A 57671-nucleotide genomic window follows, 5' to 3' on the forward strand; every position below is an offset into this window, starting at 1 on the left:
TTTAATGAAAGAAAATGAAGAGCTTCGCAAAAAAGCTGTCAAAGTAGTTGAGCTTGAAAATCGTATTAAACGAATTGAAGCCATCGAAGTAGAAGCCAAAGAAGCTTTGGAACGAAATGGCCGAAGTGATCTTGAAATCCACAATCACGTCGAAGCACAACAATTTTTGAATGCCGAACGTAAACGCAAAATTCAGAAAAAAACAATGCAAGGATGAGAGAAAGGAAACTAGAATGATTGGATTAGTGATTTTTGTAATCTTGCTTTTTGCCTTTTATGAAGGCGCGAGGCGAGGAACAGCTTTACAGATTATTTATACTCTTGGTTTTTTTCTGTCTTTCTTAGTCGCAAGAGCTTATTATCAACCGATTGGTGAAAGAATTGAATTGTATGTTCCATATTTATCTGTTTCACCAGAAACCACAATGACGATGTACACTCAAGAATATTCCTTTGATTTAGGAAAAGCTTATTATGCAGGAATCGCTTTTATTGCATTGGTTTTTGTTGGTTGGTTATTAACAAAATTTATTGGTATTTTATCAAGTGGTTTGCGTTTTATAGAAGTTTTCCCAAAAGATTGGATTTTATCAGGGACTTTGAACGTAATAATTGCCTACACAATTATTATGATGATTTTTGTACTTTTAACTACAATCCCAATCGATTTTATCCAGCAACAATTTGAAGAAGGTAAAATTGGCAGAACAATTGTGGAGAAAACACCTGTACTATCAAATTTGTTTGAAAAACTATGGTTTACAGACATTATTCACTAAAAATGGAGCAGTGTTGAAACCTGCTCCATTTTATTATGAACAGAAATTTGCCAGTTGCCACTCCTACTTTGTTAGTTCCGCTTACCAAGACCTTCAAGTTAGCGGAATGATGTGCGTGATGAGAATAGAATTTGAATTTTCGTACTCGGAAAATTTGATTACTTTAAAACGAAGTAGCACTAAAGCTCCAAATTAGTAGGATGGTACGCGTGGAGAGAATCAAACTTAAATTTGCCAGTCCTACTTACCAAGACATCCAAGCTAGTAGGATGGTATGCGTAGAGAGAATTAAACTTAAATTTCGTTTTACAGAAATTTAAATACGTTAAAACGAAATAGCTCAAATGCATTAAAAGAAATAAGGTTGCCAGTTCCACTTTGTCAGTTCCGCTTACCAAGACCTCCAAGTTAGCGGAATGATATGCGTGATGAGAATAGAATTTAAATTATCGTACTCGGGAAATTTGATTACTTTAAAACGAAGTAGCACTAAAGTTTTAAACTAGTGGAATGGTATTCGAAATTTCAAACAAACTTAAATTTCGTTTTACAGAAATTTAAATACATTAAAAGAAATAAGGTGACAAAAACAAATGAACAAACGTATATTAGAAACCTTGGAATTTTCTCAAGTGAAACAAATAATTGCTCAATATTTAGTCACTGCTCAAGGAAAAGAAGAATTACGTGATTTAACGCCTGTGACTGATAGTCAAGTGATAGAAGCTTGGTTAGCAGAAACAGAAGATGGTATCAAAGCTCAACGTTTACGTGGCGGAATTCCGGTACCAAAAATTGAAAATATTCGTCCCCACATGAAACGGATTGAGATCGGTGCGGATTTGAATGGTGTTGAACTGGCACAAGTGTCTCGTGTTTTGTCAACAACAAGTGAAGTCAAACGATTTATTGATGATTTAGAAGAATCTGAAATTGAATTTTCACGTTTGTATACTTGGGCAGAACAATTAACGACTTTGCCTGAATTAAGTCGTCGTTTGAAAGAAGCAATTGATGAAGATGGGCGTGTAACTGATGAGGCTTCCCCAGAACTAAGAATTATTCGTAATAATATTCGTCGCAATGAACAAAGCATTCGTGAGAGCTTAGATGGGATCGTTCGTGGCAATAATGCACGTTATTTAAGCGATGCAATTGTGACGATGAGAAATGAGCGTTACGTTATTCCTGTCAAACAAGAGCATCGTGGTGTTTTTGGTGGGGTGGTTCATGATCAAAGTTCTTCTGGACAAACATTATTTATTGAACCTCGCCAAATTGTGGAATTAAATAATCGCTTGCGCCAACATCAAATTGCTGAAAGAAATGAAATTACCCGTATTTTATCGGAACTTTCTGCAGAGTTAGTCCCGTATCGCAAAGATATTATTCATAATGCCTATGTGATTGGTAAATTTGATTTTATGAATGGAAAGGCTCGTTTTGCGAAAGAAGTAAAAGCAATCGTACCAGCCATTAGCGAAGAAAATCATATCGTGTTTAATCAAGCAAGACATCCATTAATTGACCAAGAAAAAGTAGTGGCAAATGATATTATGATTGGCGAAGAATATCAAGCCGTAGTGATTACTGGACCAAATACAGGTGGGAAAACAATCACTTTAAAAACGTTAGGATTGTTACAATTAATGGGGCAATCTGGTTTACCTTTGCCTGTTAATGAAGAAAGCCAAATGGGCATTTTTAATGAAATTTTTGCAGATATTGGTGATGAACAATCAATTGAACAAAGCTTGTCGACTTTTTCTTCTCATATGACTAATATTGTCTCTATTTTAGACAAAGTGGATCAAGATAGTTTGGTTTTATTTGATGAATTAGGTGCCGGAACTGATCCACAAGAGGGGGCTGCCTTAGCTATCGCTATTCTTGACGAAATTGGTGCAAAATCTGCTTATGTAATGGCGACTACTCACTACCCTGAGTTAAAAGTTTATGGCTATAATCGTACAAATACAGTCAATGCTTCAATGGAATTTGATGTGGATACCTTAAGTCCCACTTATCGTTTATTGATTGGTGTACCTGGTCGAAGTAATGCTTTTGAAATTTCCAAACGCTTAGGTTTAACGAATCATGTAATTGAAGCGGCCAAGCAAATCATGGATGGAGAAAGCCAAGATTTAAATGATATGATTGCTGATTTAGAAAATCGTCGAAAAATGGCGGAGACAGAGTATCTTGAAGTTCGTCAATATGTGGATGAAGCACAAAAACTGCATCAGGAATTACAAGATGCTTATAGTTATTTTTATGAGGAACGAGAAAAAGAATTAGCCAAAGCTCGTAAAAAAGCCAATGAAATTGTCGAAGAAGCAAAAGATGAGTCAGAAAAAGTAATTTCAGACATTCGTAAGATGCAGTTAATGGGTGGTCAAAGTCGAGTGAAAGAGCATGAGTTAATTGATGCGAAATCTCGTCTATCTGATTTGACCCAAGAAGAAGAAAAATTAACGAAAAATAAGGTCTTGAAAAAAGCCAAAGAAGCTAAAAAATTAAAAGCTGGCGATGAAGTCTTAGTGACCTCTTATGGCCAAAGAGGAGAACTTATTCGTCAACTGAGTAACGGTCAATGGGAAGTTCAATTGGGTATCTTGAAGATGAAAGTTGACGAAGAGGATATTCAATCTGTCGCACCGACCAAAGAGCCTGTTCAAAGGGTTGTCAATACAGTTCATTCCTCAGATCATGTTTCCAACCAACTTGATTTGAGAGGGAAACGTTTTGAAGAAGCTTTGAGTGAGGTGGATCAGTATCTAGATGCAGCCATTTTAGCGAATTACCCTCAAGTGACAATTGTTCATGGGAAAGGTACAGGGGCTTTGCGCCAAGGAATTATTGAATATTTGAAAAATCATCGCAGTGTTAAAAGCTATGAATTTGCGCCAAACAACCAAGGGGGAAATGGTGCAACAATCGTTAAATTTAAATAAAAAAAATTTAAACAACTTATTAAAAGAAAGCAAGTTAGTTTGCAATGATAACTGAAGATGCTATACTTTTGATATTGAAAATTTGGAGGTTACAAAAAATGGCAAAAAATATTACAGATGCAACATTCGCTGAAGAAACAGATAAAGGCTTAGTATTAATTGATTTTTGGGCAACATGGTGTGGACCTTGTCGTATGCAAGCACCAATCTTGGAACAATTAGCTGAAAGCTATGATGAAGATGAATTTAAAATTGTAAAAATGGATGTGGATGAAAACCCAGAAACACCAGCTTCATTTGGTGTGATGAGTATTCCAACTTTGATCTTGAAAAAAGATGGCCAAGTCGTTGACAAAGCGATTGGTGTTCAAACAAAAGAACAAATTGAAGCAATGATTGCTCCACATAAGTAATTTCAAAAAATGAGATGTTTTCTACATCTCATTTTTTTATTCACTCTTATCCAGTAAAGAATAGAGTGAGAAGAAATTTTGGAAGGTGGAGTTATGATGGAAGCAAAAGAGCTTTGGCAAGAGTTTGTTGAAAAAACAAAAATTGAGGCATCATATAACGCATGGGCATTTGGGGCGCAAGCAGATGAGCTAGCAAATCTAGTTCTTCAAGGAACAAAGACAGCAACAGCTTCTGCTTATCCTTTATATCAAATTGAGAATGAGCCTTTGCCAGAAATAAACCAATACGATATTATTTTAGATAGCAAGGAACAAGCAGTTTGCATTATCCAAAATACCAAAGTTTCAGTTCATCCTTTTAACGAAATAAGTGAGGAACATGCTTTTAAAGAAGGTGAAGGGGATCGCTCTCTTGTTTACTGGCGAAAAGAACACGAAAGATTGTTCACTCAGTGGATGGAAGAAGCAGGCTTGACATTTACGGAATCCATGCCGGTAGTCTGTGAAGAATTTCAAGTAGTTTACGTTAAAAAATAGTAGAAAAGAATGCTGAGTGTTACCATTCACAGTTATCTTTCTAATCCATGGGCTACACTCCACAACGAAATCTGCTTTTGTCGACCGTGAGACCAACTGGAGCCAGAAGTTTCCAGTCTGCCAAGTTTCAAACTGTAACTAATCGTTTGAGCGTCAAGTTAAAGTATCAAGTAGGTATTTTTCATCATCTACTCTGTCTTGCTAAGCAAGTCAATCGTAGTGATTTAAAACAGTTCACATTGGCTCCTCTCTCGTAGTGAAGTGTCAACTTTGTGGTGGATAGTAACTGTTGAGTGTGTGGCTCAAGTGTTTTTTCATGTGCTATAATGAAGAGAAATAACGGAGGTGATTGGGTGTATGAATGAACAAATCAAAAATAAGCTGGCCCTTTTACCGGATCAACCAGGTTGTTATTTGATGAAAGATAAAAATGGCACCATTATTTATGTCGGGAAAGCAAAAGTTTTAAAAAACCGTGTACGATCTTATTTCACTGGAAGTCATGATACCAAAACAGAACGTTTGGTTAGTGAAATTGAAGACTTCGAATATATTGTGACCGAATCAAATATTGAAGCATTATTATTAGAAATTAATCTAATTAAAAAAAATGATCCTAAATACAACATTATGTTAAAGGATGATAAAACATATCCTTTTATCAAAATCACAAATGAAGATTATCCGAGACTATTGATTACTCGAAAAGTACTGAAAGATAAAGCCTTATATTTTGGCCCTTATCCAGATGTACGAGCAGCCAATGAAACCAAAAGACTATTGGATCGATTGTTCCCTTTAAGAAAGTGTAAAGTCCTTCCCAAAGAAGTTTGTCTTTATTATCATATGGGGCAATGTTTGGCTCCGTGTGTATTTGATGTTCCAAAAGAAACCTATACGGAAATGGTCAAAGAAATCAAACAATTTCTTGGGGGCGGACATAGTCAAATTCAAGCAGATTTAGAAGCTAAAATGAACGAAGCAGCAACGAATATGGAATTTGAAAAAGCTGGAGAATATCGAGATCAAATTCAAGCGATTGAAACAGTCATGACTAGACAAAAAATGACTCAAACAGACTTAATGGACCGTGATGTTTTTGGTTATTCTGTTGATAAAGGCTGGATGTGTGTCCAAGTATTTTTTGTCAGACAAGGCAAATTAATCGAACGAGATGTCTCGATTTTTCCTTTTTATAATGAAGCACAGGAAGATTTTTTGACTTATATTGGTCGTTTTTATCAAGAAAATGAACATTTTATACCTAAAGAAATCTTGATTCCTGATGATATTGATCAAGAAAGTGTTCAAGCACTATTGTCAACAAAAATCTTGCAACCGAAACGCGGTGAAAAGAAAAAACTAGTTGAACTAGCAAGTAAAAATGCCCGAGTAGCATTGACCGAAAAATTTGATTTAATTCAAAGAAAGCAAGAGCGCACAATTGGTGCAGTTGATCGTTTAGGAAATGCGATGGGGATTCCTTCTCCTGCAAGGATCGAAGCCTTTGATAATTCAAATATTATGGGAACCGATCCTGTTTCGGCAATGGTTGTCTTTATTGATGGTAAACCTGCAAAAAACGAATACCGTAAATACAAAATCAAAACCGTTAAGGGTCCAGATGACTATGCTTCTATGCGAGAAGTTATCTATCGCCGCTATGCTCGTGTATTAAGAGAAAGCTTACCTTTTCCAGATTTAATTATTATTGATGGAGGAAAAGGTCAAGTGGATGTGGCAAGGGACGTTCTAGAAAATCAATTAGGTTTAGATATTCCAATTGCCGGTCTGGCCAAAAATGATCGGCATAAAACAAGTGAAATGCTCTTTGGTCCTGAGTTGGCAGTAGTACCTTTAGAAAGAAACTCTGCGGAATTTTTCTTATTGCAACGAATTCAAGATGAAGTCCATCGTTTTGCGATTACCTTCCATCGCCAGTTGCGAAGTAAAAACAGTTTTGCTTCTCGTTTGGATGGAATTGAAGGTCTAGGACCAAAAAGAAAGAAAAATCTATTGAAGGAATTTAAGTCCCTCAAAAAGATTCAAGAAGCAACGGTAGAAGAACTTCAAGTAAGTGGTTTGCCGAAAAAAGTTGCTGAAAATGTCTACCACCATCTAAAGAATAATTAATAAAAAAACCTAATCGCTGAAGAATTTTCTAAAGTGGACCCCCTGTCAAGGACAATTCAAAAAGAAACCAAAATCTATTATGCAGCAATTAGCTGGTACCGATAATCAACCGGTGCCAGCTTTTTCAAATGCCACTGTCCGCGATCATTATTGTAGTAGTCCATATAATCGTTAACCATCGTGTAAACTTCTGTATAAGACTGACAACTGGCGAAATCACACTCATCCTTCATATGACCAAAAAAGGATTCTTGCGGTGCATTATCCCAACAATTCCCGCGCCGACTCATTGATTGCGTGATTCCTGAAGCTTTCAAGAGCTTTTGAAATTTAGGGCTGGTGTAGTGCGAACCTTGATCTGAATGGATAAGTACCTCTTGATGCAGTCGATTTCCATGGTTGGCAATTAACTGTGTGATTGTTTTCAACACAAAACCAATTCTCAGATTATCCGAAAGTTGATATGCAAGGATTTCGTTCGTTTGCGCGTCTTTGATGGTCGATAAATAAGCCGTGGCACAATTCCCGTATTGAATATAGGTAACGTCAGTCAATAGCACTTTCCCGGCAATACCTGGCTTAAACACTCGTTTGAGCTTATTTTCGACGACACAATGTTCTTTCGTAGCTTTCGCTAGTCTGCGATAAGGATTCGCTTTCCTGATTGAAGACAGAAGACCGAATTTACGACAGATTCGTTGAACGCACTTTCGATTCATGATTATTCCGAATTTATTTTTGAGTGTCATTACGATTGAACGCGTTCCTTTCTTCTTATTTCGAAAGGCAATCGCTTTTTCAATTACTTCTTTGAGCATCGAATCTCTTTTCACCATTTGTGTTCGGAAATCACTCTTTTTGTAGGCATAGTAACCACTACGAGAGACGCCAGCTAACCGACAGAAATAGCTGACTGAACGCTTTTGTTTGACTGATAGTCCTTCAATGAGCGCAAAGGCAAGTGCTGGAGTTAATTTATCCGTTAAACTTCCTTTTTCGCTCATTTCTAACTTTTTTATGAATGCGAGTTCCCCTTTCAAATAGAGGTTTTCAGCTTCAAGCTTCGCCATACGTTCTTCAGGGGTTAGTACGCGTTCTAATGGACGTCCGCTATTTGCCTTTCTTGAATCTCGTAATCCGAGAGTTCCGTGTTCCTTCACCGCTTTTTTCCAACGAAAAGTTGCATTCTTAATACGCTCAGTACCGATTGCTTCAACGTCAAAGCCTGCCTCCCGAAAAATACTTGTTGGTGATTTACCGAGTTCATATTCTTCAATGAATTTCGTTTTGAAATCAATGGAATAGGTAATTGCTTTTAAACTTGCCGTTACGACATTTGGATTAGCTAGCAAAGCTTTGAGCTGGCTTTGTGTAAAATGCTTAGTAGTCATTGATTAATCCACCCTTCCTTCATTATCTCGTTGTATTCAGTGTACACAAAAATGGCCCCAATAGGTAAGGTGTTTTTTTCAAACTGTCCTTATCTATGGGGCCATTTTATTCAGTCTTTTAGGTTTTTTATTTGTCTTTATTAACATTAGTAAGAAGATTCAGAAAAATGAATATTCCTCTGTAATTAAGTCGTTAAATGAATTATAGTACACTTTAAGCTGAATTTTTTTATGATAGCTGTATCAGGAATTGCCCTGCAAGATTTAGCAGTTACTAAGCAAGTTGTTGAATTAGCAGAAAAATTAGGTATTGGACAAATCGTCGAATTATAAAATATGAGTTGAGACTTTGAGAAACTTCAGAGATTCAACTTTTTTTGTTAAAAATAGGACTTTAGATGGGGGATTAGATAATAGATAACTGCTATAATTTTTATTATAATCGTTATTTTTGTATAATAAGAGTAAGTTATTTTTTCAAAAGGAGGATGTAATATGTTAGAAGTGAAAAATTTAGTCAAAAGCTTTGGTGATTATAAGGCTGTTGATGAGCTGTCTTTTACGATTCAAGACGGAGAAATTATGGGATTAATTGGTCAAAATGGAGCCGGTAAAACCACGACTTTTCGTTTGATTTTGGATTTTCTTAAAGCAGATCAAGGGGAAGTTTTGTGGAATGGTAAACTTTTGGGAACCAAAGAATACGATACGATTGGTTATTTACCGGAAGAAAGAGGACTTTATCCGAAAGTTTCCGTTCAAGATCAATTGATTTATTTTGCTAAGTTACGGGGAAAAACTAAAAAAGAAATTGAACCAAAAGTTGATGAATGGATGGAAAGATTTCAAGTAAAAGGAAAAAAGACCGATAAAATAAAATCATTATCTAAAGGGAATCAACAGAAGGTTCAGTTGATTGCTACTTTAATTCACGAACCCAAGCTAGTTATTTTGGATGAACCTTTTAGCGGACTCGATCCAGTGAATGCAGAATTACTAAAAGATGGCATCATCGCCTTAAAAGAAAAAGGTTCCTGTGTCATTTTTTCTAGTCATAATATGGATAATGTTGAAAAAATTTGCGACCATTTGATTATGATGCGGAATGGACAAACAGTGTTAAATGGTAAAGTTTATGAAATCAGAGAGTCTTTCGGTCGAACCAAAGTATTCATTGATTCATCTTTAAGCAAAACTCAAATCGAACAAATACCTGGCGTTACAGCTGTTAGACCACAAGAAGATGGATCATTGGATATCACTCTAAATAATCCAGAAGTTGGAAAAGAACTCTTTTCATTAGCCACAGCAAATGGATATATCCCAATGTTTAATCAGCAACCACCAACTTTAGAAGAAATCTTTAAGATGAAAGCAGGTGAAATCAATGAATAAATTTTGGGTGATTACGAGCGATGTATATAAGAAAAATGTCAAATCAGTATCCTTTTTCATCATGTTATTAGTTCCTTTTATGATCGGAGGAATTGGCTATATTAGTGGACATTTTGCTAGTCAGGCTGGATCAGTAGATAAAATTGGTTTGTTTTCAGAAGAGCCAGAACTTCAAACTTTGCCTGAGTCAGAGGCATATGAATTTGTTTTAGTAGATTCTGTGGAAGATGCCGAAATGGAGCTGTATCAAGAGAACATTGATGCCTTTCTTATTTTATCTAAAGAAGACAATAGTATTCAAGGAGAACTATTTAGTGAAACGACTTTAGGAACGAGTGTTGAATTGACTATTCAACAAATTTTGTCGGGCATTCAAAGTACCATCCGAGCACAAGAATTAGGGTTAACCTCTGAAGAAGTTCTTAGTCTAAATACACCGGCAACATTTTCAAAACAAAATGTTAGTTTTAATGACGCTGGGGAAATGGTTTTAGGTGAGGATAACAGTGCTGCACAATACTTGATTAGCTTTGCAAGTACAATTATTTTATTTGTTTTCATTATCACTTACGTGGGAATTATTGCCCAAGAAATTGCTTCTGAAAAAGGGACACGAATTATGGAGGTCATTCTATCCAGTACTCGTGCTCAAATTCATTTTTATGGAAAATTGACAGGTGTACTATTAGTAGCTCTAACACAACTAGCTGTATATGCTGTAGCCTTTGTCATTAGCTACCAGTGGATAAAAGATATGGAATTTGTGCAAAACTTCTTAGGGAATCTATCTTTACAATCAATTTTAGGAAACTTCTTTGTTTTCACTATTATCTTTACTATCCTAGGCATTTTTATTTATTCCGTGCTAGCTGCATTGTGTGGTTCTTTGGTAAACAAAGCAGAAGATACATCAAAAGTCATTTTACCAGTGACTTACTTGTCTTTAGCGGGTTATATGTTAGGTTTAACAGTTGGTAGCATGGACCCCAATAATATTGTGATTCGTGTGACATCTTATATTCCATTTTTATCTTCATATATTATGCCGCTTCGATTGGCGAATGAAACAGTTGGAATTGGTGGTGCGTTAGCTTCGGTCGCTATTTTAGCAGTAACCACGCTATTACTCACATTAGGCTGTGCCAAAATGTATAAATCAAACGTTTTGGTTTATAATGACAATGGAATTATAGCAACCTTAAAACAATCTATCCGTTTAATGGCTAGTCAAAAATAAAAAAGCTACGTCGGATAAATGTTGACAAATGCTAATTAAGAGAATAACCTTCTGAAATCGTCGTTTTCTAGATTTTAAGAAGGTTTTTTTGCGTTATAGGAAGGATTGGTTTTCAAAAGACTAATGAATGAAGGATGAGACCGACTTACACAGCGCAGCACAATACTCTTTGCGGACAGATGAAAGGAAAGTTTTTATTGTTAGAAACCTGGTTGATAAAATAAGGAATCTTTTTAACGAAAAATAGACTTATTTGGTACAATAGAAGAGAAGGAATCAGTAAAAAATAAACGGATCGTCAATTTATACTTGAGGAGGAATAATCGTGAAGAAAAAAACACTTTTTTTAGGTAGTTTAGCAGGTGCGGGATTAGGTCTCTATTTTTTATTTCGCAATCGTCCAGAAGTTATTCGTATAGAGGAAGAAATTATTATAAATGAGGATCACTCGGTGGACAAAGTAAAAACAGAAGATGTCTTTGTGGTAGCTTCTGATGATCTGCCATTAGCCTTGTCAATTGTGCGACCAGCCTATCGTCCAGTAAAAGCGGTCATTCAAATGGTTCATGGTATTTTAGAACATCGTAAAAGATATCTTGATTTAGCTAATTTTTTGGCTGAGAATGGTTTTGCTGTGGTGGTTAGTGATAATCGAGGTCACGGTCAATCTATAGATGACCACTTTCCGTTAGGTCATATGCCCGGTGTTGATAGAATGGTGCAGGATCAGGTTGAAATCACACGTTTTATTAAAAAACGATTTAATGGAAAACCTGTCTATCTATATGGACACTCCTTTGGTTCTATGTTAGCGAGAAATTACTTAAAAACCCATGACCAAGAGATTGATAAACTATTACTATCAGGAACTGTCTATTATCAAAAACAATCAGAATTTGGCTCTTTGATTGCTGAAATTGCCTGCCGTTTTGCGGGTGAACATAGTTTTTCTTGGATTTTGAAAAAACTATCAGATTTTGATTCTAAAGATAAAACTTGGTTAACGAATAGTCAAGAACATATTGAAAAAGCGAAAAAAGACCGATTAATGATTCCTGGCTATGATAATCGAGGAGTTTCGACTATATGGCAGATGAATCGTCGAATGAATCATCATGATGATTATTTGTGTCAAAATCCTGAATTACCTATTTTAAGTATTACTGGAGCTGAGGATCTGGATATGACTGGTGGGGAAAAAGGACTTCTTGGGGTTGAGAATAGTCTAAGAAAAGTTGGTTATCATCAAGTAGATATGCTAAATCTACCTAATATGAAACATGAAGTGATTAATGAAATTGATAGTCAGTTGGTTTATCAATTGATTTTAGATTTTTTTAACGCTTGATGAAAAGGAGCTATTATGCCTGAACTATTAAAAGGTCGTTACAATCAAGAATCAATTCATGCTTTGGCTATAGCCATAAAGACGGTACATGAAGATTTTCAAGTAGAGAATTTCATGGATGCTGTCATGGATGAAACATGGGAAAACAGAGAATTAAAAGCGCGTATGCGAAAGATCACGATTTGTTTAGGTGAATATTTACCTCATGATTATGAAGTTGCGTTGCAAATTTTAGATCAAGTGATTGATAAATTGTCCAATAGATTGAATGGATTCATGCTCATGTGTTTTCCTGATTTTGTCGAAGTTTATGGACAAGACGATAATTACTGGGATTTATCGGTGGCAGCTTTAGCAAGGTATACACCTTACTCAACCTCAGAATTTGCAGTTCGACCATTTATTATCAAAGAGGAAGAGCGGATGATGAAACAAATGCTCCTTTGGTCTCAAGATGAAAATGAGCATGTTCGAAGATTAGCCAGTGAAGGTTGTCGACCGCAACTTCCGTGGGGACAAGCTCTAACTAGTTTTAAACAAAATCCTTTGCCAATTCTTCCTATTTTAGAAGTCTTAAAAGCGGATGATTCATTGTATGTACGCAAAAGCGTAGCCAATAATCTGAATGATATTTCTAAAACTCATCCAGAGTTAGTAATAAGCCTTGCTAAAGAATGGTTTGGGGTAAATCCACTAACGGATTGGATCATCAAACATGCTTGTCGAACCTTACTAAAAAAAGGAAATCCAGAAGCATTAGCTATTTTTGGCTACCACGTTCTGGATTCAGTAAAGATTGAACAATTTGCCCTTGATGTTTCAACAGTTGCTTTAGGAGATGCTCTTTTGCTGACCTTTGCTATTTCAGTTGATAAACCGGCAAAAGTTAGAATGGAATATCGTGTGGATTATATGAAAGCGAATGGAAAACGAAGTGGAAAAATTTTTCAAATCTCTGAAACTGAGTTAAAGCAGGGAGTGGAAAAAATTTACCAAAAGAAATTAACCTTTAAGAATTTGACGACTAGAAAACATTATGCTGGCAAACACTCGATTACGTTGATTGTCAATGGGATTGAACAAGGAACGTTGGATTTCGAATTAACTATTCCTCAAAAAATTATTACTCAAGTTTATTAACAAAATAATCAAAAATTGCCTGTTCGTTAGCAATGGTATCTTTGGTTAATTCGGGGTGCCATTGAATCCCTAAAATCGGATGGTTCAAAGATTCAATCCCTTCAATAACTTGGTCAGGTGCTTTGGCAATGATTTTAAATTCATCTGCAACTTGATCAATGAGTTGGTGATGAATAGAATTGACTTGATAGTTTAGAGGTAAAAAGTTTCCTAGATGACTATCTTTTTCAATCGAAACAGTATGACTAATTTGACGAAGATTGCTTTTTTGAGCGTGAGGCAATGTTTTTTCGGGATATAATTGTAGGTCTTGGAAAAGAGTTCCTCCAAAGGCAACGTTCAGTAATTGGAAACCTCGACAGATCCCTAATATCGGTTTCTTTTGTTTGACGGCTTCCTTAATCAGAGCTAGTTCAAAAGCATCTCTTTTTTGGTGTGTTTCTTCTAACAAAGGATGCGGTTCTTGCTTATAAAAAGAGGGATGAACATCATGCCCCCCTCCTAATAGGAGCTTATCGATAGTAGAAATATATTTTTTTGCATCTTTGGGATCTCCAATTGGAATAATTGTGGGTAGTCCATTAGCATCTTGAATGCCTTCCACAAAATTTTTAGCTGTATACGATAACCAAAAAGTCTCACTATCTTCTATGCTGCGTTCATTACCAGCAATGCCAATAATCGGTTTCATTATAACCCCTCCTAAGAAAAATGGAGCTATGACAAATATGTCGTAGCTCCTTATTGTTTTAAATAATTTAACGTGCGCGAATAACTTCGATTTTGTATCCATCAGGATCGATGACAAAATAATAAGAAGGAGGTACGCCAGGTAAACCTTTCAAATCAGTTACCTTAAAACCAGCTTCTTTATGTTTTTCATGTAAAGCCGCAACATCATCGGTTGAAATGGCAATATGTCCATAACCATCTCCTAAGTCGTAACCAGGATGATCGTAATTATAAGTTAATTCTAATTCGTAGTCATCTCCAGGTAAGGTTAAATAAACCAAAGTAAATTTAGCTTCTGGAAAGTCACGACGACGACTTTCTTCAAAACCAAAGGCCTTAGTATAAAATTCTAATGATGCGTCTAAATCTTTTACACGAACACAAGTATGTGCCATTTTCATGTTTAAATCATCCTTTCTAAATTACTAAATTTATAATAACATATCTGATTTACCTTGATAAGAAAAGTGCATGAGATTTTTTTATCAAATGAGCAAAAATAATCAGAATCAGATGATTACAGTCAAATAAGAAAATGAACAACTTCCAAGCCATCTGTCCGCAAAGAACAGACATTGTGAGAGAGCGGTCTGAGCCTCTTATGAGTCTCAAACCTTTCGGCGTTCAAACGCAGTGTAAGAAAGTAGCAAATTGCTACTTTCAACACAGCGTAATTCATCCTCATCTTTAGCTCACGCTGTCTGTCTTTTCTACCAGATGGCTTTCCAGTTTTGACGAATCGTTCTCATTTTATATCGGGTAATCATTCACTGAAACTGGAAGAACAAAACGTAGAAAGTTATTGGTCGTGTGCTGAAGAGCTGAATGAATTACACTGACTTAGTGCGACTAGCACCTAGTCAGTGTTTGAACGTCAGCAGCCTAAGAGACTCTGTAAAGAGGCTCGTGGCGGTCTCACATGACCAATGAGCTTTCGGAGCTTTGTTCTGGAGGTTTCAAGTTTTGCTTGGTTATAAATTGTAAATAGAAGGTAGTCATATTTAGTTATTTATGAATTAGAATATTCGTGGAGATTAGTCATTAGTAGTTCTAAGAGGATCGGTGGCTAAAATAATTTGCTACTTACTAGTCACGAAGCTTGTCTATAAGTTATCTATCAGTTAAAATCGAAAGAAAAGAGGAACAGGGGAGGACCTATGGAAAAACCAGTTTTTGGGAAAAAGGAAGTTGGTAAAAGCTACAAAGCTAGATATGGTGCTTATGTTGTCATTCATCAAAAAAACAAACAAGAAATTATTATTGTACAAGCACCAAATGGGGCCTTTTTTCTCCCAGGTGGAGAAATTGAAGCTGGTGAAAACCATTATCAGGCAATCGATCGAGAAATGTTGGAAGAGGTTGGTTTTGAAGTAGAAGTGGGGACTTATCTAGGTGAAGCCATCGAATATTTTTATTCCAGTCATCGAGATACCTATTTTGAACATCCGGGTTATTTTTATGTGGTGAATGATTGGGAAAAAGTTGCTGAACCAACAGAGAAAACCAATCAATTAGCATGGGTTACTCCTGAGGATGCTATGTTATTACTAAAACGAGGGAGCCATCGTTGGGCTGTTCAACAATGGTTAAAAGAGTAAAAATTGAGAAAGTCCGGCATAAGGTCTGACTTTTTTGTTTACTCAAAAAATGTCGTTTTTTGAAATAAGAAAAAATAATTAGAACTGTGACCTAAGGAGTTTAACAAAAAAATATCCGAACGATAGAAGATTGCGCCATAAATCGACGAGATTCATTCTATTTTGTTCGAATATTTTTGTTTTTACTTATGTCACTGTTCCAATCATTATTTGGATCTATTTATTTAATACATATTTTTCAATCGCAACGGCTACACCATGTGCATCATTGGAAGTAGTGATAACTTTTGCTGAATTTTTTACGTTTTCTGTGGCGTTTTCCATTGCCACTCCTAAACCAGCATATTGAATCATCGTTAAATCATTTTCGTTGTCACCAATGGCCATAACTTCTGATTGTTCTAGTCCCAAATGTTTAGCTAAACGTTCTACAGCTGCGCCTTTATCAACTTCTTTGTTAAGAATTTCAAGGAAGAAAGGCGTACTTTTAACGACTGTATATTTCTCTAAGAAATCAGCAGGGATTTTTGGAATAATTTCATCTAAAAGAGCGGGCTCATCAATCATCATCATCTTGATAATAGATAAGTCTGCCGTCATTTCTTCAGGTGTTCTGAATTTTAAAGGCATATCTACTAAATGTGCTTCTAAAATTGTATAAGGGCTGATATCTCGATTTGATGTATACATCGTATCTTCAGTTTCAGAGTGTAAATGCACGCCTAGTTTGCGGGCTAAAAAATCGATTTCTAAATAGTCTTCATGGCTTAAGCCAAATTTTGAAATGATTTCATTTGTATGTGTTGCTTGGACTAGAGAACCATTATAAGTGATAACAAAATCACTTTCTTTATATAGGTCTAATTCTTTTAGCAAACCTTTTACCCCTGTAATTGGGCGGCCAGTACATAAAACAATTTTTACACCTTGTGCTTCAGCTTTTTTTAGTGCTTCGTGAACTTCTTTAGTTACCTGATGTTGATTATTCAGTAGTGTACCATCAATATCGATGGCGATTAATTTAATTGACATGTGTGGGCTCCTTTTTCTAAATCATTTTGTCCTTTGTTTTGCATGTTCTTAGCGTTACATAAATCTATGAGTGAGCGTCAATTAATTCGCCATTTCGGATATGGCTAGCAAATAATTGATAAGTCTCTCCAAATAAATCATAGTTGTCTTGTAAAGAATGGTCAACCATTTGTTTTGGGAAATAAAAACGATGATCCCCTTGGCTTTGTCCAGCAAGTGCTGCGACAAGCGGGCTGACTTGTGAGAGTTCAATTAACGAACCATCCTTTTGTTGTAATTCAATTTGTGTCCTATGTTTTCCTGATTTTGGACGATAAAAATCATAGGGCAAATCAAAACTTGAATTAATCGAGGTGTAATAAACGGAATTAAAGCCAGCTGTTTCGACAATTACCTTCATTTCTTCCAGTAACGGTTTTTGTGTTTCTGGTTGAAAGCGACAAGATTTTAATGGCTTACGATTTAAAAAGCGTTTTGTTAAGTCACTAAGAATTGGATCTTGGTTATCTAGCCAATGGTTAAAATAAGTATTTAAGACACCGTCATCCAATCGCAAATAATCTTCTAATAAAAAATTCTCTTCTAAAAATGGCAAAAGTAGTGGTGAAGAAAGCTGAAAAGCTTTTTTATCCTCTTGATACAATTCATGGGCACGATTAAGTAAATGCTCCAAGACAACTTCCATTCCTCGAGAACTTGGATGGAAATAAACTTGGACATACATTTGATAGCGACTTACAATATAGTCTTCCACCGCGTGCATACCATTCATGGCAAAGGTAATGCCACCCTCATAAGGACGAATCACTCGAAGGATTCTTGTTAAATCAAAAGTACCATATTCAGTCCCAGTAAAATAGGCATCTCTTAGTAAGTAGTCCATTCGATCTGCATCAATTTGACTAGAAATCATTTGAACTACTTGAGGATTATGGTATTTCTTTGTGATAACACTCGCTACTTTTTCAGGAAAGCCCTCTTCGACTCGATTTAAAATTTGATAAATTTCTGTATCAGGAGAGGTGATGATCGCCACCGTAATTGCTTCGTGATCCGTATGGAAAATATGCTCAAAGGTATGAGAATAAGGTCCATGTCCTAAGTCGTGTAATAGTGCAGCACACAAAGCAATCAATCGCTCTGAGTCATCCCAACCACCATCGCCAACCTTTTGAATGGAGTAATTTCTTTGGAAAATATCACAAATTCTGCGAGTGATATCATAGACTCCCAATGAATGTGAAAAACGACTATGCTCAGCACCATGGAAAGTAAAAGAAGAGGTTCCTAGCTGTTTGATTCTTCGAAGACGTTGAAATTCCTTAGAATTAATTAAATCAAGAATCACACGATGCTGCACATGCACATAATTATGCACAGGATCACGGAAGACCTTTTCGATGGGAAGTAATTGATGTTTATAAGAAGTAGCCATCTGTAAGCTCCTTTATAAGTAAATTTCGTTGCGTCATACTGACTAATTTTTTCTGGAATAGGTCAATATAGTGATAATCTTCTAACCAAGTAAAGGGATTGATTAAAGTTAAAGAAGCATCAAACGCTTGAATAAAACGTTCTTTTGTTTCTTCGATAGATAAAGGTTTATTTAATAAACTTTCAACAGTAATCATACTGCTTGGATCAACCGGAGGGTAGCCATTAGTCCCAAAATTCTTGTCTAAACTTTCTTGATAAAATTCACGGACGACTTGTCCTCGTTTTTCTTGATTGCCATTGACACTTAAGTACATCATCACAGCAATCCCACTTTTAACTCTGCGTTGGGCAATGCCAGCGATTTTTTTCCCATTAACGCTTAGGTCATAAGTTCCCGGACAATACGATTCAGTGATTTCGTAGGCTTCGATTTTTAGTTCTGGGAAAGCTTCTTGTGTTAGTTGCCACATCCGTTCATAAGCAACGTCTGTCGTTGTTTCTGCTGTTTTAGGAAAGATTAGTGAAAAGTTTAAAATTCCTTGATCACTAATTACCCCTAAGCCACCAGAATTACGAATGACTGGGAAATAGTCGTTTTTTATAACAGAAAGAACGCCGTCAGTAAGATTATCCACACGAGTATCTTTCATACCTAAAATAAAACTTTGTTCAAATTGCCAAAAATGTAATAGCGTTTGTTTTTTTTCACCGACATGTTCAGTAAAAACATCGGTAAGGGCAAAAGGAATAAAGGGAGACTGAGAAGTAAAACTTGGTTGATCAAATAATAATTGTTTCATTACATAAGTCCTTTTTTAATTGTTTTCTTTATTATATACGAAAATAGGATGAAAATACCTGAAAATGTTTGAACGTCTCCATTAATTGACAAAATCCTTAAAAATGTGAACAATATAAAAGGAAAAGTATTGTTTGATAGTTAAATAAAAGTCAAACTCAAGAAAAGATTGGAGGAATAGTTGTGGATTTAACCAAAGGGGTTCCTGTTTCGATTCATCTACGAACAGAAGTACAACAAGAGAATGAAACACAAGAATTTTTATTTGATTTACCGGGTCAAGTAATTAAGATAGGTGATACTTTGTACATTCGTTACAAAGAAACTCAAGAAGAGGGGGAAGAAATTCCCGTTACAATGAAACTTTTACCAGATGGTGGAATTCAATTGATTCGTGCTGGTGAAATGCGTTTGCGTTTAAAATTTGCTTATCGTGAGAACGCAGATACAAGTTATCAAACCCCTTATGGAGTGATGTTTTTTAGCACTTATACCCATGATTTACATTTTAGCTTAAAAGATCAACCAACTTCAGGTAAGGTATCAATTAACTATGATTTATACACTGCGGAAGAAAAAGTTGGGAATTACAAACTTTCATTAGAGTTCACTGCTTAATTTTTTTTACTTTTTTAGCGGAAAAAATTGCTTTTTTGCCAACATTTTTGTATGATTAGGAGTAGACTGTGAAAGGGAGTGTCCTGTTTGGAAATTAATGTATTTGAAGGTGTGAATAAAGCCGAATTATCTATGCTTGAAGTGGCACATGCAATTTTGTCACAAAAGGGCGACGTAATGGATTTTTCAGATTTAGTAAATGAGATTCAAACTTATTTAGGTAAATCTGATAGTGATATTCGTGACTCATTGGCACAATTTTATACTGATTTAAACATAGATGGCAGCTTCATTTCTTTGGGTGATAATCGTTGGGGCTTACGTTCATGGTATGCCATTGATTCAATCGACGAAGAAGTGAACCATGGAATTGATGAAGATGATGAGGATGCACCACGTCGTCGTAAACGTAAAAAAGTGAATGCCTTTATCAATGATGATGAAGATGCAATTGACTACAATGATGATGATCCAGAAGATGCTGATTTAACGGATGAAGACGATGATGATGATTTATTCGATGAAGATGATGACGATGAAGAAATCGCAGCATACAACTCTGATTTACAAGAAATTGGAGCAAATAATTCAGACGATGATGAGGAAGATCTACCAGGAAGTATCGAAGAAGACTTAACTATTATTGACGATGATGATGACGATGACTTTGATGAGGAAGATGAAGACGAGTTATAGTCAAAAAGACCAACAAGCGATTTTGTTTGTTGGTCTTTTTCTAATCAAAAAAAGTAATGTCTAATAACTAGCTGATTATTAATCTATAATAAAAAAATAATTATAAGTATTAAAACAGCAAAATATCCTAACAAAAGAAGGTTATTCCCTAATTAGGTGAAATTCCTGCTACTTTGTTCGGATATTTTTGTTTTTACTTATGTTGCCATGTTTTTATTCGCTCAATAAAGCGTTTCTTACATCTTCAATGATTTGTGTATTTGCAATTGGTCCATTATATAACCAACTAGAAGTTCGATCAAATTCAAAGACTTGCTCATCTTGAACTGCTTTTAGATTTTTCCAAATATCCTCTTCGAATAGCGGGGCAGACGTATCGCTATTAATCAAGAAGAGCGCATCTGAGTCTAGTTCAGCTAATTTTTCAAGAGTAACAGCGTTCCAATCAGCAGTTGCGGTTGCAGAAATTTCTTCAACCAAAGCGGGTTTTCCTAGGCCTAAATCACCATAGAGTACGGTACCACTTGAGCGAGAATCAGTAACCATAAAAATTGAGTTATTTACAACCCATAAAATAGCCACAGTTTTATCCGGTATTTGTTCAGATAAAGTCTGTTTTGTTTCTTCAGCCAAAGCTTCATAATTCGTAATGACTTCAGCAGCTTGTTCTTCTTTGTCTAAAACCGTAGCGATATCTTGTAATTGATCTCGCCAGTTAACATCGTCACCATTTTTTACAACATATGTTGGAGCAATTTTGGCATATTCATCATAATTTCCACTTTCCACTGTTCCAGATGAACCAATTAATAATAAATCTGGTTCAAAACTGAGAACTTCTTCATAAGGTAGGGAAAAATCAATGGTTGGAATGCCATTTAATTGTTCCTGCAGATAATCTTGCACACTTGATTCATTAACTGACCATTGTGCGACAGGCAGAGTATCTAAAGCAATTAAGTAATCTTCTAAATAACTAGCAATAATTCGTTGTGGATTGGCTGGGATGGTAACCTCATTTCCTAAGGTATCTACCAGCACGTTTTCTTCAGTAATAGATGTCTCAGTAGATGTTTCTGTATTTGTGGACTCATTATTTCCACAGGCAGATAATAAAAGAATTCCTGCTATAGTTATAAAATGAAATAATCGAAGCTTTTTCATATCAATTCCTCCCGTTAGATACGTTCTATATTTATTTTTTTGTTTGTATTGATTTTACTACCAAAAGTGATAAAATATTATGACAATGATAATCATTATCAATTAAAACGATTTAAAAGTCAATATAAATTTATGATAGCCTGTAACATTCGATTTGATTGTAAAATAGAGAATGATATTCAGCAATAATGAATCTAATTTTAAGGAATGAAGTCTATGAGCATCTTGGAAGTAGAAAATTTAACGACTGGTTATGGTGAACAAATAATCAGTCACAACCTAAACTATTATTTTTCAGAAGGAACGATAACCAGTATTATTGGTCCAAATGGTTGTGGAAAATCCACCTTTCTTAAAACATTAGCAAGAATTTTAGCTAGTAAAAAAGGAACAGTAGTATTAAACAGCAAATCATTAAATCAATATACAACCAAAGAAATCGCGAAAGAAGTAGCGATGCTTTCACAAGTGTCTGAAGCTCAAATCGATTTATCGGTATTCGATGTCATTTCCTATGGACGTTATCCTTATCAATCTGGATGGGGGAATCTAAGTAATAAGGATCAACAGATTATTCAATGGGCTCTTGCTATCACAGGGTTGACAGAATTAGCAAGAGATTCGGTAGCTACTTTGTCTGGGGGGCAACGACAAAGAGTCTGGATTGCGATGGCTCTGGTACAAGATACTGACATTGTAATATTAGATGAACCAACTACGTATTTAGATCCAGCTCATCAGTTAGAGGTATTGAACGTATTGAAGAAAATTAACCAAGAACAAGGCAAGACCATTATTATGACTATTCATGATATTAATTTAGCTTCTCGTTTTTCGGATGAAATTATTGCGATGAAAAATGGGGAGATTTATCAAGCAGGTTCTCCCGAAAAAGTTATCACTTTGGAAGTACTAAGAGAAGTTTTTCATATTGAAGCAGAGATTGAGATCCACCAACGAACTCAAAAACCACTAATGCTTTTTTATGAAACGTTGGAAGTGGAGGAAGCGTATGAATAATAAAGTAGCTCATCCATGGATCTTAGCGCAGTCATTACTGGGAGTATTAATTGTGAGTATGCTTCTTTCTTTGATTTTAGGAGCAGTAAAAATTGATAGTCATACTTTTTTTCAAGCTTTTTTTGAATTTGATAGTCAAAACCAACTTCATCAAGTGTTAATAAATGTTCGCATGCCTCGAATTTTAGGAGGAGCAGTAGTTGGTGCAAGTCTAGCTATTAGTGGGGCACTGATGCAAGGGATTACACAAAATCCTTTAGCTGATTCAGGGCTATTGGGAATTAATGCAGGAGCTGGTTTAGCTTTAGCTATAATGTTTGCTTTTTTTTCTTCAGCAAATTATTGGATTATTCTTTTAGCTTGTTTTGCAGGAGCAGCAATTAGTGTGGGATTTATTTATCTTGTTACTACAGGAAATCGGCAGGGAATGACTTCCTTAAGACTCACTTTAGCTGGAGCAGGTATCAGCGCTCTTTTTATTGCCTGTAGTCAAGCCATTGCTCTTCAATTTAATTTAGGACAGGAACTCACCTTCTGGTCAATTGGTGGTGTCAGTGCAATTTCGTGGAGTCAATTTAAGTTGATTATTCCTTTTTTTATAGTTGCGGTAATAGTGGCAATTATTAATAGCCCGGCTATTACTATTCTTCGTTTTGGAGATGATACAGCCATTAGTTTAGGGAAAAAGCCTCAACGGACACGTTTAACTGCTACAATAATCGTTTTGATTCTGTCGGGACTATCAGTTGCTGTGGTTGGTTCCGTCAGTTTTGTTGGTTTGATTGTACCCCATATTCTACGTAGTTTTGTCGGAGAAAATTATCGCTATTTGATTCCGTTATCTGGTTTAGGAGGAGCCATACTGGTCGTATGGGCAGATTTAGTTGCACGCTCCATTAATCCTCCCTTTGAAACTCCTTTTGGAATTATCACAGCTTTAATTGGGATTCCCTTCTTTATCTATTTAACACGTAAAGGAGGGCTGAAACTATGAAAAAGCGATGGCTATTACCAGTTCTTATTTTGCTTATTGTATTTGTCGTTCTTTTCGCAATTACTCATGGAAAACTAGCATTAACTTGGCGAGAAGTGTGGGAAATTATTCAAGGAGGAGGTGCATCTAACAAACGTTTATTACTCATTGATTTCCGACTGCCAAGAATAGTGATTGCTCTTTTAGCGGGAATGTCCTTAGCTATTAGTGGGGCTGTATTTCAAAGTACTACACAAAATCCTTTGGCAGATTCAGGAATTTTAGGCATTAATGCAGGAGCTGGTTTCTTTGTTTTAATTTTTATCAGTTTTATTGAAACCTCAAGAGTATCTACCTTCTTATTGCCGCTAATTGCATTAGCGGGAGCATTAATAACTGCGACGAGTATATTTTTTGTTGCCTACAAAAGAGGAATTGGAATAACACCAATTCGTTTGGTCTTAACAGGTGTGGTACTTAGTACGGGAATTTCGGCATTGACTCTGTTAATAACTACAAGGATTGATAGTGAAAAATATCGTTTTGTGACTATGTGGCAAGCTGGAAGTATCTGGGGGAGTAACTGGACGTTTGTTCTGGCATTGCTACCATGGGTAATAATTCTTGTCCCATGGATGATTTTTAAGCATCGAGAGTTAGATATTTTACAATTTGGCGATGAAACGGCTCTTTCTTTAGGAGTGAATACCCAAAAAGAACGGGTGAAATTGATTGTTGCAGCCACAGCGTTAACGGGAGCAGCAATATCTGTGACTGGAGGAATTGGTTTCTTGGGTTTGATTGCACCACATATCATTCGAAGATGGGGTTTTAAAAAACATTGGCAATTAATTCCAATGACTGGTTTGATGGGAAGCTTGTTGTTGTTAGTCAGCGATACTCTGGGCAGATTAGCACCAGGCAGTGGAGAAATTCCTGCAGGAACAGTGGTTGCTATTTTAGGAGCTCCCTATTTCTTATACTTATTGTTACACGAAGCTAAAAAATAAAAAAATTCCAACGATAGCCTCTTCGCCTATAAGACTATTGTTGGAACTTTTTTATTTGTTTAAAAGCAGATGATTTTTTTCATCAAATTTATGATTGTGAGAAGAGACCATCGCTTGTTGAGGACTCTCAGGATCAAGGTATTGTTTGATTAAATTTATACTGTTAGCAGCATCTTGAAAAGCTCCTGCCAAGAGATGTAGTTTTCCTTTTGACGTCTGAATGTCTCCCGCTGCAAATATTCCTGGAATATTTGTCTGTGTAGGAATGTCGCAATGTAAATAAAAATTATCGACCTTTTCAAATGTGAACGGGAGATTATCCAAAAGTGAACTATCACGGTCATAACCATGTTGAATAAGTAAATGATCTGTAGCTAAGACCTGATTGCTTAAGACAATTTCCATCTCATGAGAGCTTCCTTGACGAACACCATGAATTTCTTGATTTAGTAGGAGTTGTCCGCCTTTTTCCAAAAAATTTCGATGAGAAGTTTCCAAAGCTTTTAATGAGTTCCCTCGATAAACAACGAATACTTCTTTTGCATAATCTAAGCATTCATTTCCATAATCCAAGGCAGCGTCACCACCTCCAGAAATCACTAATCGCTTACCTTTGATGGCTTGGTGATTAGGGAAGACATAATGAACATTGGAGGAAAGTTCTTCACTAATAGGAACAGATAATTTTTTGGGAGCCACCACGCCACCACCAACCGCAAGTAAAATCGAGCGACAGACGCGTGTCTGATTTTGATTGTCTGTTACATAAAACAGATTATTTTTTTGAGTAATATGAGTCACTTTAGTATTCAAAGAAATTTCTGGTCCAAAAGTTTCAGCTTGTTCAATTAAATTTTGACGAACTTTTTTTCCTTGAGTTGCCGGTAAAGCACCAATATCCCAAACAAATTTTTCCGGATAAAAATTAATTTTCCCACCCAGTGTTCCACGAGCCTCTAAAAGAGCAATCGAAAGATCACGAAGTCCACCATAAAATGCAGCATATAAGCCAGCGGGACCACCGCCAACAATTATTAAATCAATGATAGATGTCATTGTAAATTCCTACTTTCTTTTTCAACCTTTTTATAATTACAAATAATGAATGAGAACGATTATCATTTGCAGTTATGATAGCACGTCTGAATTTTCTTTTCAATCATGGTAGAAGATGAACTGGTACTCTTTGATCAAGGGATAGTATAGAATCTCTTCTAATAGCTTACCAATCACTAAAAAAATAGTTTATTTTGAGCAGCTAGAATAAAATAAATTTCTTTAGCAGGCAATTTCATTTATACTAACTTTATATAAGGATTAGAAAATACTTAAGGAGAAAAAGAATGAAAAAGCAAAGAGAAAAATGGGGCTATCTTCTTAATGGTATTTTTTGGATTGGTTTCGGCATCATTTTAGTTATTTATCATCAAATGTTTGTTTCTCGCATAACTAATTGGTTGGGAATTTTGGTTTTCGGTGTAGGGATTTTTAGAGGAATACAAACTTTTTTACCTAGTCAAAACTTAATAGGTCTTAAATCGCGAATCCTTAATTTGTTCAATATGTTCCTTCATTTAATCATAGGAACTTGGGTGATGGGCTTTAGTCCATCAGCACCTATTTTGTTAAGTAAAGGAATTGGTTTGTATCAAATTATTATAGGGATGGTCACTTTAGTAAATTATCTGTTATTAAGAAAGGATCGGGTTTCTGGTCGATTCCATTATTTACTAATTGCCTTAGTAAATTTAATTTGGGGAGTAAGTTCTTTATTAGGCTCTGAGGATGTAAGAAATACATTAGTACGATTAGGAATTTATTTGATTTTTATTGGCGTCACTTCTTTGAATGATGCAAAAGACTTAGTTATTTCTGATGAAGAAACTAAAAAACTCAAACGACGAATTAGAATTGGTGTTCCGGTAATCTTTACGATGTTGTTACCTGCCAGAGTTCTAAAGAGTATCAATCAGTTTTTAAATGAGGAGTTAAATGTTGTTCCTGAACGATATCAGATAACTAAAGTATCAACTGTTCAGGGAGAACCTGTGTTAAAAGTATTAATTCATGTCAGTGAATCAGGAACGGGAACGATGGGTCATGTTGATTTAAGTTATAAAGGACGAATTTATGCTTACGGAAGCTATGATGTCGATTCAGAACGACTTTTTGGTTCAATCGGAGATGGCTGTTTCTTTTCATTAGATGAAAAAAATTATATTGAGAATTGTTTGGAAGAAGGTAAGACCTTATTTGAATATACATTGATGTTGAATATTGCACAACAACAAGCTTTTGAGGCAAAACTAAGTGAAATACAAGCAATCTTGATTCCTTGGAAACTAACCAGTGAGACCCAAAAAGCTAGTTACTTAGGAAAAATGAGCAAAAGATATCCAGTGGAAATTTATAAATTTAGTAAGTCCCGTTTTAAAACTTATTTTGTTCTAGGAACGAACTGTGTAAAACTAGCAGATAAATTAATTGGTACTAGTGGTTTAGATTTAATTGCCATGGTGGGAATTCTTTCTCCGGGAACTTACTATGACTATTTTGCTCAAGAGTATCAAAAACCGCATTCAATAGTTGTAGGAGCTAAAATTCATAATGCCGGTATCCGTAAAAAAACATTTTCTGCTAAATAAATTGCAAAAAACATGAGATAGCTGTATGAAAGTATCAGCCATCTCATGTTTTTTTGTTTTGAGAGTAAATTGTAATATTTTTATAAAAATCTCAATTTAGTAATTATCAGAAATAAAAAAAATGTAAACTATAGTTGTGACCATCCAGAAGCAAGCTTAATTACATGAAAGGACAGGGAAAAATTTATAAAGGAGTGTACAATGAAGAAATTCAATATGTTAATTCAGATGGGTTCAGTATTTTTTGTTATTGTATCAGTTGTTTTATTTGGGTTTACTTATACAGATATTAGTAAAGTAGGACATACAGGTTTCGATTTAACCAAATGGCTAGATGCTGATATTTATGTATTAAAATTGGGGTGGCATAGTTTGATTTTAGGAGCAGCCCTTAATGTAGTTTCATTTATTTTAAATATAAAAAATCATCAAACACTGATGAATGCTGATGGAAGTACAAATAGTTAGTCACTGAAGAAGTGATGTACTATGTCAAAAAATATCAAACAAAAAAAGTTGCTCACTTGCAACTTTTTTTGTTTGATATCAGAACCTTAATGAAAGTAAAACGAAAAAATGCTAATCATCAAACCTTTTTCGTTTTGCTGAGCTCGGAATACCTAAGCCATCACGATATTTAGCTACTGTTCTTCGAGAAATATCGACTCCCTCGGCTTTTAGCAGATCAACGATTTTCTGGTCAGAGAGTGGTTTACGTTTGTTTTCTTCTGAAACGAGTTGTTTCAAGCGATTCTTCACATCCGTCGTTGAACGATCTTCGCCTTCTTCAGAAGCTAATTTTTGGCTAAAGAAGGTTTTTAATTCAAATACACCAAAATCTGTTTCTAAATATTTTCCATTGACGGCACGACTAACTGTCGATTCATGAATATCCAATTTTTCTGCAATATCCTTTAAAATAAGTGGTTTTATCGGATGCTCTGAATTTAAAAAGAACGCTTGCTGCCTTTGGATAATTTCATTGCCAACATTGAAAATAGTGTCTCCACGTTGCTGAATGGTTTTTTTCAGCCATTCAAAATCCTGTTGTTTGGCTTTTAAGTACTGTAATACTTCTTTATCACCACTTTGTTTCATTTGTTCAAAATAGTTTTGTTGGAATTTAATCTCAGGTGTACTATTTCGATTGGATAAAAGGGTAATCTGATTGTCTTTTATCTTGACAGTTAAATCTGGAATAATGTACAAACCTTCTGTCGAACCAAAAGCAGCACCAGGGGTAGGGGTCAAGCTTTGAATATAATCAAACACTTGTTGAACATTGGACATAGTGATACTGAATCGTCTAGCAATCATTTCCCACTTTCGATCTACTAGTTCTGTAAAGCATTCTTCTAAAATCACATAGGCCAATTCTGGTGCGTAATTGTCTCTTTCCGTTTGTAACATTAAACACTCTTGTAAGTTTCTGGCGCCGACACCTGCCGGATCGAGCTGTTGAATTAAGGTTAAAGCGTCTAATATTTGAATGGTTGTCCCACCCGTATTTTTTTCTGCTTCTTCTAAAGTGATTGTTAAAAAACCATTCAAATCAATGTGTTCCACTAAGTACAAAACCAGGGTTCGAAGATAGGTGTCACGATAATTTAAATGAATTTGATCAAGAAGATGCTCAAATAAAGAAATTCGACTATCAGGGATTTGACTAAGATAATTCATTTCAGTCCCTGTAGAAGTCCGTGGTTTAGAATAGTTAGCTGTATAATTTGGCAAAACAACTTCTAATAAAGGATTTTCTAACGATTCATTTTCGATAAAGTCAGTTAATTCTTCCGTCGAAAATTGTAAAACCTGAATAGATTGTTGTAGTTTTTGAGTCATGGCTAGTTTTTGAGTCTGTTTTTGTTGTTGCGTAAATTGCTGTTCAAATTTCATGGTAACTCCCCTTGTTTTTTTTCTAAACTTCCGCTAAACTATGTAAAGTATTTGCACCTGTAGTGTAGTGGATATCACACAAGATTCCGGTTCTTGAGACAGGGGTTCGATTCCCTTCAGGTGCGTTTTTTTAACTGATTACAGTATACTTGAAGAAGTGAAAAATGGCAAAATACTGTTGAACGACTAAAATCATAAACCGAATCCTAAAAGAAGTCTGGATGACCATTGTCCTAGACTTATTTTTTACATAGAATTGACAGAAAAAGCAGGAACTTTACATTTTTTATCCGGCTAACGGTTGATAATTAAGAGGGAACATGCTAAAATTATCTTCGTAAGGAATTGAAATTCGACAGTGATTCGATTTTTTTTATAATACATGGGTCGTATTAAGTCTATCTAGGACAATATGTGTCCAATGGAGGTTGCATATGCTTGATGAATTACAATTGATTGAAGCAATCGCACCAGATATTTTGTTAGTTATTCAGGAGAGATATCGAATACTACAAAATATTTATTGGATGCAGCCGGTTGGACGTAGAACACTTGCTGAAAGTGTGGACATGACTGAGCGTGTGCTACGAACAGAAACGGATTTACTGAGAAAACTCAATTTAATTGATAGCTCCAAAAGTGGTATGATGCTCACCCAAAAAGGGGAAGAGGTTTATAGTCGGTTGGGTAGTTTGATGGAACAATTTTTCAGAGTCCGTCAACTAGAAAAAAGATTGGCGACTTATTTTGGCATTGATCGCTGCTTGATTACAGGCGGAGACAGTGACCAGCAAGTGAAAGTCATCAATGAATTTGGACACCTACTGACTGAAGCTTTAGATAATCATTTACCTAATGGACACAATATTATAGCTGTAATGGGTGGAACAACGATGGCGAAAATTGCTCGTGAGCTCTCTAATTTAGAGACTGAACAGCGAGAAAATACCTTTGTTCCTGCTAGAGGAGGTATTGGTGAATCTGTCAATGTACAAGCCAATTCAATTTGTGCGGAGATGGCGACACGTTCAAATGGGAATTATCGAGCACTGTATGTGCCGGAGCAATTAAGTAAAGCAACTTATCAATCATTGATGAAAGAACCATCAATTTTAGAAGTATTGAACTTGATAAGTGAAGCTAACTGTGTTATTCATAGTATTGGGAAAGCTTTACACATGGCTGCTCGTCGAAAAATGACAGAAGAAGAGATTTTGATGCTTAAGCAAAAAAATGCAGTAGCTGAATCATTTGGATATTTTTTTGATGAAGAAGGGGAAGTGGTTTACAAAATCCCTCGAATTGGTTTACAATTAAAAGATATAAAGAACATCCCTTACGTGTTTGCGATAGCCGGAGGTAAAAGTAAGACAAAAGCCATCCGAGCTTATATGAAAAATGCACCAAAACAAACGTGGCTCATCACAGATGAAGCTGCGGCTAATCAGATTTTAAAAGGGGTAACCCTTTAAAATAAAATTTTTATGATTTTCATAAGGAGGAAATCTTAAATGACAGTTAAAGTAGGTATTAATGGATTTGGACGTATCGGACGCTTAGCATTCCGTCGTATCCAAGATGTAGAAGGAATCGAAGTGGTTGCTATCAACGACTTAACAGATGCTAAAATGTTAGCACACTTGTTAAAATATGATACAACTCAAGGACGTTTCAACGGTACTGTTGAAGTTCACGAAGGTTCTTTTGATGTTAATGGTAAAGAGGTTAAAGTATTAGCTAACCGCAACCCTGAAGAATTACCATGGGGCGAATTAGGCGTAGACATCGTTCTAGAATGTACTGGTTTCTTTACTTCAAAAGCTGCTGCAGAAAAACACTTAACTGCTGGTGCTAAACGTGTTGTTATCTCAGCTCCTGGTGGAGATGATGTTCCAACAATCGTTTACAACACAAACCATGAAATCTTAACAGGCGAAGAAACAGTTATCTCAGGTGCTTCATGTACTACTAACTGCTTAGCTCCAATGGCTAAAGCGTTAAACGATAACTTCGGCGTTGTTGAAGGTTTAATGACAACTATCCACGCATACACTGGTGACCAAATGACTCTTGATGGACCACACCCTAAAGGTGATTTCCGTCGTGCTCGTGCGGCTGCTGCAAACATCGTTCCTAACTCAACTGGTGCTGCTAAAGCTATTGGTTTAGTAATTCCAGAATTGAACGGTAAATTAGATGGAGCTGCTCAACGTGTTCCTATCGCAACTGGTTCATTAACTGAATTAGTAACTGTTTTAGACAAACAAGTTACTGTTGATGAAATCAATGCAGTAATGGCTAAAGCAGCTAACGAATCTTATGGTTACACTGAAGACGAAATCGTATCTTCTGATATCGTAGGTATTACTTACGGTTCATTATTTGATGCAACTCAAACTCGTGTAATGACAGTTGGCGACAAACAATTAGTTAAAACTGTTTCATGGTATGACAATGAAATGTCATACACTGCACAATTAGTTCGTACTTTAGAATACTTCGCTAATTTATAAGATAGTTCACTATCTGAATTGGCAGTATCAAAGCGGGGAAGCGACGCGCTTCTCCGCTTTTTTTAAGAGAAAGACGATATTAGGAGGCAATTTTAATGGCTAAAATGACTGTTCAAGATCTTGATTTAAAAGGTAAAAAAGTTCTTGTTCGTGTGGATTTCAACGTTCCATTGAAAGATGGCGTGATTACCGATGACACACGTATCAAAGCAGCTTTACCAACAATCAACTATGTATTAGACCAAGGTGGAAAAGCAATTCTATTTTCTCACTTAGGACGTGTAAAAGCAGAAGAAGACAAAGCTGGTAAATCTTTAGCACCTGTTGCAGAACGTTTAGGCGAATTACTAGGTAAAGAAGTAACATTCGTCCCTGAAACTCGTGGTGAAGCTTTAGAAGCTGCTATCAACGATTTAAAAGACGGCGAAGTAGTTGTTTTTGAGAACACTCGTTTTGAAGATGTAGATGGTAAAAAAGAAAGCAAAAACGACGCTGATTTAGGTAAATACTGGGCTTCATTAGGCGATGTATTCGTAAATGATGCATTTGGTACAGCGCACCGTGCTCATGCTTCTAACGTAGGAATTGCATCTACAGGAATTCCAACAGTTGCTGGATTCTTAATGGAAAAAGAAATCAAATTTATCGGTGAAGCAGTTGAAGAACCTAAACGTCCAATGGTGGCAATTTTAGGTGGCGCAAAAGTTTCTGATAAAATTGGTGTAATCGAAAACCTAATCCCTAAAGCAGATAAAATTCTTATCGGTGGTGGAATGACTTATACTTTCTACCGTGCCAAAGGAATTGAAATTGGTAAATCTTTAGTTGAAGCGGACAAAGTAGAATTAGCAAAAGAATTAATTGAAAAAGCTGGCGATAAGTTAGTATTACCAGTTGATTCAGTTACATCAGCTGAATTTTCTAATGAAGTACCAACTGAAGTGCATGAAGGTCCAGTACCTGAAGATCAAATGGGCTTAGATATTGGTCCTAAATCTGTTGAATTATTTTCAGATATCTTAAAAGATGCAAAAACAGTTGTTTGGAATGGTCCTATGGGCGTATTCGAAATGTCTAACTTTGCAAATGGTACAATCGGTGTTTGTGAAGCGATTGCTAACTTAGAAGGCGCAACAACAATTATCGGTGGTGGAGATTCTGCTGCAGCTGCTGAACAATTAGGTTTTGCAGACAAATTCACTCACATTTCAACTGGTGGTGGCGCTAGTTTGGAATTGCTAGAAGGTAAAGAATTACCAGGTCTAGCGGCAATCAACGACAAATAATTAAAAAATGATTCATTGATAGAAAACTATCAATGAATCAAAATGAATAAAGGAGTGTCAAATTCATGCGTAAACCTATTATTGCAGGTAACTGGAAAATGAATTTAACAGCATCAGAAGCAAAAGCTTTTGCTGAAGCTGTAAAAAACAATATCCCTAGCAATGACACAGTAGATTCAGTTATTGGTTCACCAGCTTTATTTTTGGAAACATTAGTAGACGCTGCTAAAGGAACTGACTTAAAAATCTCTGCTCAAAACTGCTATTGGGAAAACTCAGGAGCGTTCACTGGTGAAACTTCACCTGCTGCATTGGCAGATCTTGGTGTAGATTATGTGATCATTGGTCACTCAGAACGTCGTGAATACTTCCATGAAACTGATGAAGATATTAACAAAAAAGCAAAAGCAATTTTTGCAAATGGTTTAACACCAATCCTTTGCTGTGGCGAGTCTTTAGAAACTTATGAAGCTGGCAAAACAGCTGAATGGATCGAAGGACAAATTACAGCTGGTTTAGCTGATTTAACAGACGCACAAGTAAGCAGCTTAGTTATTGCTTATGAACCAATCTGGGCTATTGGTACTGGTAAATCTGCAGATGCAACAATTGCAGATGAAATTTGTGGCGTTGTACGACAAACTGTTGCAAAACTTTACGGTAGTGAAGTAGCATCAGAAGTTCGTATTCAATACGGTGGTTCTGTTAAACCAGAAAACATTGCTGAATACATGGCTAAAGAAAATGTTGATGGAGCTTTAGTAGGTGGCGCAAGCTTACAAACAGATTCATTCTTAGCATTATTAGATGCTGTAAAATAATTCTGAACAATTTTAAGTTTTATTTGCAGTATTCGTAAAAATTCATTAAAATAGAACTATCAAAAGGGATATCCCTGACGATAAAACAAACTCAAAGGAGAGACAAAACATGTCAATTATTACTGATGTTTACGCTCGCGAAGTCCTAGACTCACGTGGTAACCCAACAATCGAAGTAGAAGTTTATACAGAATCAGGTGCGTTCGGTCGCGGTATGGTTCCTTCAGGAGCTTCAACTGGTGAACATGAAGCGGTTGAATTACGTGATGGCGACAAAGATCGTTACTTAGGTAAAGGGGTATCTAAAGCAGTTGATAACGTAAATAACGTAATCGCTGAAGCTATCATTGGTTACGATGTTCGTGATCAAATGGCTATCGATAAAGCTATGATCGATTTAGATGGCACTCCTAACAAAGGTAAATTAGGTGCGAACGCTATCCTTGGTGTTTCTATCGCTGTAGCACGTGCTGCTGCTGATTACCTAGAAGTACCTTTATACCACTATCTAGGCGGATTCAACACAAAAGTTTTACCAACTCCAATGATGAACATCATAAATGGTGGTTCTCACTCTGATGCTCCTATCGCATTCCAAGAGTTCATGATTTTACCTGTTGGTGCGCCAACATTTAAAGAAGCTTTACGTTGGGGTGCAGAAGTATTCCACGCTTTAGCAAAAATCTTGAAATCTCGTGGTTTAGAAACAGCTGTAGGTGACGAAGGTGGTTTTGCTCCCAAATTTGAAGGCACTGAAGACGGTGTTGAAACAATTTTAGAAGCAATTAAAGCTGCTGGTTTAGAGCCAGGTAAAGATGTATACCTAGGATTTGACTGTGCTTCTTCAGAATTCTACGAAGATGGTGTTTACAACTACGCTAAATTTGAAGGTGAAGGCGGAGCGAAACGCACTGCTGCTGAACAAGTAGATTACCTAGAAGAATTAGTTAACAAATACCCAATCATCACTATCGAAGACGGTATGGATGAAAATGACTGGGATGGATGGAAACTATTGACTGAACGCTTAGGCGATAAAGTTCAATTAGTTGGTGACGACTTGTTCGTAACAAACACTGAAATCTTGGCTAAAGGTATTGATGGCGGAATTGGTAACTCAATCCTAATCAAAGTTAACCAAATCGGTACATTAACTGAAACTTTTGAAGCTATTGAAATGGCTAAAGAAGCTGGCTACACTGCCGTTGTATCTCACCGTTCTGGTGAAACAGAAGATTCAACAATTGCTGACATCTCTGTTGCAACTAATGCTGGCCAAATCAAAACTGGTTCTCTATCACGTACTGACCGTATTGCAAAATACAACCAATTACTACGTATCGAAGACCAATTAGGTGAAGTAGCTGTTTACAAAGGCTTGCAAGCTTTCTACAACTTAAAAAATAAATAATCTGGTAATGTAAAAGTAACTATACCGATTTTTCAGAGATGATAAAATTAGTGTAAAAAGTGTTTCTACTTTTATGTTCTAGTATTATTGCTAAGTGCCTTTCTTATGTCAACTAATGACATGAGAGGGGCATTTTTTTATGCACTATGAACGATTAGTAAAGGAATACTTGTTAGAATTGAAATTAGAAAATTATTCAAAAAGAACGATTGAGTCTTATGAACAACATCATCGAAAATTTATAGACTATTACAGAAAAGAAATTGGTTCACCGCTTTTAATTGAAGATGTTTCGAAAATTCATTATAAGTTGTTCATCAGTTTTTTATTGGATTGCCAATTAAAAAGTAGTTATATAAATGCAATTTTAAAAACTCACAAAGCATTCTGGAACTATTTAGTAGCTGAGAAAGTAGTCAAAGTTAGTCCTCTGGAAACGATAAGGTTATTAAAGGAAACAAAGCCATTATTAACTACATTCAATGATAAAGAAGTAAAGGATATGCTGAATGTGTGGAAATTTGATACCTATTTAGGAGCAAGAAATAAGTGTATTATTGCTCTTTTAGCAGATACAGGTATACGTGTATCTGAACTATTAAATTTAAAGGATACAGATTTAGCTGAAAACTATATCCGAATATTAGGAAAGGGGAGTAAATGGCGAGTAGTGCCAATCTCATCTGAATTAAATTATTTTATTACTCGATATAGAAGGATTCGAGATAGTCATTTTTATATACTTAGAAATTATCATGGCAAAACAAGGAAATTAGATGAACAGCTATTTTTAGGGAAAACAGGAAGAAAAATTAAGACGGTGACGAATATTGAATTGATATTGAAAGAAACAGGTAAGAGAGCAGGCGTTAGGGCAACTGTTAGGTGTAGTCCTCATACATTAAGGCATTATTGGACGGTAAAGAATTTGCAGATGGGGCAAGATTTTTTTACAATAAGTAAGATGTTGGGGCATTCCAAACTAGATACAACGAAAATTTATATCAGTAGTGGATAGGTTACACTGGACTAGACAGAAAAAATAAGGTGTGTACAATAAGAGAAAACACCTGGAGGAAAAATTATGTCAAAACGTCAAAGAAGAACCTATTCAAAAGAATTTAAACAACAAATGGTAGACTTGTACAATGCTGGGAAACCGCGAGCAGAAATCGTTCGGGAATATGAATTAACCCCCTCAGCTTTTGATAAATGGGTCAAACAAGCCAATACAACAGGATCATTCAAAGAAAAAGACAACCTAACCCCTGAACAAAAAGAATTAGCTGCTTTACGAAAAAGAAATCAACAGTTAGAAATGGAGAATGATATTTTAAAGCAAGCGGCGCTGATATTCGGACGAAACGACAAGTAATTGATGCCAACAAGCACAAATACTCTATATCAGCGATGTGTCAATGTCTAGGGATTTCTCGCCAAACATATTACTATCAACCAAAGAAAAAACAAAGTGAAGCTGAAATTGAAGAGGCGGTAACCGAAACCTTTTATCAAAACCGCAAAGTCTATGGTACGCGTAAAATAAAAAAGAGCCTAGAAAATCAAGGGATTCGTGTTAGTCGGCGTAAAATCGGCAGAATCATGAAGAATCGTGGGTTGAAGTCTACTTATACGATGGCCTACTATAAGCATCATGGGACTTCTTGTAATGAAGCGCCAGTTAAAAATCTATTGAATCGTGAGTTTTCACATAAAAATCCATTAGAAGCAATCGTAACGGATTTAACCTATGTACGAGTTGGAAAGAAATGGCACTATATTTGTTTGATATTAGACTTGTTCAATCGTGAAATCATTGGTTATTCTTGTGGCGAGCATAAATCTGCGGCTCTAGTAAAAAAAGCTTTCAGCCGTATATCTTATCCATTAACAGAAGTAGAACTTTTTCATACGGATCGTGGGAAAGAATTTGATAATCAAACAATTGAAATGATTTTACAAGCATTTGGTATCACACGTTCACTTAGTAAAAAAGGCTGTCCTTATGATAATGCCGTAGCAGAATCTACGTATAAATCCGTCAAAATCGAATTTGTTTATTCAAAAAAATTTGAGACTTTGAAAGAATTAGAACTAGAATTATTTGATTACGTACATTGGTGGAATCATCTTCGTTTGCACGGTACACTTGGCTACGAGACACCCATTCATATCCGTTATCAGAGATTGGCGCAGCAAACCCTTGACAATGAGCATGGTCATGATAGCGAAAGCGAGGCAGCGTAATTCCCAATTGAGCTTCTGCCGTTGAAATTCATGACCATGGAGGCTCGTTGTCAAGGGCAAACGGAACAAAGTGCAAGAATTCTATATACACCTTATAAAATTTGTCAAAATAAGTGTTGCCATTTCAATTTTCAAAAGTTACTGGTTTAAGCATCGATACATTGAGGTACTATGAAAAAGAAGGACTATTAAATCCACAAAGAGACAGTAATAATTATCGTGATTATTCTGAAAAAGATTTTTGTTGGGTACAATTACTGATGAAGATGAAGCAAACTGATATGACAATAGAGAACATAAAAGAATATGCTTTACTTCAAGAGAAGGGGGATATCACACTAACAAAAAGAATTATTGTGTTGAAGGAGCATTTGGAAAATCTATATATACAAGAATCCGAATTGAAGAGTACCATTAAATTTGTTGAAAATAAAATTATTGGTTATCAAAAGAGGATAGGTGGTAAAAATTAGTTATTGAATTTTCCAAAAGGATAAATTAACTAAAGTATATAATTGTTGATAAATAGTTTTTTATAGTATGTTATTAAGTTTCTAAACTATTGTTTTTATACAAATTATTGAGAAGTTATAATAGATTTAAATTATACAGAAGAAAGTATTTTCCGATAATGTAAATGGAAATGTTTTTTAATAATCAAAAAGCCGATAAAAGGAGAATATAATTCCTAATTATTGGCTTTTTATCTTATAGATTAGATAGAGAAACGTTTAGCTAAAAAATCTTCTCGACGTACTCAAGAAAATTACTTCTATTTTTCTGAGTAGTTTTCGTAATATTACCTTGATGAACCCACTTTACATTTTTTAATCCCATATCTTTAAATACACGTCTTTTTAAAGCATTTATTGGGTTGCCTGCAAAATATTTTATGTACCATTTAGGTGCCTCAGCGGTTGTTATGATTACTGTCTCTTTAATGTTTTTCATTTTACCGATTAAACGGCCATTTTCTTCTCTGTAGGCGAATCCTTTTAGCATCACCTTATCAAGAAATCCCTTATATATTGAAGGAAGTCCATACCACCAAATTGGTGTTATTATGATGAGTTTCTCCGTATCTGATAAAATTTTCTGATATTTTCCTACAAGAGGATCTGAGAATTGCCCTTTAGAAAATCCAGCAAGGTCATTTGATAGCATAGCTGGATTAAAATTATCCGTTACTAAATTTATTACAGTAGCATTTGTTTTCATCTTAACTCTTTCCAAAATTGCATAGTTAAAACTCTTTGGGTATGGATGCCCTATTATAATTGTTGTCTTCATCTTATTTCTCCTTATTTGTTTTTTTTAAAATTAGATCAACTTGCTTTTCAAGTGCAAGCTCATTTTCTATTGTTGTCTTAGCTATAGCTAGGGGTTTCATCATATCTAGCAGTTCTACAACACGCTTATAGTTCTCAATTTTCATCAGTATGTCATTCTTTTTCATCGAAATTATTTGATTTGTTTCTCTGATACAGTTGTCTTCCAAAACTTTTTCGTCATTTAATGATAATAACTCTTTTATTTCTTTGATTGAAAATCCAGAATACTTCATGACTAAAATTAGCTTTAACTTCTTTTCATCATCTAAGTTGTATTCACGATAATTATTTTCTTTTCTGTGAATATCTAAGAGTCCATTCTTTTCGTAGTATCTAATTGTTGAGACAGATATATTCAATTTGTCAGCAACTGCCTTTATTGTACTCATAAATATTGTTCACCTCCTATTTAGAGAATAACATTGAACCTTGGTTCAATGTCAACACTAAAATGAACTATTGGTATTTTCATTTCGATTCTATTTGTTTATTAAATGACAGAACTTGTTTCATAAACTATGACCACTCTTTTGAATAATACTGTAACAGAATCTTTTTTCAGCTACGTGAGAAAAATAGACAGCTTTCAAAAATCGAATAGAATAGTATGTCTATTTCATTGAAGGGTGGCTTATAGAAAAGAGTTTGGGCTATCGGTGTTTGTCAATATAGTTGTCGTATTTTTATTTTCCACCTATCAAAAAGCAGAGCCTCCCTATGGTCGGTTGGCCTCGTCATCCAATAGGGGAAGAATAACTTTTTCCCCTATTGGGTGACGAGGGTTATTTGATAATCTTGAAAGATTATGCTCCTGTTAACTTTCTGTTTCTTTTAAAGGATTCAACGCCACCGATTGATGTGGAGTCCAATTTCGAACACCTTTTGACCAGCGTTCAGGATGGCGCTTTTTAGCGTCCTCGTAAACCTGCTTTCGTTTCTCTAAAATAGCGAGATCTCGTCCTTCATGACACGCTGCAGGAGACACAAATTGAATCCCACTATGCAAATGAGAATCGTTATACCAATCGACAAACTCTTTCGTCCATCATCTATTGTTTTAAAGCCGTTATTGGGATATTCTGGTCGATATTTTAACGTTCGGAAAGCCGCTTCCGAATAAGGATTGTCATTACTCACTCGTGGTCTTGAATAAGAACTTTGAATTCCTAATTTTTCGAGTAAGACTTGAAAAGTCGCGGCTTTCATAGGGCTGCCATTATCGGAGTGTAAAACCAACGGCTGTCCTTGGATACGTTCCTTAAGCACCGTCTGTTTAATAAGTTTTTCGGCATGACGAGCTTCTTCTGATTCCCAAATCTCCCAGCCTACCATTTTACGGCTAAATAAATCAATGATGAGATATAACCGGTAAAAGAGTCCTTTTATTGGACCTTTTAGCCAAGTAATATCCCAAGTCCAAACTTCATTTGGCTTCGTCGCAAGGTGACTTGGCGGTATGCGTTTCTGTGAAACTTGACTTCGGCCACGGTGATGTTGCATATTTTTTTCTCGCAATACACGATAGAAGCTAGACTCTGATGCAATATAAATCGAGCAATCCGCAAGTTTTGGTACAATTTGGCTAGGTGGCAAATTCATAAATTCTTTTTTTGAAACGGTTTCTATTATTTTTTCGCGTTCTTGATCCGTCAGTTTATTTTTGGGTACTGGACGTTTCGCCAAAGGGCGTTGATCATGCGCTATCGTACCTTCACGCGTCCATCGTTCGTAGGTTCGAACGCTAATATTCAGCTCATTACAGGCATAGGTGAGACGGGCCCAATTGCGATTGGCTTCTTGAATAAGTTCAACAGCTTGTTTGCGATCTGAAGATGAAATCATTCTTCCTCTTGGTCCCCCCAAATCGCGCGTGCTTTTTTCTTAGTAATAAGAGAGCAGCGGCTTCCGCTAATGCTTTTTCCTTATGACGTAATTCTTTCTCTAATTGACGCGCTTGTTTTTTCTCTTCTTTTAGTTCAGTTGCAAGTTCTCTCGTTCGATTTTCTTCCTGTTCATTCGCAGATAAGCACGTTTTCTTCCAAGCCTCAATTTGTTCTTTAAATAAGCCCTTCTTTCGGCAATATTCCGCAAGTTCTACTTGGTTCATTGAGAATGATTCCATCACAATTAAAAATTTATCTTCACTTGACCATTTTTCGACATTCTTTTTCGTTCCGGGTGTAGCATTCCCTTGAATTCTAGCTTTTTTACGCCAAGAATAAAGAGTCGCTTCTGGAATGCCCAAAGTTTGACTTAATTGGCGAATCCCCCTATTTTCGGGTGGCATCATTTTCTTGATGGCTGTCGCTTTCAGTTCGGTAGAGTAACGTTCATTGTTTTTATTTGTCATGGTAATCATCCTCCGTATAGTCTTTATTATAACTTATTATCCTATATGACAACTAGCCTAACATAGGGGGATAGCCATAAAAATGATTAATGTCAGATATTGAAACAAAACATGGTAATAAGTGAGAAGCATTGTCACAAAGCCTAATAAGCTAAGTCCTTTTATCGTAAGAGGAAGATCTTTGACGAAAAGTGGAGCAATGCCCATTACTAAACCGTAAAACACATGGGTGATAGCCACAGTCTATTGTAATATCAATTCTTTAATTACAAAGGGATTCGAATTTTTTTATTTTTCTGTTTGACTATGAATAGTAATGAAATTTTGGAATTCTCAAAAAATCAAAATTCTTCCACTAGTCAACACCTTCAAAATGTGCTAAAGTATAAAAGACGATTAATAGTGTAGGAGGTTCCGAGTGTGTATAATTTTATTTTAGGAACAGTTATTGTACTTTCAGTTATTTTAATTATTGCAATCATGATGCAGCCAAGTAAACAAAATAGTGCAGCCAGCGCATTTACTGGTGGTGCCGATCAACTTTTTGGTAAACAAAAAGCACGCGGTTTCGAAGCAGTTATGCAGAGACTAACAGCTATTTTAGGAGCGGTTTGGGTAGTGTTGCTGTTTTTACTAGTTTTACTATCATCCACAAGATAATGAAAATGGGTTTGAGAGGACTACTTCTCAAACTCTTTTTTTATTGCAAATATGGTAAAATAGATTTTAAAGAGGTGTTGTGAAGTGAAAAGAAAAATGAGTTTGCCAAAACCATTATTTGGAGAACATGGATCAAGAGCGGTATTATTACTCCATGCTTATTCTGGCAGTCCAAATGATGTACGTATGCTATTTCGTCAACTTGAAAATGCAGGCTATACTGTCTATTCTCCTATGTTTGCAGGACATGGAACATTAAATCCCCAAGACATTTTAAAAGAAGATGTCGATACTTGGTTTTTAAATACTAAAGAGGCAATTCAATCTTTGAAAACAAAAGGCTATCAAGAAATTGCTGTTTTGGGTTTGTCCATGGGTGGAATTATGGCGATGGGGGCTTTGACTTTAGATGATTCAGCGATTATCGGAGGAGGCGCTTTTTGTTCTCCAATTTTTAAAGCAGAAAATAAAGTACCAGAAAACTTTGTAAGATATGCTGAAACGGTCTTAGGTTACTCAAACTTTACGGAAGAAGAACAAAAAAATATGTTAGCTGTCATTGAAACAGACTCCGTGAAACAGTTAGCAGCAATTGAGTCCTTTGCAAGTTCAGTCAGCCAACAATTAAAGAGAATTCAAATACCGGTTTTCTTAGCTCAGGCGGGTGAAGATAAAATGATTGATCCATTGACTGTCTATCAAACAGCACAAGCATTAGATCATACAAAAACAACTTTACAGTGGTACCCTAAGAGTGGACATGTCATTACAGTAGATCAAGAAAGAAAAGAATTTGAACAAGACGTATTAGCTTTTCTAAACAACTTGCCTTGGAGTAACTAATCAAGCATTTGAGATAGATAAACTAGCTGATATATTTACCACAATAATATGAATAAAACGAGGAATTAATAATATGAAAGAAACCATTAAGACGAAAGTTTTACTCTTTATGGAACAAAGTCGCAAAAAAAGCTTTTCGATGGAAGAATTAGCTGAAAATTTAGCTTTACAAAAAAGTGAAGATTTTAAAGCCTTAGTTCAAACGATTGCGATGATGGAAAGAGAAAAACTAGTGATCTTTAATAAAAAAGGAAAGATTAAACTTCCAGAGCAAGATATTGTTGTAGAAGGAACATTTCGTGCCAATAGTCGTGGCTTTGGTTTTGTGACTATTGATCCAGAAGAAGACGATGTTTTTATCCCGAAAGAAGCGACGGGTTATGCAATGGACGGCGATATTGTCGCAATTGATATAGTAAAACCTTCCGATCCTTTTACAGATAAAGGCGCGGAAGGTCGAATTGTTGAAGTGAGACAAAGACAAGCCAATCAAATTGTTGGTGAGTTTACTTTGTTCTCAGAAGAAGATATTCGAGAAACGGATTTATATGGAGTAGTTAAACCCAAAGATAAAAAATTAGAAGAGTTAGAAGTATTTATTGCTGCCGAAGGTGTTCGTCCGGTTGATGGTAGTATTGTCATTGTTGAAATTACTCACTACCCTGAAAAAGGTTATGCCAGCAGTTTAGAGGGAATGGTAAAACAAGTAATCGGTCATAAAAACGATCCAGGAATGGATATTTTATCGATCGTGGTTGCCAATGGTATTCCTACTAAGTTTCCTGATGAAGTATTGAATGAAGCAAATGCAGTACCGGATGAAATCAATGCAACAGATTTTCCTGACAGACGTGATTTACGTGATCAAATGATTGTAACGATTGATGGAGAAGATGCAAAAGACTTGGATGATGCGGTAACCGTACGTAAGTTAGAGAATGGAAATTATTTCTTAGGGGTTCACATTGCGGATGTTTCTTATTATGTAACGGAAGACAGTCAATTAGACAAAGAAGCATTTGAACGTGGCACGAGTGTTTATTTAACTGACCGAGTAATTCCGATGTTGCCTCAACGTTTATCAAATGGTATTTGTTCGTTGAATCCCCAAGTGCCCCGTTTGGCAATGAGTTGTGAGATGGAAATTGACTCAAAAGGAACGATTATATCTCATGATATTTTCCAAAGTATTATTCAAACAACCGAAAGAATGACCTATACGACAGTCAACTCCATTTTAGAAGAGCAGGATGCCGAAGTGATTGCTCGTTATAAAAAATTAGTTCCAATGTTTGAATTGATGGGTGAATTACATCATGTTCTAGAAGCGAAAAGAGTGCGTCGTGGAGCGGTCTCTTTTGAAGATAATGAAGCCAAGGTTTTAGTTGATTCAGAGGGACATCCCTTGGATATTATTTTACGATCACGAGGTGTGGGTGAACGTTTGATTGAGTCCTTTATGCTAGCGGCAAATGAAACAGTAGCAGAACACTTTAATACGAGAAAATTCCCGTTCATTTACCGAATTCATGAAGATCCTAAAGAAGAAAAATTGCGTCGGTTCTTTGATTTTGCTTCAGCTTTAGGTATTGTTGTCAAACAAACCAAAGGAAGTATTTCACCAAAAGATTTACAAGCTATCGTTGAAGACGTGGCAGATAAACCGGAATCTATGGTAATTAATACGATGTTGTTGAGAAGTATGCAACAAGCAAAATATTCTGAAGAAAACTATGGGCATTATGGTTTAGCTGCAGAATATTATACACACTTTACTTCACCAATTCGTCGTTATCCAGACTTGATTGTTCACCGTTTGATTCGTTCTTACAGTCAAAATACTTCTGATGAGAATCAAGCGATCTGGGCGGAAAAATTACCTGATATTGCTGTGCATAGTTCGCAAATGGAACGTCGAGCAGTAGAAGCAGAACGTGAAGTAGATGCGTTGAAAAAAGCCGAATTTATGGCGGATCATATTGATGAAGAATTTGATGGAATGATTAGTTCAGTTGTTAAATTTGGTATTTTTGTTGAATTACCAAATACGATTGAAGGTTTAATTCATATTAATGAATTAAAACAAGATTATTTTCATTATTTAGAAAGTCATTTGGCTTTAGTTGGGGAAAGAACAGGAACGACCTTTAAAATTGGTCAAAAAGTGCGTATTCGTGTAGTGAAAGCAGATCCTGAGACTAGAGAAATTGACTTTGAGTTAGTGAAAGCAGAAGAAGTTCAACCTCTTTCAGTAGACAAAAATCGTCAAAAACGCCGTAGAAAACCACAAAAAAATGTAAGCAGAGAAGAAGTCCCTGAGAAAAATAAAGGAACCAAGAATAAAAAGAAAAAAGGAAAAAAAGCGCCTTTCTATAAAAGTGTGCCTAAAAAGAAAGGCAAAAAGAACCAATAGAAGAAGTAAGTGGAGGTAACTGTATGCCAAAAGGTGAAGGAAAACTGATTGCACAAAATAGAAAAGCAACACATGACTATACGATTATTGATACGATTGAAGCAGGCATTGTTTTACAAGGAACAGAGATTAAATCAATTCGCAACAGTCGAATCAATTTAAAAGACGGATTTGTTCGAATTCGTAATGGGGAAGCTTTCCTTTATAATGTTCATATCAGTCCTTACGAACAAGGTAATATTTTTAATCATGATCCAGTGAGAACCAGAAAATTACTTTTGCATAAAAAACAAATTGCTAAACTGATGGGGGAAACAAAGAATACTGGAATGACAATTGTCCCTCTTAAGGTATATATTAAGGATGGTTATGCCAAAGTATTAATTGGGTTGGCAAAAGGAAAAAGAGATTATGACAAGCGAGAAACACTGAAAAGAAAAGATCAAGATCGTCAATTGCAACGAGTAATGAAAAGTTTCTAATCTTCTTTCTTGTTTTTAATGAATTCATCGAGCCTTTTGTATTAAATAGAAATAAAAAACTTAATACAAAAGGCTCTATATAATAGAGTTATCATAGTTTTTTTGTTAGTATTACGAAATCTTAGATTGTTTTTGTTTTCGATTACTTTTTTCAATGGACTATTTGCTGTAATTTACTGAAAATGTTTTGAAGTTTTCTTTACATGGTGGTATGATACCGATTGTTACTAAAACTATGAAAAAATATCAGTACTGATTTCGTAGTTTTCAGCTTATAGGAAAAGAGGTGAGAAATTTTGGAAGAACGTTCACTATTGTTTAAAATAGGACCGATTTGGTTCGACGGGACAGTTATTCTCATGACCTTGCTCACATGCATCATAGTTTTTGCAGTAGTTTTTATTTGTACTCGCAAATTAACATTGAAACCTAGTGGCAAACAAAACGCGATTGAGTATGTAATTGATTTTGTTCGAGGAATTATTTCTGATCAATTGCCGAAGGAGCAAATTAATAATTATAGTTTATTGGGTTTTACCTTGTTTTTATTTGTTTTAGTTTCCAATGAAATAGGACTTGTGACAAAAATTGTTACTAAGGACGAAATCAGTCTTTGGAAAAGTCCAACAGCAGACCCATTCGTGACATTGAGTTTAGCAATGATGGTCATTGCATTAACCCATTATTTTGGGGTAAAGGAATTAGGGTTTAAATCATATTTTAAAAATTCATTTTTATCACCAGTTGGCATTATATTTCCAATAAAGATTTTAGAAGAATTTACGAACGTAATTAGCTTAGGTTTACGTCTATATGGGAACATTTTTGCAGGTGAGGTTCTTTTAGGATTGATCGTTTCGATGGTAAATAATCTAGGTTGGATAGCATTACCGTTAGCTATTCCACTAGAAATGGTTTGGACTGGATTCTCATTATTTATTGGTGGAATTCAAGCGTATGTATTTGTAACATTAACCATGGTATTCTTAAGTCACAAAATAGAATTAGAAGAATAATAGTATTTATTTTAGGAGGAAAAAATCATGCAATTTATCGCAGCAGGTATCGCAATTTTCGGCTCAGCATTAGCAGCAGCTTACGGGAACTCTTTGGTAGTAAAACAAGCTTTGGAATCAATGGCTAGACAACCAGAAATGGCTAAACAATTACGTTCAACAATGATCTTAGGGATGGCCTTTATTGAAGCTGTGCCTATCTTGGGTATTGTTATCGCATTACTTCTAGTTTTATAGTAAGTCTCAAATAAAGCAGAAGTATTGATTCTTCTGCTTTTTTCTGTGAATAGTAACTTGTTTATAGACATGAAAAATAAAAAAAGGAGTTGCAGCAAATGCTAAATCAATTTGTTCTGTCAATGGCAGAAGTTCAAAATACAATGATTAGCAATATTCTTGTTGTTACGGGCTCATTTGTTCTATTACTTATCCTGATTAAGAGATTTGCTTGGGACTCTATTTCAGCCATTCTGAAAAAACGGGAAGAAACAATTGCCAATGACTTAGATTCAGCTGAACGTTCTCGTATTGAGGCAGTGAAGCTTGAAGATCAAAGAAAAGTACAGTTGAATAATTCTCGCTCAGAAGCAGCAGAAATTATTAAGCAAGCAAAAGATAGTGGAGAAGTTAGCCGCCAAGCAATCATGACTGATGCAAAAGAAGAAGCTTCTCAAATGAAAGAAAAAGCTCAAACTGCCATTGCATTAGAAAAACAAACTGCCATGCTTTCAATTAAAGATGAGGTCGCAGATTTGTCTCTTCAAATTGCAGAAAAAATATTGGTACAAGAACTTTCTCTGGAAAATCATCAAACATTGATTGATCAATGTCTTGATAATATAGGACAAGATAATGAAGCTTGATAAATTTACAGTAGCTAAACGTTATGGCAAGGCGTTATTTGAATTGGCGGTCGAATCAAATCAAGCTGATGACGTTTATCAAGAATTGCACAGATTAGCTCAAATTTTTGAAGAAATTCCAGATTTAGGAGATATGTTGAGCGATGATCGCTTAGAATTAAATGAAAAGCGTGAAATTATGGAAAGTCTTTTAAAAGGTTTTGAGGGCTTAGTTCATGATTCGTTAGAAGTGATTTATCAATACAATCGAATGTATGATATTCCTTTGATTATTGAGGAGTTCAATCTTCGTTATAATGAGCAGCAAGGAATTATTTCCGGCACAGTAACAACTGCGGTTCCATTGACAGTGGAACAAAAAGCACGTTTGTCAAAAAAATTAGCTGAGGAACTAGGCTATCAAGTGGCAGAATTAACAGAAAAAGTCGATCCTGAAATTATTGGTGGTTTGGTTGTTGAAGCAAATCATACGATTATTGATGGAAGTGTTAAGACTCGTCTAGACTATTTACGTAAAGAATTGCGTAAATAAGATAAATACTAAGAGGTGAAATCAAATGGCCATTAAAGCAGAAGAAATTAGTGCTTTGATTAAAGAACAAATTAAAAATTATCAAAGCAAACTCTCTGTAGAAGAAGTGGGTACTGTAACCTATATTGGTGACGGTATCGCTCGTGCCCATGGATTGGAAAATGCGATGAGTGGAGAACTGCTTGAATTTTCAAATGGTTCTTTTGGTATGGCACAGAATTTAGAATCAAATGATGTGGGAATTATTATTTTAGGTGATTTTGAAACCATTCGTGAGGGAGATCGTGTAAAACGCACAGGACGGATTATGGAAGTTCCTGTAGGAGAGGCATTAATTGGACGTGTCGTCGATCCATTGGGACAACCTATTGATGGTTTAGGCCCGATTCTCACAGATAAGTTCCGTCCAGTAGAAACTGAAGCACCAGGTGTTATGCAACGTAAGTCTGTTTCAGAACCTATGCAAACGGGTTTGAAAGCCATTGATGCATTAGTTCCTATTGGCCGTGGTCAACGTGAATTGGTCATTGGAGACCGTAAAACAGGGAAAACATCAATTGCAATTGATACGATTATTAATCAAAAAGGACAAGATGTCATTTGTATTTATGTAGCAATTGGTCAAAAAGATTCCACCGTACGTTCTCAAGTTGAAACATTACGCCATTATGGCGCATTAGATTATACCATAGTTGTAGCAGCTGGCGCTTCTCAACCAGCACCGTTGCTATACATTGCTCCTTATGCAGGAACAGCTATGGGTGAAGAATTTATGTATAATGGCAAACACGTATTAATTGTTTTTGATGACCTTTCAAAACAAGCAGTAGCTTATCGTGAATTGTCTTTACTTTTACGTCGTCCACCAGGTCGTGAAGCTTACCCAGGGGATGTATTCTACTTACATTCACGCTTGTTGGAACGTGCAGCAAAATTAAGTGATGAACTAGGCGGTGGTTCCATGACGGCTTTGCCATTCGTTGAAACGCAAGCAGGAGATATCTCTGCTTATATTCCAACCAATGTCATTTCGATTACAGATGGACAAATCTTCTTGGAGAATGACTTGTTTTATTCTGGGGTACGTCCAGCAGTAGCAGCAGGTTTATCCGTGTCTCGTGTAGGTGGTTCTGCCCAAATTAAAGCTATGAAAAAAGTAGCAGGAACGCTACGTTTAGACTTGGCTAGTTATCGAGAACTAGAAGCCTTTACACAATTTGGTTCTGATTTAGATGCAGCGACTCAAGCAAAATTAAATCGTGGACGTCGTACAGTCGAAATCTTGAAACAAAAACTTCATGCACCGTTATCAGTGGAAAAACAAGTAGTCATTTTATATGCATTAACTAGAGGATATATTGATTCTGTTCCAGTTAATAGTATTTTAGAATTTGAAGAAGAATTATTCCATTACTTGGAAGCAAACTACAATAATTTATTTGAAACAATTCGTGAAACGAAAGATTTACCAGAAGAAGAGGCATTAAATGCGGCAATTTCAGAATTCCGTGAATTGTATATGGCAGAAAAGAATAAGCGTAATCATGATTTTATCAAAGAACATCTAGCCAAAATGGACCAAGCATAAGAGGTGAAAGAAAATGGGGGCTTCTCTAAACGAAATAAAACAACGAATCAATTCTACAAAGAAGACCAGTCATATTACTAAAGCCATGCAGATGGTCTCTGCGTCAAAATTAACTAGATCTGAAGCACATTCTAATCAATTTCAGATATATGCAGAAAAAGTACGTGAGTTAGTTACTCATATAACTAAAAGCCAGCTGACGAAAATTCAACAATCTGAAAATCCTGATGAATTGGATTTTAATAGTATGTTAATCGCCCGACCTGTCAAAAAAACCGGTTATGTTGTCATTACATCTGACGGTGGTTTAGTGGGCGGTTATAATAGTTCTATTTTGAAACAAATGATGGGTATGTTAGAGCGAGATCATCAGTCAAAAGAGGAATATGTCATGATTGCGATTGGTGGTACTGGAGCCGACTTTTTCAAAGCTAGAGGAATAAATCTAGCGTATGAACTACGTAATCTATCTGATCAACCTGGATTTGAGGAAGTACGAAAAATTGTTAATTTGACAACTTCAATGTACCAACATGAAGTATTTGATGAATTGTATGTATGTTACAACCATCATATCAATTCATTAACGAGTCAATTTCGTGTAGAAAAAATGTTACCAATTTCGACGTTAGATCCGGAAGAGGCAACAGTTTATGAACAAGAATATATTTTTGAACCGTCTAAAGAAGTGATTTTAAATCAACTATTGCCACAATATGCGGAAAGTTTGATTTATGGAGCCATTGTCGATGCGAAGACAGCTGAACACGCAGCTGGAATGACCGCAATGAAAACAGCGACTGATAATGCTTTGAATATTATTGATGATTTAACCATCTCATATAATCGAGCACGTCAAGGAGCTATTACCCAAGAAATTACTGAAATTGTCGGGGGAGCAGCAGCTCTGGAATAATTTCGTGAGTGAATGGAGGAAAACAAATGAGTTCAGGCAAGATTGTTCAAGTCATCGGTCCCGTTGTTGATGTGGAATTTTCTTTGGACCAATCCTTACCAGATATTAATAATGCCTTAATTGTTTATAAAAAGAATGAAGAAAAAACTAAAGTCATTCTGGAAACAGCTTTGGAGCTTGGAGACGGTGTGGTTCGTACGATTGCAATGGAATCTACTGATGGCCTACAACGAGGAATGGAAGTTATTGATACAGGAGCATCTATTTCTGTACCAGTTGGAAAAGAAACACTAGGAAGAGTCTTTAATGTTTTGGGAGATACCATTGATTTGGGAGTACCTTTTCCAACAGATGCCCAAAGAAGTGGTATTCACAAAAAAGCACCTGCTTTTGATGAATTAAGCACGAGTACTGAAATTTTAGAAACTGGAATTAAAGTCATTGATTTATTGGCTCCTTACTTAAAAGGTGGGAAAGTTGGCTTGTTTGGAGGCGCTGGAGTCGGAAAAACAGTGTTAATCCAAGAGTTAATTCATAATATTGCTCAAGAGCATGGTGGAATTTCAGTATTTACAGGTGTTGGTGAACGGACACGTGAAGGTAACGATTTGTATCATGAGATGAAAGATTCAGGTGTTATTGAAAAAACAGCCATGGTCTTTGGTCAAATGAATGAACCACCAGGTGCCAGAATGCGTGTAGCCTTAACCGGTTTGACAATTGCAGAATATTTTCGTGATGTTGAAGGACAAGATGTATTGTTGTTTATTGACAATATTTTCCGTTTTACTCAAGCGGGTTCAGAAGTTTCCGCCTTACTAGGTCGTATGCCTTCAGCCGTGGGATATCAACCAACTTTGGCAACTGAAATGGGTCAATTACAAGAACGAATTACTTCAACGAAAAAAGGTTCTATTACATCGATTCAAGCTATTTATGTTCCAGCAGATGACTATACTGACCCAGCCCCAGCGACTGCGTTTGCCCATTTGGATGCGACAACTAACTTGGAACGTAAATTAACCGAACAAGGAATTTATCCAGCAGTAGATCCGCTAGCTTCTTCTTCAAGTGCATTGGCACCTGAAATTGTTGGCGAAGAGCATTATCAAGTGGCTACTGAAGTACAACGAACACTGCAACGATATCGTGAATTACAAGATATTATCGCTATTTTGGGAATGGACGAATTATCTGATGATGAAAAGATACTCGTTTCCCGTGCTCGTCGTATTCAATTTTTCTTATCACAAAACTTCCATGTGGCGGAACAGTTCACTGGTCAACCAGGTTCTTATGTGCCTGTAGCTGAAACCATTAAAGGCTTCCAAGCTATTCTAGATGGACAATACGACCATTTACCTGAGGAAGCATTTAGAAGTGTTGGTAAGATTGAAGAAGTGGAAGAAAAAGCGAAAAAACTAGGTTACTAGAAAGAGGTGCCTCATGGAACAATATTTAACAATCAATATTGTCACACCAAGTGGAATTATTTATAATCACCATGCAACAATTATCGTGGTGAAAACCTCTGGTGGGGAACTAGGCGTTTTGCCTAACCATGCGCCGATCATTGTGCCTTTGGATATTGATGAATTAAAAGTTAAACGAGTGGATTCAGATACTCACGTGGATTGGATTGCCATTAACGGTGGAGTAATGGAAGTTCGTGATAACGTTGTGACCGTTATTGCCGATAGTGCAGAGCGAGAACGTGAAATTGACCTTCCTCGTGCAGAAAGAGCTAAATTAAGAGCAGAACGCTTGATTGAAGAAGCAAAAGAACGAGATGACATTGATGAATTACGTCGAGCTACCGTTGCTTTGCATCGTGCGCTTAATCGAATCAATGTCTCGAAACATTTTTAATAAAAAAGTTTAAAGGAGTAATGACAATAATATGTCATTACTCCTTTTTCTATTACCAAAAAAAGTCAATTCTAAAAATCTTATTAAAAAGACTTTAAAAAAACACTTAAAAAATTGTTTTGAAATGAGATTATTTTTTTATTTTCCTAAATTGTGGTATCATTTGTTTATTGAATTTTTTGTTTAAGAAGGAGATTTTTTAATGCAAGTTTATGGTTTTGACGCAGTGATTCGAATCGTTAGTCACTTTGTGTTTATTTATATAGCCTTTACCGGCTTAGGTGCACTAAGAATAGACCAATTGTTTAAATCCCTTCATACGACTCAAATTCGCTTGATTCTAATGCTGGTAGCCATTGCTATTGGTTATACAGCAAGTACGTTCTTTTTAGAATTAATTGTACTTGGAAGGAATCTGTTTCAAGTAGGTTTCTAATAAGCCTACTATATAAAATAAAATGAATATGCTATAATTATAAGGATTTGATTTAAATTGTCACATAGCGTTCTATTTGGAGGGAACAAGATGGAAGAGATTATCGTTCAAGGTGGTAATCAGTTAAAAGGAAATGTCATAATTGAAGGGGCAAAAAATGCGGTTTTACCAATTTTAGCAGCTAGTTTACTAGCAGAAGATGGAGTTACAACTCTACGCAATGTCCCGATTTTATCGGATGTATTTACAATGAACCAAGTCATTCGTCATCTAAATGTTGACGTTGATTTTGATAAAGAAAACAATCAGGTTACAATTGATGCTTCAAGACAATTAGAAATTGAAGCACCTTATGAATATGTTAGTAAGATGCGTGCGTCAATCGTAGTTATGGGTCCATTATTGGCACGTAATGGTCATGCTAAGGTAGCAATGCCAGGAGGGTGTGCTATCGGGAAAAGACCAATTGACTTACACTTAAAAGGATTCCAAGCTTTAGGAGCAACTATTATTCAAAAAGATGGCTATATCGAAGCAATTGCCGACCAATTAAAAGGTAGTCATATTTATTTAGACTTTCCAAGTGTCGGAGCTACTCAAAATATCATGATGGCAGCTGTTAAAGCCAAAGGTACAACAACGATTGATAATGTAGCTCGTGAACCAGAAATTGTTGATTTAGCTAATATTTTAAATAAAATGGGTGCTAAAATTTATGGAGCAGGTACTGAAACCATGCGTATTGAAGGAGTCGATTCTTTACATGCAGTGAATCATTCGATTGTTCAAGATCGAATTGAAGCCGGAACTTTTATGGTTGCTGCTGCTATGACTCAAGGCAATGTTTTAATACAAGATGCTATTTCGGAACATAATCGTCCACTTTTATCTAAATTAAAAGAAATGGGCACTCAAATTATTGAAGAAGAAAACGGTATTCGAATTATTGGTCCTGAGGCTTTGAAACCTACTGATATCAAAACAATGCCTCATCCAGGCTTCCCAACAGACATGCAAGCACAAATGACAGCTATTCAAGCAGTTGCTAAAGGAAATAGTATTGTCACAGAGACAGTCTTTGAAAATCGTTTCCAACATTTAGAAGAAATGCGTCGAATGAACGCCCATGTCAAAATTGATGGAAATTTAGCTATTATTGAGGGCGGACATAAATTACAAGGTGCATTAGTCTATGCAACTGACTTACGTGCAGCAGCAGCATTAATTTTAGCTGGCTTAACTGCAACAGGTCGTACACGCGTCCGAAATTTAAAATATTTGGATCGTGGTTATTATAAATTCCATGAAAAACTACAAGCTTTAGGAGCTAATGTTGAACGAGTAAGTGGCACTGATGAAGTAGCGACAACTCAACTAGTACATTCCTAGAAAAGGAGAAATTTTGATGCAAACCAGTCGCTATATTTTAACAACAGTATCTAAGATTTTTTTAGTAATTATTCTAGCCATTATATTATTTTTAGTTGGATTAATGGTTGGTTATGGTGTTATTGGTGATGGGTCTCCAATGGATGTATTTAATAGCGAGCTTTGGGCTCATATTTTTGATTTTTTTAGATAGAGATGAAGCGACTATACAATGTATGGTCGCTTTTTTAATATCATTACTTAAAGAAATTGGTAGTGAAATTATTTCCTGTATTCAAAAAATACGTATTGTAATTAGATTTTCAGTGTTTAATGAATCGTTTAATTATCTAACCCTGCTCTTTTTTTTTGATAAATTAAATGGAAATTTTCTTTTTTCTCTATAAATAGCATTATTTCGCTTGTCTTTTTTGTCATTTTTCTGTAATAAACAGGTTTTATCTAACAAAAATCGAAAAAATTGGTATTTTTATAAAGAATTTACTTGATTTATGTTACAACAAAATAAAAACCCATTAACTGAGTGAATTTTAATATGAATTCTATAAACGCTGACTTAACAAGCTTTTTTATTGAGAAACAATAAAAATAAATGAATAAATAATGAAAGTATGTCAAATATAACAAATAATAAAGCGTTTTCTATTGTGGCGTTAAAGAGCATTAATACATTCGTAACCTAGCTAGATAATTCCTATGATAAGATACATTTCGTATCAATTTAGGAGGAATCTAGTTAAGATGAAAGTACGAATTTTACATGTAGCATTTTTAACGTTAGCAATGTCTTTTGGTTCATTGTTTCCAGTTTATGCGGCAGAAGAACAAGTAGAAGATCAATTGATGAGTCATGAAGTGATTGCAGAGGAATCTGTTCAAAATATGTCAAGTTCATTAATCAGTTTAGCTGTAGAAAGCGAAGCTGTTAAAGAAGCAAAAAATGTAATTGAAGAAAAAGAAAAAGCCGAACGTGAGGCAAAAGAAAAAGCTGAACGAGAAGCGAAGGAAAAAGCGGAACAAGAAGCAAGAGAACAAGCCGAACGTGAAGCACAAGAAGAAGCGATTAGAAACGGTCGAACTATGGTAATGGAATCTACCGCTTATAGTTCAGATCCTGCAGATTTATTAGGTGGAGGAACCGTGACAGCAACAGGTCAAAACCTTTTAGAAAATCCAATTGCGGTTGCAGTAGATCCAAATGTTATTCCATTGGGAACTCGTTTACACGTAGAAGGCTACGGTGAAGCTTATGCAGTAGATACAGGTGGCGCAATTAAAGGAAATATTGTCGATGTTCATTTCCCAACCTATGAACAATGTATTCAATGGGGAAGACGACAAGTAGTCGTTACTATCTTAGACTAATATAATAGTAGATTAAAACTTGGTGAAGCAAAAAAATGCTTCATCAAGTTTTTTGTTGGTTTCAAAATCTACTATTTATAGCGAAGATTGAATAGATCTGGAAACTTCCAGTTCATCTGTCCAGAAAAGTCCTCATTGTAGTAGACCGCTCTGTGCCTCTAGGGAGTCTCAAAGCTTTCGGCGTTCAAACGCACAGTAGGAAGTGGAAAAACATTCCTTCCAACTCTACGTAATTCATCCTCATCTTTAGACTACGATGAGGAATTTCTTCCCAGTTGAACTTCCAGTTCCTGAAGCTCTCTGTTTTGAACTAATGAATGATGCATTATTACCTAAAAATAATAGTCAAAAAAAAATAGAAGAACACAGCGGAGAAGGTCATGGGTAGTGTCCTAAAAAATTGAATAAATTACGCTAGTCAATCAATTCCCAGCGTAACGCAGAGAGAGGCTCGCGTTGTCGTCATGTCTAGAATTCAATGTGAACTACGCCCAGTTGCAAATTGATTTACTGGGCGTGTAAAGCTTGAAAGCTCCAAGACTACAGGCTTGGAGCGATTCCGGGCTGACCTAAGCAAGCCTCTCTCGTAGTGAAGCGTCAAATTTGTGATGAATAGTAACGTTTATTGACTTTCTTTAGCTCTTTAGAATAACCAAAACTTGTTTCTTGTGTTAAAAAAAGGTATAGTTTGAATGAAAAGAGGGAAATTGATGAAAAAAATTTTAATCTCATTAGTTAGAGGCTATCAACGGTTTATTTCTCCCTTATTCCCTCCAAGTTGTCGTTACTATCCAACTTGTTCTTCTTATACAATTGAAGCGATTCAAGTTCATGGAGCAGCGAAGGGGAGTTTGATGGGGTTAGCAAGAATACTCAGATGTCATCCATTTGTAAAAGGTGGGGTTGATTATGTGCCCAAAAAGTTTACTTTAAAACGGAATACTACCGATCAAGAACGTCCCAATTATACCTATAAAAAACACTCTTAAAAGATGAAGACTCATTTCCGTTGAGTTTTCATTTTTTTTACTTTATTTCAAGTAAATGAAGCAGAGAGAAATTGCGGAGCAGCAAAGGAAATCGCTTTAAATGTTAGATAAAAATCAATATATAAAATATTCTGAAAATTCGTTGACAATTACAGAAAAATTATGTATATTGATTAACATATTCAGGGGAGTAGAAAGAGGGAGGAATTATTTATGAAAAAGAAATTTGCATTTTTATTTGCGAGCTTATTTTTATTGGGAGCTTGTAGCGCAGGACCAAGTGGGGGTTCTTCAAATGGTTCAGCTGATGGCGGAAACGCACAAGAGGGTGACACAATCAAAATTGGTTTGAATCTAGAATTATCTGGTGGAGTTGCTGGATATGGTACTCAAGAAAGAGACGGAGTCGAACTTGCAGTTAAACAAATTAATGAAGAAGGCGGCATCTTAGGAAAAGAAGTCGAACTTGTTATTAAAGACAACAAATCAGAACCAAATGAAGCAGCAACAGTAGCTGCCAACTTAACAGAAAATGATGGCGTAGTAGCAATTATTGGACCTGCAACATCTGGTGCAACAAAAGCAGCTATCCCTAACGTAACAAGAGCTCAAGTACCATTGGTTACACCTTCTGGTACAGATGATTCAATTACTGTTAACGGTGATGCTGTACAAGAATATGTTTTCCGTTCTTGTTTCCAAGATAGCTTCCAAGGAGTTATCTTAGCGAAATATGCAGCTGAAACATTAAATGCTGAAAATGTAGCTATTTTAGGTGATAATTCAAGTGATTATGCAATTGGATTAACAAATGCCTTTAAAGGTGAATATACAGGCAATATTGCTGTAGAAGAAAACTTTACAAAAGACCAAACAGATTTCCAAGCGGTATTAACAAAAATCAAAAGCACTGACTTTGATGTGTTATATGTACCTGGTTACTACGAAGAAGCTGGTTTGATTATTAAACAAGCACGTGAAATGGGTATTGATCAACCAATTATCGGAGCAGATGGTTTCGGTGATGAAAAAATGATTCAATTGGCAGATGCAGCTAACGTATCTGATGTATATTATACTGGTCACTTCTCAGCTTTAGCACCAGCAAATGATACAGTAGAACCATTTATCGAAGCATTCAGAGCTGAATATAGCAAAGAACCTTCAACGTTTAATGCTTTAGCTTATGATGCAATGTACATGATTAAAGCAGCAATTGAAGCAGAAGATTCTGCTGATTCAATTGCAATCACTAAAGGTTTATCAGAATTAACTGATTTTGTTGGGGTAACAGGAAATATCACAATGGATGAAAACCATAACCCTGAAAAATCTCTAGTAGTTATCGGTTTTACAGATGGGAAAGAAAGCTCAGCTGACGCAGTAAATCCATAATCAGTGGAT

57 protein-coding genes and 1 tRNA gene (1 of these 58 cut by a window edge) are annotated in these 57671 nt (G+C 35.7%); 45 read left to right on the forward strand and 13 right to left on the reverse strand.

The features are described 5' to 3' along the window. The 6 genes from AC4BBX_RS13685 to uvrC all read left to right on the forward strand — a co-directional run. Window positions 1-217: the 3' end of a cell division protein ZapA gene (locus AC4BBX_RS13685; RefSeq protein WP_490454359.1), read on the forward strand. It extends 224 nt beyond the left edge of the window; the window shows 217 of its 441 coding nt (coding positions 225-441); the start codon falls outside the window, past its left edge; it ends in the stop codon at window positions 215-217. Between the two features lie 16 nt (window positions 218-233). Next, on the forward strand, window positions 234-779 hold the full coding sequence (locus tag AC4BBX_RS13690; RefSeq protein ID WP_490454360.1) for a CvpA family protein: 546 nt from the start codon (window positions 234-236) through the stop codon (window positions 777-779). 593 nt (window positions 780-1372) lie between these two features. Further along, the gene (locus AC4BBX_RS13695; protein WP_490454361.1) at window positions 1373-3733 is read left to right on the forward strand and encodes an endonuclease MutS2; all 2361 of its coding nucleotides are present in this window, start codon (window positions 1373-1375) and stop codon (window positions 3731-3733) included. Between the two features lie 98 nt (window positions 3734-3831). Beyond that, a complete protein-coding gene (trxA, locus tag AC4BBX_RS13700) occupies window positions 3832-4146 on the forward strand; it encodes a thioredoxin (protein ID WP_490454362.1) in 315 nt (104 codons plus the stop codon). A 96-nt stretch (window positions 4147-4242) separates the two neighbouring features. Further along, a complete protein-coding gene (locus AC4BBX_RS13705; protein ID WP_490455825.1) occupies window positions 4243-4683 on the forward strand; it encodes an ASCH domain-containing protein in 441 nt (146 codons plus the stop codon). A 357-nt stretch (window positions 4684-5040) separates the two neighbouring features. Further along, window positions 5041-6816, forward strand: a complete 1776-nt coding sequence (uvrC, locus tag AC4BBX_RS13710) for an excinuclease ABC subunit UvrC (protein ID WP_490454363.1) — start codon at window positions 5041-5043, stop codon at window positions 6814-6816. 77 nt (window positions 6817-6893) lie between these two features. On the opposite strand, the gene AC4BBX_RS13715 is transcribed toward uvrC, so the two are convergent. Continuing rightward, window positions 6894-8207, reverse strand: a complete 1314-nt coding sequence (locus AC4BBX_RS13715) for an IS3 family transposase (protein WP_490454364.1) — start codon at window positions 8205-8207, stop codon at window positions 6894-6896. A 495-nt stretch (window positions 8208-8702) separates the two neighbouring features. Here AC4BBX_RS13715 and AC4BBX_RS13720 point away from each other — a divergent pair, with 495 nt between their 5' ends. From AC4BBX_RS13720 to AC4BBX_RS13735, 4 genes are all read left to right on the forward strand, one after another. Next, on the forward strand, window positions 8703-9602 hold the full coding sequence (locus AC4BBX_RS13720; RefSeq protein WP_490454365.1) for an ABC transporter ATP-binding protein: 900 nt from the start codon (window positions 8703-8705) through the stop codon (window positions 9600-9602). Beyond that, entirely contained in the window at window positions 9595-10839 is a 1245-nt protein-coding gene (locus AC4BBX_RS13725) for an ABC transporter permease (RefSeq protein WP_490454366.1), read from the forward strand. Before AC4BBX_RS13720 ends, AC4BBX_RS13725 begins: the two co-directional genes overlap by 8 nt. 325 nt (window positions 10840-11164) lie before the next feature. Continuing rightward, window positions 11165-12187, forward strand: a complete 1023-nt coding sequence (locus AC4BBX_RS13730) for an alpha/beta fold hydrolase (protein WP_490454367.1) — start codon at window positions 11165-11167, stop codon at window positions 12185-12187. Window positions 12188-12202: 15 nt separating this feature from the next. Continuing rightward, entirely contained in the window at window positions 12203-13327 is a 1125-nt protein-coding gene (locus AC4BBX_RS13735) for a DNA alkylation repair protein (protein WP_490454368.1), read from the forward strand. Here the strand turns inward: AC4BBX_RS13735 and AC4BBX_RS13740 are convergent. Beyond that, window positions 13311-14018 carry a gamma-glutamyl-gamma-aminobutyrate hydrolase family protein gene (locus AC4BBX_RS13740; protein ID WP_490454369.1) on the reverse strand — a complete coding sequence of 236 codons (708 nt, stop codon included), beginning with the start codon at window positions 14016-14018 and terminating at the stop codon, window positions 13311-13313. The two genes, AC4BBX_RS13735 and AC4BBX_RS13740, sit on opposite strands and share 17 nt — an antisense overlap. Before the next feature lie 67 nt (window positions 14019-14085). After that, complete coding sequence (gloA, locus tag AC4BBX_RS13745) at window positions 14086-14460, reverse strand: lactoylglutathione lyase (protein WP_490454370.1); 375 nt, start codon at window positions 14458-14460, stop codon at window positions 14086-14088. Between the two features lie 756 nt (window positions 14461-15216). Here gloA and AC4BBX_RS13750 point away from each other — a divergent pair. Next, the gene (locus AC4BBX_RS13750) at window positions 15217-15657 is read left to right on the forward strand and encodes an NUDIX hydrolase (protein ID WP_490454371.1); all 441 of its coding nucleotides are present in this window, start codon (window positions 15217-15219) and stop codon (window positions 15655-15657) included. A gap of 216 nt (window positions 15658-15873) precedes the next feature. Here the strand turns inward: AC4BBX_RS13750 and yidA are convergent, their stop codons facing one another. From yidA to AC4BBX_RS13765, 3 genes are all read right to left on the reverse strand, one after another. Next, the gene (yidA, locus tag AC4BBX_RS13755) at window positions 15874-16689 is read right to left on the reverse strand and encodes a sugar-phosphatase (protein ID WP_490454372.1); all 816 of its coding nucleotides are present in this window, start codon (window positions 16687-16689) and stop codon (window positions 15874-15876) included. A gap of 64 nt (window positions 16690-16753) precedes the next feature. Next, window positions 16754-18124, reverse strand: a complete 1371-nt coding sequence (locus AC4BBX_RS13760) for an HD domain-containing protein (protein ID WP_490454373.1) — start codon at window positions 18122-18124, stop codon at window positions 16754-16756. Next, entirely contained in the window at window positions 18108-18926 is an 819-nt protein-coding gene (locus tag AC4BBX_RS13765; protein ID WP_490454374.1) for a lipoate--protein ligase family protein, read from the reverse strand. The genes AC4BBX_RS13760 and AC4BBX_RS13765 overlap by 17 nt, the downstream gene beginning before the upstream one ends. Before the next feature lie 182 nt (window positions 18927-19108). Here AC4BBX_RS13765 and AC4BBX_RS13770 point away from each other — a divergent pair, with 182 nt between their 5' ends. Further along, complete coding sequence (locus AC4BBX_RS13770) at window positions 19109-19543, forward strand: YwiB family protein (protein ID WP_490454375.1); 435 nt, start codon at window positions 19109-19111, stop codon at window positions 19541-19543. Window positions 19544-19630: 87 nt separating this feature from the next. Then, the gene (rpoE, locus tag AC4BBX_RS13775) at window positions 19631-20239 is read left to right on the forward strand and encodes a DNA-directed RNA polymerase subunit delta (RefSeq protein ID WP_490454376.1); all 609 of its coding nucleotides are present in this window, start codon (window positions 19631-19633) and stop codon (window positions 20237-20239) included. A gap of 213 nt (window positions 20240-20452) precedes the next feature. On the opposite strand, the gene AC4BBX_RS13780 is transcribed toward rpoE, so the two are convergent. After that, window positions 20453-21403, reverse strand: coding sequence for an ABC transporter substrate-binding protein (locus AC4BBX_RS13780; RefSeq protein WP_490454377.1), 951 nt, complete (start codon window positions 21401-21403; stop codon window positions 20453-20455). Window positions 21404-21619: 216 nt separating this feature from the next. Here AC4BBX_RS13780 and AC4BBX_RS13785 point away from each other — a divergent pair, with 216 nt between their 5' ends. The 3 genes from AC4BBX_RS13785 to AC4BBX_RS13795 are packed head-to-tail and all read left to right on the forward strand — an operon-like array spanning window position 21620 to window position 24406. Beyond that, window positions 21620-22423, forward strand: a complete 804-nt coding sequence (locus tag AC4BBX_RS13785; protein ID WP_490454378.1) for an ABC transporter ATP-binding protein — start codon at window positions 21620-21622, stop codon at window positions 22421-22423. Continuing rightward, window positions 22416-23417: a FecCD family ABC transporter permease gene (locus AC4BBX_RS13790; protein ID WP_490454379.1), complete on the forward strand. Its 1002-nt coding sequence runs from the start codon at window positions 22416-22418 to the stop codon at window positions 23415-23417. The genes AC4BBX_RS13785 and AC4BBX_RS13790 overlap by 8 nt, the downstream gene beginning before the upstream one ends. Beyond that, window positions 23414-24406, forward strand: coding sequence for a FecCD family ABC transporter permease (locus AC4BBX_RS13795; protein ID WP_490454380.1), 993 nt, complete (start codon window positions 23414-23416; stop codon window positions 24404-24406). The genes AC4BBX_RS13790 and AC4BBX_RS13795 overlap by 4 nt, the downstream gene beginning before the upstream one ends. Before the next feature lie 51 nt (window positions 24407-24457). Here the strand turns inward: AC4BBX_RS13795 and AC4BBX_RS13800 are convergent, their stop codons facing one another. Continuing rightward, a complete protein-coding gene (locus AC4BBX_RS13800; protein WP_490454381.1) occupies window positions 24458-25462 on the reverse strand; it encodes an NAD(P)/FAD-dependent oxidoreductase in 1005 nt (334 codons plus the stop codon). Window positions 25463-25749: 287 nt separating this feature from the next. Between AC4BBX_RS13800 and AC4BBX_RS13805 the strand changes: the two genes are divergently transcribed. Then, on the forward strand, window positions 25750-27051 hold the full coding sequence (locus AC4BBX_RS13805; protein WP_490454382.1) for an HdeD family acid-resistance protein: 1302 nt from the start codon (window positions 25750-25752) through the stop codon (window positions 27049-27051). A 201-nt stretch (window positions 27052-27252) separates the two neighbouring features. Continuing rightward, window positions 27253-27519: a hypothetical protein gene (locus AC4BBX_RS13810; protein WP_490454383.1), complete on the forward strand. Its 267-nt coding sequence runs from the start codon at window positions 27253-27255 to the stop codon at window positions 27517-27519. A 111-nt stretch (window positions 27520-27630) separates the two neighbouring features. Here AC4BBX_RS13810 and rpoN read toward each other — a convergent pair whose 3' ends face one another. After that, on the reverse strand, window positions 27631-28947 hold the full coding sequence (gene rpoN, locus AC4BBX_RS13815) for an RNA polymerase factor sigma-54 (protein WP_490454384.1): 1317 nt from the start codon (window positions 28945-28947) through the stop codon (window positions 27631-27633). Window positions 28948-29000: 53 nt separating this feature from the next. Between rpoN and AC4BBX_RS13820 the strand changes: the two genes are divergently transcribed. The 9 genes from AC4BBX_RS13820 to AC4BBX_RS13860 all read left to right on the forward strand — a co-directional run bounded on the left by AC4BBX_RS13820 (window position 29001) and on the right by AC4BBX_RS13860 (window position 37698). Continuing rightward, window positions 29001-29072, forward strand: a tRNA-Arg gene (locus AC4BBX_RS13820). Between the two features lie 309 nt (window positions 29073-29381). Continuing rightward, a complete protein-coding gene (locus AC4BBX_RS13825; protein ID WP_490454385.1) occupies window positions 29382-30419 on the forward strand; it encodes a sugar-binding transcriptional regulator in 1038 nt (345 codons plus the stop codon). 39 nt (window positions 30420-30458) lie between these two features. Continuing rightward, complete coding sequence (gap, locus tag AC4BBX_RS13830; RefSeq protein ID WP_490454386.1) at window positions 30459-31460, forward strand: type I glyceraldehyde-3-phosphate dehydrogenase; 1002 nt, start codon at window positions 30459-30461, stop codon at window positions 31458-31460. Window positions 31461-31555: 95 nt separating this feature from the next. Further along, on the forward strand, window positions 31556-32746 hold the full coding sequence (locus AC4BBX_RS13835; protein WP_490454387.1) for a phosphoglycerate kinase: 1191 nt from the start codon (window positions 31556-31558) through the stop codon (window positions 32744-32746). Between the two features lie 65 nt (window positions 32747-32811). Further along, the gene (gene tpiA, locus AC4BBX_RS13840; RefSeq protein WP_490454388.1) at window positions 32812-33567 is read left to right on the forward strand and encodes a triose-phosphate isomerase; all 756 of its coding nucleotides are present in this window, start codon (window positions 32812-32814) and stop codon (window positions 33565-33567) included. Window positions 33568-33676: 109 nt separating this feature from the next. Then, the gene (eno, locus tag AC4BBX_RS13845; protein ID WP_490454389.1) at window positions 33677-34978 is read left to right on the forward strand and encodes a surface-displayed alpha-enolase; all 1302 of its coding nucleotides are present in this window, start codon (window positions 33677-33679) and stop codon (window positions 34976-34978) included. 139 nt (window positions 34979-35117) lie between these two features. After that, entirely contained in the window at window positions 35118-35996 is an 879-nt protein-coding gene (locus AC4BBX_RS13850) for a tyrosine-type recombinase/integrase (RefSeq protein ID WP_490454390.1), read from the forward strand. 66 nt (window positions 35997-36062) lie between these two features. Continuing rightward, window positions 36063-37225 (forward strand): IS3 family transposase gene (locus AC4BBX_RS13855; RefSeq protein WP_490454306.1). Its coding sequence is split into 2 segments (ribosomal slippage): window positions 36063-36339 and window positions 36339-37225, totalling 1164 coding nucleotides; the frame shifts between segments, so codons are not numbered across the junction. A gap of 116 nt (window positions 37226-37341) precedes the next feature. Beyond that, window positions 37342-37698: a MerR family transcriptional regulator gene (locus AC4BBX_RS13860; protein ID WP_490454391.1), complete on the forward strand. Its 357-nt coding sequence runs from the start codon at window positions 37342-37344 to the stop codon at window positions 37696-37698. Between the two features lie 262 nt (window positions 37699-37960). Here AC4BBX_RS13860 and AC4BBX_RS13865 read toward each other — a convergent pair whose 3' ends face one another. From AC4BBX_RS13865 to AC4BBX_RS13880, 4 genes are all read right to left on the reverse strand, one after another. Continuing rightward, window positions 37961-38515: an NAD(P)H-dependent oxidoreductase gene (locus tag AC4BBX_RS13865; RefSeq protein ID WP_490454392.1), complete on the reverse strand. Its 555-nt coding sequence runs from the start codon at window positions 38513-38515 to the stop codon at window positions 37961-37963. 1 nt (window position 38516) lies between these two features. Continuing rightward, complete coding sequence (locus AC4BBX_RS13870; RefSeq protein WP_490454393.1) at window positions 38517-38945, reverse strand: MerR family transcriptional regulator; 429 nt, start codon at window positions 38943-38945, stop codon at window positions 38517-38519. Window positions 38946-39495: 550 nt separating this feature from the next. Continuing rightward, window positions 39496-40398, reverse strand: a complete 903-nt coding sequence (locus AC4BBX_RS13875; RefSeq protein ID WP_490454394.1) for a transposase — start codon at window positions 40396-40398, stop codon at window positions 39496-39498. Beyond that, window positions 40364-40906 (reverse strand): transposase, encoded by a 543-nt coding sequence (locus tag AC4BBX_RS13880; protein ID WP_490454395.1) that lies wholly within the window; start codon window positions 40904-40906, stop codon window positions 40364-40366. The genes AC4BBX_RS13875 and AC4BBX_RS13880 overlap by 35 nt, the downstream gene beginning before the upstream one ends. A 420-nt stretch (window positions 40907-41326) precedes the next feature. Between AC4BBX_RS13880 and secG the strand changes: the two genes are divergently transcribed. The 18 genes from secG (at window position 41327) to AC4BBX_RS13970 (ending at window position 57662) form a co-directional block, all read left to right on the forward strand. Further along, a complete protein-coding gene (secG, locus tag AC4BBX_RS13885; protein WP_490454396.1) occupies window positions 41327-41566 on the forward strand; it encodes a preprotein translocase subunit SecG in 240 nt (79 codons plus the stop codon). Window positions 41567-41662: 96 nt separating this feature from the next. After that, a complete protein-coding gene (locus AC4BBX_RS13890; protein ID WP_490455826.1) occupies window positions 41663-42409 on the forward strand; it encodes an alpha/beta hydrolase in 747 nt (248 codons plus the stop codon). Window positions 42410-42482: 73 nt separating this feature from the next. Beyond that, window positions 42483-44822: a ribonuclease R gene (gene rnr / locus AC4BBX_RS13895; protein WP_490454397.1), complete on the forward strand. Its 2340-nt coding sequence runs from the start codon at window positions 42483-42485 to the stop codon at window positions 44820-44822. Window positions 44823-44845: 23 nt separating this feature from the next. Further along, window positions 44846-45304: an SsrA-binding protein SmpB gene (gene smpB, locus AC4BBX_RS13900; protein ID WP_490454398.1), complete on the forward strand. Its 459-nt coding sequence runs from the start codon at window positions 44846-44848 to the stop codon at window positions 45302-45304. A 296-nt stretch (window positions 45305-45600) separates the two neighbouring features. Further along, the gene (atpB, locus tag AC4BBX_RS13905) at window positions 45601-46320 is read left to right on the forward strand and encodes a F0F1 ATP synthase subunit A (RefSeq protein WP_490454399.1); all 720 of its coding nucleotides are present in this window, start codon (window positions 45601-45603) and stop codon (window positions 46318-46320) included. A 27-nt stretch (window positions 46321-46347) separates the two neighbouring features. After that, on the forward strand, window positions 46348-46557 hold the full coding sequence (atpE, locus tag AC4BBX_RS13910; RefSeq protein WP_490454400.1) for a F0F1 ATP synthase subunit C: 210 nt from the start codon (window positions 46348-46350) through the stop codon (window positions 46555-46557). Window positions 46558-46655: 98 nt separating this feature from the next. Next, the gene (atpF, locus tag AC4BBX_RS13915; protein WP_490454401.1) at window positions 46656-47183 is read left to right on the forward strand and encodes a F0F1 ATP synthase subunit B; all 528 of its coding nucleotides are present in this window, start codon (window positions 46656-46658) and stop codon (window positions 47181-47183) included. Then, window positions 47173-47715 carry an ATP synthase F1 subunit delta gene (gene atpH, locus AC4BBX_RS13920; RefSeq protein WP_490454402.1) on the forward strand — a complete coding sequence of 181 codons (543 nt, stop codon included), beginning with the start codon at window positions 47173-47175 and terminating at the stop codon, window positions 47713-47715. Before atpF ends, atpH begins: the two co-directional genes overlap by 11 nt. Before the next feature lie 25 nt (window positions 47716-47740). After that, window positions 47741-49303 (forward strand): F0F1 ATP synthase subunit alpha, encoded by a 1563-nt coding sequence (gene atpA, locus AC4BBX_RS13925; protein ID WP_490454403.1) that lies wholly within the window; start codon window positions 47741-47743, stop codon window positions 49301-49303. 13 nt (window positions 49304-49316) lie between these two features. Continuing rightward, window positions 49317-50219 (forward strand): F0F1 ATP synthase subunit gamma, encoded by a 903-nt coding sequence (locus tag AC4BBX_RS13930; RefSeq protein WP_490454404.1) that lies wholly within the window; start codon window positions 49317-49319, stop codon window positions 50217-50219. 26 nt (window positions 50220-50245) lie between these two features. Beyond that, the gene (gene atpD, locus AC4BBX_RS13935; protein ID WP_490454405.1) at window positions 50246-51652 is read left to right on the forward strand and encodes a F0F1 ATP synthase subunit beta; all 1407 of its coding nucleotides are present in this window, start codon (window positions 50246-50248) and stop codon (window positions 51650-51652) included. A 13-nt stretch (window positions 51653-51665) separates the two neighbouring features. Continuing rightward, a complete protein-coding gene (locus AC4BBX_RS13940) occupies window positions 51666-52088 on the forward strand; it encodes a F0F1 ATP synthase subunit epsilon (RefSeq protein WP_490454406.1) in 423 nt (140 codons plus the stop codon). Between the two features lie 202 nt (window positions 52089-52290). After that, window positions 52291-52524, forward strand: a complete 234-nt coding sequence (locus AC4BBX_RS13945; protein WP_490454407.1) for a DUF1146 family protein — start codon at window positions 52291-52293, stop codon at window positions 52522-52524. Window positions 52525-52614: 90 nt separating this feature from the next. After that, a complete protein-coding gene (gene murA / locus AC4BBX_RS13950; RefSeq protein ID WP_490454408.1) occupies window positions 52615-53913 on the forward strand; it encodes a UDP-N-acetylglucosamine 1-carboxyvinyltransferase in 1299 nt (432 codons plus the stop codon). Window positions 53914-53929: 16 nt separating this feature from the next. After that, window positions 53930-54106: a DNA-directed RNA polymerase subunit beta gene (locus AC4BBX_RS13955; RefSeq protein ID WP_490454409.1), complete on the forward strand. Its 177-nt coding sequence runs from the start codon at window positions 53930-53932 to the stop codon at window positions 54104-54106. A gap of 548 nt (window positions 54107-54654) precedes the next feature. After that, window positions 54655-55278, forward strand: coding sequence for a 3D domain-containing protein (locus AC4BBX_RS13960; protein ID WP_490454410.1), 624 nt, complete (start codon window positions 54655-54657; stop codon window positions 55276-55278). A 710-nt stretch (window positions 55279-55988) separates the two neighbouring features. Next, entirely contained in the window at window positions 55989-56267 is a 279-nt protein-coding gene (gene yidD / locus AC4BBX_RS13965) for a membrane protein insertion efficiency factor YidD (protein ID WP_490454411.1), read from the forward strand. A 213-nt stretch (window positions 56268-56480) separates the two neighbouring features. Continuing rightward, window positions 56481-57662, forward strand: coding sequence for an ABC transporter substrate-binding protein (locus AC4BBX_RS13970; protein WP_490454412.1), 1182 nt, complete (start codon window positions 56481-56483; stop codon window positions 57660-57662). Window positions 57663-57671: the final 9 nt, after the last annotated feature.

The sequence above is a fragment of the Enterococcus sp. AMC1157 genome (genome assembly GCF_058216555.1).

What these genes read in the sequence shown, in the direction of transcription:
- AC4BBX_RS13750 (WP_490454371.1), top strand. Translation starts at nt 15,217, where the DNA reads ATGGAAAAACCAGTTTTTGGGAAAAAGGAAGTTGGTAAAAGCTACAAA.
- uvrC (WP_490454363.1), top strand. Translation starts at nt 5,041, where the DNA reads ATGAATGAACAAATCAAAAATAAGCTGGCCCTTTTACCGGATCAACCA.
- atpE (WP_490454400.1), top strand. Translation starts at nt 46,348, where the DNA reads ATGCAATTTATCGCAGCAGGTATCGCAATTTTCGGCTCAGCATTAGCA.
- AC4BBX_RS13800 (WP_490454381.1), bottom strand. Translation starts at nt 25,462, where the DNA reads ATGACATCTATCATTGATTTAATAATTGTTGGCGGTGGTCCCGCTGGC.
- AC4BBX_RS13690 (WP_490454360.1), top strand. Translation starts at nt 234, where the DNA reads ATGATTGGATTAGTGATTTTTGTAATCTTGCTTTTTGCCTTTTATGAA.
- AC4BBX_RS13930 (WP_490454404.1), top strand. Translation starts at nt 49,317, where the DNA reads ATGGGGGCTTCTCTAAACGAAATAAAACAACGAATCAATTCTACAAAG.
- AC4BBX_RS13740 (WP_490454369.1), bottom strand. Translation starts at nt 14,018, where the DNA reads ATGAAACCGATTATTGGCATTGCTGGTAATGAACGCAGCATAGAAGAT.
- AC4BBX_RS13735 (WP_490454368.1), top strand. Translation starts at nt 12,203, where the DNA reads ATGCCTGAACTATTAAAAGGTCGTTACAATCAAGAATCAATTCATGCT.
- murA (WP_490454408.1), top strand. Translation starts at nt 52,615, where the DNA reads ATGGAAGAGATTATCGTTCAAGGTGGTAATCAGTTAAAAGGAAATGTC.
- AC4BBX_RS13760 (WP_490454373.1), bottom strand. Translation starts at nt 18,124, where the DNA reads ATGGCTACTTCTTATAAACATCAATTACTTCCCATCGAAAAGGTCTTC.
- AC4BBX_RS13875 (WP_490454394.1), bottom strand. Translation starts at nt 40,398, where the DNA reads ATGATTTCATCTTCAGATCGCAAACAAGCTGTTGAACTTATTCAAGAA.
- trxA (WP_490454362.1), top strand. Translation starts at nt 3,832, where the DNA reads ATGGCAAAAAATATTACAGATGCAACATTCGCTGAAGAAACAGATAAA.
- atpH (WP_490454402.1), top strand. Translation starts at nt 47,173, where the DNA reads ATGAAGCTTGATAAATTTACAGTAGCTAAACGTTATGGCAAGGCGTTA.
- AC4BBX_RS13795 (WP_490454380.1), top strand. Translation starts at nt 23,414, where the DNA reads ATGAAAAAGCGATGGCTATTACCAGTTCTTATTTTGCTTATTGTATTT.
- yidA (WP_490454372.1), bottom strand. Translation starts at nt 16,689, where the DNA reads ATGTCAATTAAATTAATCGCCATCGATATTGATGGTACACTACTGAAT.
- AC4BBX_RS13970 (WP_490454412.1), top strand. Translation starts at nt 56,481, where the DNA reads ATGAAAAAGAAATTTGCATTTTTATTTGCGAGCTTATTTTTATTGGGA.
- AC4BBX_RS13780 (WP_490454377.1), bottom strand. Translation starts at nt 21,403, where the DNA reads ATGAAAAAGCTTCGATTATTTCATTTTATAACTATAGCAGGAATTCTT.
- AC4BBX_RS13805 (WP_490454382.1), top strand. Translation starts at nt 25,750, where the DNA reads ATGAAAAAGCAAAGAGAAAAATGGGGCTATCTTCTTAATGGTATTTTT.
- AC4BBX_RS13890 (WP_490455826.1), top strand. Translation starts at nt 41,663, where the DNA reads ATGAGTTTGCCAAAACCATTATTTGGAGAACATGGATCAAGAGCGGTA.
- tpiA (WP_490454388.1), top strand. Translation starts at nt 32,812, where the DNA reads ATGCGTAAACCTATTATTGCAGGTAACTGGAAAATGAATTTAACAGCA.
- rpoN (WP_490454384.1), bottom strand. Translation starts at nt 28,947, where the DNA reads ATGAAATTTGAACAGCAATTTACGCAACAACAAAAACAGACTCAAAAA.
- AC4BBX_RS13835 (WP_490454387.1), top strand. Translation starts at nt 31,556, where the DNA reads ATGGCTAAAATGACTGTTCAAGATCTTGATTTAAAAGGTAAAAAAGTT.
- AC4BBX_RS13955 (WP_490454409.1), top strand. Translation starts at nt 53,930, where the DNA reads ATGCAAACCAGTCGCTATATTTTAACAACAGTATCTAAGATTTTTTTA.
- atpD (WP_490454405.1), top strand. Translation starts at nt 50,246, where the DNA reads ATGAGTTCAGGCAAGATTGTTCAAGTCATCGGTCCCGTTGTTGATGTG.
- AC4BBX_RS13945 (WP_490454407.1), top strand. Translation starts at nt 52,291, where the DNA reads ATGCAAGTTTATGGTTTTGACGCAGTGATTCGAATCGTTAGTCACTTT.
- atpF (WP_490454401.1), top strand. Translation starts at nt 46,656, where the DNA reads ATGCTAAATCAATTTGTTCTGTCAATGGCAGAAGTTCAAAATACAATG.
- AC4BBX_RS13765 (WP_490454374.1), bottom strand. Translation starts at nt 18,926, where the DNA reads ATGAAACAATTATTATTTGATCAACCAAGTTTTACTTCTCAGTCTCCC.
- AC4BBX_RS13850 (WP_490454390.1), top strand. Translation starts at nt 35,118, where the DNA reads ATGCACTATGAACGATTAGTAAAGGAATACTTGTTAGAATTGAAATTA.
- AC4BBX_RS13720 (WP_490454365.1), top strand. Translation starts at nt 8,703, where the DNA reads ATGTTAGAAGTGAAAAATTTAGTCAAAAGCTTTGGTGATTATAAGGCT.
- rnr (WP_490454397.1), top strand. Translation starts at nt 42,483, where the DNA reads ATGAAAGAAACCATTAAGACGAAAGTTTTACTCTTTATGGAACAAAGT.
- smpB (WP_490454398.1), top strand. Translation starts at nt 44,846, where the DNA reads ATGCCAAAAGGTGAAGGAAAACTGATTGCACAAAATAGAAAAGCAACA.
- AC4BBX_RS13790 (WP_490454379.1), top strand. Translation starts at nt 22,416, where the DNA reads ATGAATAATAAAGTAGCTCATCCATGGATCTTAGCGCAGTCATTACTG.
- atpA (WP_490454403.1), top strand. Translation starts at nt 47,741, where the DNA reads ATGGCCATTAAAGCAGAAGAAATTAGTGCTTTGATTAAAGAACAAATT.
- AC4BBX_RS13705 (WP_490455825.1), top strand. Translation starts at nt 4,243, where the DNA reads ATGGAAGCAAAAGAGCTTTGGCAAGAGTTTGTTGAAAAAACAAAAATT.
- AC4BBX_RS13785 (WP_490454378.1), top strand. Translation starts at nt 21,620, where the DNA reads ATGAGCATCTTGGAAGTAGAAAATTTAACGACTGGTTATGGTGAACAA.
- AC4BBX_RS13725 (WP_490454366.1), top strand. Translation starts at nt 9,595, where the DNA reads ATGAATAAATTTTGGGTGATTACGAGCGATGTATATAAGAAAAATGTC.
- AC4BBX_RS13880 (WP_490454395.1), bottom strand. Translation starts at nt 40,906, where the DNA reads ATGACAAATAAAAACAATGAACGTTACTCTACCGAACTGAAAGCGACA.
- gloA (WP_490454370.1), bottom strand. Translation starts at nt 14,460, where the DNA reads ATGAAAATGGCACATACTTGTGTTCGTGTAAAAGATTTAGACGCATCA.
- AC4BBX_RS13825 (WP_490454385.1), top strand. Translation starts at nt 29,382, where the DNA reads ATGCTTGATGAATTACAATTGATTGAAGCAATCGCACCAGATATTTTG.
- AC4BBX_RS13960 (WP_490454410.1), top strand. Translation starts at nt 54,655, where the DNA reads ATGAAAGTACGAATTTTACATGTAGCATTTTTAACGTTAGCAATGTCT.
- AC4BBX_RS13865 (WP_490454392.1), bottom strand. Translation starts at nt 38,515, where the DNA reads ATGAAGACAACAATTATAATAGGGCATCCATACCCAAAGAGTTTTAAC.
- eno (WP_490454389.1), top strand. Translation starts at nt 33,677, where the DNA reads ATGTCAATTATTACTGATGTTTACGCTCGCGAAGTCCTAGACTCACGT.
- gap (WP_490454386.1), top strand. Translation starts at nt 30,459, where the DNA reads ATGACAGTTAAAGTAGGTATTAATGGATTTGGACGTATCGGACGCTTA.
- AC4BBX_RS13810 (WP_490454383.1), top strand. Translation starts at nt 27,253, where the DNA reads ATGAAGAAATTCAATATGTTAATTCAGATGGGTTCAGTATTTTTTGTT.
- AC4BBX_RS13940 (WP_490454406.1), top strand. Translation starts at nt 51,666, where the DNA reads ATGGAACAATATTTAACAATCAATATTGTCACACCAAGTGGAATTATT.
- AC4BBX_RS13870 (WP_490454393.1), bottom strand. Translation starts at nt 38,945, where the DNA reads ATGAGTACAATAAAGGCAGTTGCTGACAAATTGAATATATCTGTCTCA.
- AC4BBX_RS13715 (WP_490454364.1), bottom strand. Translation starts at nt 8,207, where the DNA reads ATGACTACTAAGCATTTTACACAAAGCCAGCTCAAAGCTTTGCTAGCT.
- AC4BBX_RS13695 (WP_490454361.1), top strand. Translation starts at nt 1,373, where the DNA reads ATGAACAAACGTATATTAGAAACCTTGGAATTTTCTCAAGTGAAACAA.
- yidD (WP_490454411.1), top strand. Translation starts at nt 55,989, where the DNA reads ATGAAAAAAATTTTAATCTCATTAGTTAGAGGCTATCAACGGTTTATT.